The 56,324-nt window shown below is 70.1% G+C and carries 52 protein-coding genes and 5 pseudogenes (2 of these 57 cut by a window edge); 18 read left to right on the forward strand and 39 right to left on the reverse strand.

The features are described from left to right. A protein-coding gene (locus ACIHEJ_RS32945; RefSeq protein ID WP_400141011.1) for a prolyl oligopeptidase family serine peptidase crosses the window boundary here: on the forward strand, positions 1-846 show its end. 1,620 nt of this gene lie to the left of the window's left edge; the window shows 846 of its 2,466 coding nt (coding positions 1,621-2,466); its start codon lies off the left edge, out of view; it ends in the stop codon at positions 844-846. 28 nt (positions 847-874) lie between these two features. On the opposite strand, the gene ACIHEJ_RS32950 is transcribed toward ACIHEJ_RS32945, so the two are convergent. Further along, positions 875-1,681, reverse strand: coding sequence for a restriction endonuclease (locus ACIHEJ_RS32950; RefSeq protein WP_400141013.1), 807 nt, complete (start codon positions 1,679-1,681; stop codon positions 875-877). 165 nt (positions 1,682-1,846) lie between these two features. Here ACIHEJ_RS32950 and ACIHEJ_RS32955 point away from each other — a divergent pair, with 165 nt between their 5' ends. After that, on the forward strand, positions 1,847-2,686 hold the full coding sequence (locus ACIHEJ_RS32955; protein WP_400141015.1) for an RNA polymerase sigma factor SigF: 840 nt from the start codon (positions 1,847-1,849) through the stop codon (positions 2,684-2,686). Between the two features lie 17 nt (positions 2,687-2,703). Here the strand turns inward: ACIHEJ_RS32955 and ACIHEJ_RS32960 are convergent, their stop codons facing one another. The 5 genes from ACIHEJ_RS32960 to ACIHEJ_RS32980 form a co-directional block, all read right to left on the reverse strand. Then, entirely contained in the window at positions 2,704-3,192 is a 489-nt protein-coding gene (locus tag ACIHEJ_RS32960; RefSeq protein ID WP_400141017.1) for an MSMEG_6728 family protein, read from the reverse strand. Then, complete coding sequence (locus ACIHEJ_RS32965; protein ID WP_400141019.1) at positions 3,192-4,088, reverse strand: SDR family oxidoreductase; 897 nt, start codon at positions 4,086-4,088, stop codon at positions 3,192-3,194. Before ACIHEJ_RS32965 ends, ACIHEJ_RS32960 begins: the two co-directional genes overlap by 1 nt. 92 nt (positions 4,089-4,180) lie before the next feature. Beyond that, the gene (locus ACIHEJ_RS32970) at positions 4,181-4,633 is read right to left on the reverse strand and encodes a hypothetical protein (protein ID WP_400141021.1); all 453 of its coding nucleotides are present in this window, start codon (positions 4,631-4,633) and stop codon (positions 4,181-4,183) included. 91 nt (positions 4,634-4,724) lie between these two features. Beyond that, entirely contained in the window at positions 4,725-6,344 is a 1,620-nt protein-coding gene (locus ACIHEJ_RS32975) for a phytoene desaturase family protein (RefSeq protein WP_400141023.1), read from the reverse strand. Next, the gene (locus tag ACIHEJ_RS32980; RefSeq protein WP_400141025.1) at positions 6,337-6,834 is read right to left on the reverse strand and encodes an SRPBCC family protein; all 498 of its coding nucleotides are present in this window, start codon (positions 6,832-6,834) and stop codon (positions 6,337-6,339) included. Before ACIHEJ_RS32980 ends, ACIHEJ_RS32975 begins: the two co-directional genes overlap by 8 nt. A gap of 265 nt (positions 6,835-7,099) precedes the next feature. Between ACIHEJ_RS32980 and ACIHEJ_RS32985 the strand changes: the two genes are divergently transcribed. Further along, the gene (locus ACIHEJ_RS32985) at positions 7,100-8,107 is read left to right on the forward strand and encodes a YihY/virulence factor BrkB family protein (protein ID WP_400141027.1); all 1,008 of its coding nucleotides are present in this window, start codon (positions 7,100-7,102) and stop codon (positions 8,105-8,107) included. A gap of 64 nt (positions 8,108-8,171) precedes the next feature. On the opposite strand, the gene ACIHEJ_RS32990 is transcribed toward ACIHEJ_RS32985, so the two are convergent. Next, positions 8,172-8,342: a hydrophobic protein gene (locus ACIHEJ_RS32990; RefSeq protein ID WP_400141029.1), complete on the reverse strand. Its 171-nt coding sequence runs from the start codon at positions 8,340-8,342 to the stop codon at positions 8,172-8,174. A 161-nt stretch (positions 8,343-8,503) separates the two neighbouring features. Here ACIHEJ_RS32990 and ACIHEJ_RS32995 point away from each other — a divergent pair, with 161 nt between their 5' ends. From ACIHEJ_RS32995 to ACIHEJ_RS33005, 3 genes are all read left to right on the forward strand, one after another. Next, complete coding sequence (locus ACIHEJ_RS32995; protein WP_400141031.1) at positions 8,504-8,920, forward strand: ATP-binding protein; 417 nt, start codon at positions 8,504-8,506, stop codon at positions 8,918-8,920. A gap of 223 nt (positions 8,921-9,143) precedes the next feature. Next, on the forward strand, positions 9,144-11,777 hold the full coding sequence (locus tag ACIHEJ_RS33000; RefSeq protein WP_400141033.1) for an MFS transporter: 2,634 nt from the start codon (positions 9,144-9,146) through the stop codon (positions 11,775-11,777). Between the two features lie 378 nt (positions 11,778-12,155). Next, the gene (locus ACIHEJ_RS33005; protein ID WP_400141034.1) at positions 12,156-12,719 is read left to right on the forward strand and encodes a cysteine hydrolase family protein; all 564 of its coding nucleotides are present in this window, start codon (positions 12,156-12,158) and stop codon (positions 12,717-12,719) included. Between the two features lie 122 nt (positions 12,720-12,841). Here the strand turns inward: ACIHEJ_RS33005 and ACIHEJ_RS33010 are convergent, their stop codons facing one another. The 10 genes from ACIHEJ_RS33010 to ACIHEJ_RS33055 all read right to left on the reverse strand — a co-directional run bounded on the left by ACIHEJ_RS33010 (position 12,842) and on the right by ACIHEJ_RS33055 (position 21,919). After that, on the reverse strand, positions 12,842-13,135 hold the full coding sequence (locus tag ACIHEJ_RS33010) for a hypothetical protein (protein ID WP_400141036.1): 294 nt from the start codon (positions 13,133-13,135) through the stop codon (positions 12,842-12,844). 220 nt (positions 13,136-13,355) lie between these two features. Then, positions 13,356-14,114, reverse strand: a complete 759-nt coding sequence (locus tag ACIHEJ_RS33015; RefSeq protein WP_400141038.1) for an SDR family oxidoreductase — start codon at positions 14,112-14,114, stop codon at positions 13,356-13,358. Positions 14,115-14,482: 368 nt separating this feature from the next. Continuing rightward, positions 14,483-15,028: a hypothetical protein gene (locus ACIHEJ_RS33020; protein WP_400141040.1), complete on the reverse strand. Its 546-nt coding sequence runs from the start codon at positions 15,026-15,028 to the stop codon at positions 14,483-14,485. Positions 15,029-15,214: 186 nt separating this feature from the next. Continuing rightward, positions 15,215-15,538 carry a hypothetical protein gene (locus ACIHEJ_RS33025; protein ID WP_400141041.1) on the reverse strand — a complete coding sequence of 108 codons (324 nt, stop codon included), beginning with the start codon at positions 15,536-15,538 and terminating at the stop codon, positions 15,215-15,217. Positions 15,539-15,585: 47 nt separating this feature from the next. Continuing rightward, complete coding sequence (locus ACIHEJ_RS33030) at positions 15,586-16,638, reverse strand: phosphatidylinositol-specific phospholipase C domain-containing protein (protein WP_400141043.1); 1,053 nt, start codon at positions 16,636-16,638, stop codon at positions 15,586-15,588. 254 nt (positions 16,639-16,892) lie between these two features. After that, positions 16,893-17,354, reverse strand: coding sequence for a hypothetical protein (locus ACIHEJ_RS33035; RefSeq protein WP_400141045.1), 462 nt, complete (start codon positions 17,352-17,354; stop codon positions 16,893-16,895). A 27-nt stretch (positions 17,355-17,381) separates the two neighbouring features. Next, positions 17,382-17,879, reverse strand: a complete 498-nt coding sequence (locus tag ACIHEJ_RS33040) for a DUF6174 domain-containing protein (protein ID WP_400141047.1) — start codon at positions 17,877-17,879, stop codon at positions 17,382-17,384. Positions 17,880-18,134: 255 nt separating this feature from the next. After that, the gene (locus tag ACIHEJ_RS33045; protein ID WP_400141049.1) at positions 18,135-19,175 is read right to left on the reverse strand and encodes a helix-turn-helix domain-containing protein; all 1,041 of its coding nucleotides are present in this window, start codon (positions 19,173-19,175) and stop codon (positions 18,135-18,137) included. A gap of 8 nt (positions 19,176-19,183) precedes the next feature. Beyond that, the gene (locus ACIHEJ_RS33050) at positions 19,184-19,669 is read right to left on the reverse strand and encodes a hypothetical protein (protein WP_400141050.1); all 486 of its coding nucleotides are present in this window, start codon (positions 19,667-19,669) and stop codon (positions 19,184-19,186) included. A gap of 120 nt (positions 19,670-19,789) precedes the next feature. Next, positions 19,790-21,919 (reverse strand): WD40 repeat domain-containing protein, encoded by a 2,130-nt coding sequence (locus tag ACIHEJ_RS33055; protein WP_400141052.1) that lies wholly within the window; start codon positions 21,917-21,919, stop codon positions 19,790-19,792. Between the two features lie 483 nt (positions 21,920-22,402). Here ACIHEJ_RS33055 and ACIHEJ_RS33060 point away from each other — a divergent pair, with 483 nt between their 5' ends. Together ACIHEJ_RS33060 and ACIHEJ_RS33065 are read left to right on the forward strand one after the other, a co-directional pair. Further along, a complete protein-coding gene (locus ACIHEJ_RS33060) occupies positions 22,403-22,603 on the forward strand; it encodes a hypothetical protein (protein ID WP_400141054.1) in 201 nt (66 codons plus the stop codon). An 84-nt stretch (positions 22,604-22,687) separates the two neighbouring features. Then, complete coding sequence (locus tag ACIHEJ_RS33065) at positions 22,688-23,203, forward strand: GNAT family N-acetyltransferase (protein WP_400141056.1); 516 nt, start codon at positions 22,688-22,690, stop codon at positions 23,201-23,203. Between the two features lie 51 nt (positions 23,204-23,254). Here ACIHEJ_RS33065 and ACIHEJ_RS33070 read toward each other — a convergent pair whose 3' ends face one another. Continuing rightward, positions 23,255-24,466: an erythromycin esterase family protein gene (locus tag ACIHEJ_RS33070; protein ID WP_400141058.1), complete on the reverse strand. Its 1,212-nt coding sequence runs from the start codon at positions 24,464-24,466 to the stop codon at positions 23,255-23,257. Positions 24,467-24,524: 58 nt separating this feature from the next. On the opposite strand from ACIHEJ_RS33070, the gene ACIHEJ_RS33075 reads away from it, so the two are divergent. Continuing rightward, a complete protein-coding gene (locus tag ACIHEJ_RS33075) occupies positions 24,525-25,262 on the forward strand; it encodes a TioE family transcriptional regulator (protein WP_400141060.1) in 738 nt (245 codons plus the stop codon). A gap of 118 nt (positions 25,263-25,380) precedes the next feature. Here the strand turns inward: ACIHEJ_RS33075 and ACIHEJ_RS33080 are convergent, their stop codons facing one another. From ACIHEJ_RS33080 to ACIHEJ_RS33090, 3 genes are all read right to left on the reverse strand, one after another. Further along, on the reverse strand, positions 25,381-26,319 hold the full coding sequence (locus ACIHEJ_RS33080; RefSeq protein ID WP_400141243.1) for an Ig-like domain-containing protein: 939 nt from the start codon (positions 26,317-26,319) through the stop codon (positions 25,381-25,383). Positions 26,320-26,527: 208 nt separating this feature from the next. Next, positions 26,528-27,073 carry an EF-Tu/IF-2/RF-3 family GTPase gene (locus ACIHEJ_RS33085; protein ID WP_400141245.1) on the reverse strand — a complete coding sequence of 182 codons (546 nt, stop codon included), beginning with the start codon at positions 27,071-27,073 and terminating at the stop codon, positions 26,528-26,530. A gap of 127 nt (positions 27,074-27,200) precedes the next feature. Further along, a complete protein-coding gene (locus ACIHEJ_RS33090) occupies positions 27,201-27,680 on the reverse strand; it encodes a winged helix-turn-helix transcriptional regulator (RefSeq protein WP_400141062.1) in 480 nt (159 codons plus the stop codon). 96 nt (positions 27,681-27,776) lie between these two features. On the opposite strand from ACIHEJ_RS33090, the gene ACIHEJ_RS33095 reads away from it, so the two are divergent. Further along, positions 27,777-29,198: an MFS transporter gene (locus tag ACIHEJ_RS33095; RefSeq protein WP_400141064.1), complete on the forward strand. Its 1,422-nt coding sequence runs from the start codon at positions 27,777-27,779 to the stop codon at positions 29,196-29,198. 48 nt (positions 29,199-29,246) lie between these two features. Here ACIHEJ_RS33095 and ACIHEJ_RS33100 read toward each other — a convergent pair whose 3' ends face one another. Together ACIHEJ_RS33100 and ACIHEJ_RS33105 are read right to left on the reverse strand one after the other, a co-directional pair. Beyond that, positions 29,247-30,074, reverse strand: a complete 828-nt coding sequence (locus ACIHEJ_RS33100; protein WP_400141066.1) for a maleylpyruvate isomerase family mycothiol-dependent enzyme — start codon at positions 30,072-30,074, stop codon at positions 29,247-29,249. 120 nt (positions 30,075-30,194) lie between these two features. Next, a complete protein-coding gene (locus ACIHEJ_RS33105) occupies positions 30,195-30,950 on the reverse strand; it encodes a hypothetical protein (protein WP_400141068.1) in 756 nt (251 codons plus the stop codon). A gap of 234 nt (positions 30,951-31,184) precedes the next feature. Here ACIHEJ_RS33105 and ACIHEJ_RS33110 point away from each other — a divergent pair, with 234 nt between their 5' ends. Further along, positions 31,185-31,835: an HAD family hydrolase gene (locus ACIHEJ_RS33110; RefSeq protein ID WP_400141069.1), complete on the forward strand. Its 651-nt coding sequence runs from the start codon at positions 31,185-31,187 to the stop codon at positions 31,833-31,835. An 11-nt stretch (positions 31,836-31,846) separates the two neighbouring features. Here ACIHEJ_RS33110 and ACIHEJ_RS33115 read toward each other — a convergent pair whose 3' ends face one another. Further along, the gene (locus tag ACIHEJ_RS33115; protein WP_400141071.1) at positions 31,847-32,986 is read right to left on the reverse strand and encodes a CapA family protein; all 1,140 of its coding nucleotides are present in this window, start codon (positions 32,984-32,986) and stop codon (positions 31,847-31,849) included. Between the two features lie 726 nt (positions 32,987-33,712). Here ACIHEJ_RS33115 and ACIHEJ_RS33120 point away from each other — a divergent pair. Then, positions 33,713-33,913: a DUF6229 family protein gene (locus tag ACIHEJ_RS33120; protein WP_400141073.1), complete on the forward strand. Its 201-nt coding sequence runs from the start codon at positions 33,713-33,715 to the stop codon at positions 33,911-33,913. 145 nt (positions 33,914-34,058) lie between these two features. Next, positions 34,059-36,893 carry a type 2 lanthipeptide synthetase LanM family protein gene (locus tag ACIHEJ_RS33125; RefSeq protein ID WP_400141075.1) on the forward strand — a complete coding sequence of 945 codons (2,835 nt, stop codon included), beginning with the start codon at positions 34,059-34,061 and terminating at the stop codon, positions 36,891-36,893. Between the two features lie 107 nt (positions 36,894-37,000). On the opposite strand, the gene ACIHEJ_RS33130 is transcribed toward ACIHEJ_RS33125, so the two are convergent. From ACIHEJ_RS33130 to ACIHEJ_RS33140, 3 genes and pseudogenes are all read right to left on the reverse strand, one after another. Next, positions 37,001-40,708, reverse strand: coding sequence for a family 78 glycoside hydrolase catalytic domain (locus ACIHEJ_RS33130; protein WP_400141077.1), 3,708 nt, complete (start codon positions 40,706-40,708; stop codon positions 37,001-37,003). Positions 40,709-41,084: 376 nt separating this feature from the next. Continuing rightward, a pseudogene (locus ACIHEJ_RS33135) lies at positions 41,085-41,636 on the reverse strand (GNAT family N-acetyltransferase). Positions 41,637-41,640: 4 nt separating this feature from the next. Then, positions 41,641-42,093 (reverse strand): annotated as a pseudogene (locus tag ACIHEJ_RS33140) (IS5 family transposase); the annotation flags it as partial. Here ACIHEJ_RS33140 and ACIHEJ_RS33145 point away from each other — a divergent pair. Further along, positions 42,087-42,392: pseudogene (locus tag ACIHEJ_RS33145) on the forward strand (IS701 family transposase); the annotation flags it as partial. The pseudogenes ACIHEJ_RS33140 and ACIHEJ_RS33145 overlap by 7 nt on opposite strands. Before the next feature lie 94 nt (positions 42,393-42,486). On the opposite strand, the gene ACIHEJ_RS33150 reads toward ACIHEJ_RS33145, so the two are convergent. From ACIHEJ_RS33150 to ACIHEJ_RS33195, 10 genes are all read right to left on the reverse strand, one after another. Continuing rightward, positions 42,487-43,845, reverse strand: coding sequence for a glutamate-cysteine ligase family protein (locus ACIHEJ_RS33150; protein WP_400141079.1), 1,359 nt, complete (start codon positions 43,843-43,845; stop codon positions 42,487-42,489). 111 nt (positions 43,846-43,956) lie between these two features. Then, entirely contained in the window at positions 43,957-44,616 is a 660-nt protein-coding gene (locus ACIHEJ_RS33155; protein WP_400141081.1) for an RraA family protein, read from the reverse strand. Then, a complete protein-coding gene (locus tag ACIHEJ_RS33160) occupies positions 44,613-45,953 on the reverse strand; it encodes a hypothetical protein (RefSeq protein WP_400141083.1) in 1,341 nt (446 codons plus the stop codon). The genes ACIHEJ_RS33155 and ACIHEJ_RS33160 overlap by 4 nt, the downstream gene beginning before the upstream one ends. Then, positions 45,946-46,860: an aminotransferase class IV gene (locus ACIHEJ_RS33165; protein WP_400141085.1), complete on the reverse strand. Its 915-nt coding sequence runs from the start codon at positions 46,858-46,860 to the stop codon at positions 45,946-45,948. Before ACIHEJ_RS33165 ends, ACIHEJ_RS33160 begins: the two co-directional genes overlap by 8 nt. Further along, on the reverse strand, positions 46,857-47,621 hold the full coding sequence (locus ACIHEJ_RS33170; protein WP_400141087.1) for a TenA family transcriptional regulator: 765 nt from the start codon (positions 47,619-47,621) through the stop codon (positions 46,857-46,859). The genes ACIHEJ_RS33165 and ACIHEJ_RS33170 overlap by 4 nt, the downstream gene beginning before the upstream one ends. 1 nt (position 47,622) lies before the next feature. Further along, a complete protein-coding gene (locus tag ACIHEJ_RS33175; protein ID WP_400141089.1) occupies positions 47,623-48,651 on the reverse strand; it encodes a hypothetical protein in 1,029 nt (342 codons plus the stop codon). Next, positions 48,648-49,862: a succinyl-diaminopimelate desuccinylase gene (gene dapE, locus ACIHEJ_RS33180; RefSeq protein WP_400141247.1), complete on the reverse strand. Its 1,215-nt coding sequence runs from the start codon at positions 49,860-49,862 to the stop codon at positions 48,648-48,650. Before dapE ends, ACIHEJ_RS33175 begins: the two co-directional genes overlap by 4 nt. 942 nt (positions 49,863-50,804) lie before the next feature. Further along, positions 50,805-51,539, reverse strand: coding sequence for an SDR family oxidoreductase (locus ACIHEJ_RS33185; protein ID WP_400141091.1), 735 nt, complete (start codon positions 51,537-51,539; stop codon positions 50,805-50,807). A gap of 277 nt (positions 51,540-51,816) precedes the next feature. Continuing rightward, on the reverse strand, positions 51,817-52,131 hold the full coding sequence (locus ACIHEJ_RS33190; protein ID WP_400141093.1) for an AzlD domain-containing protein: 315 nt from the start codon (positions 52,129-52,131) through the stop codon (positions 51,817-51,819). Beyond that, positions 52,128-52,862, reverse strand: coding sequence for an AzlC family ABC transporter permease (locus ACIHEJ_RS33195; RefSeq protein ID WP_400141095.1), 735 nt, complete (start codon positions 52,860-52,862; stop codon positions 52,128-52,130). Before ACIHEJ_RS33195 ends, ACIHEJ_RS33190 begins: the two co-directional genes overlap by 4 nt. A 69-nt stretch (positions 52,863-52,931) precedes the next feature. On the opposite strand from ACIHEJ_RS33195, the gene ACIHEJ_RS33200 reads away from it, so the two are divergent. Next, the gene (locus tag ACIHEJ_RS33200; protein WP_400141097.1) at positions 52,932-53,537 is read left to right on the forward strand and encodes a CGNR zinc finger domain-containing protein; all 606 of its coding nucleotides are present in this window, start codon (positions 52,932-52,934) and stop codon (positions 53,535-53,537) included. Between the two features lie 242 nt (positions 53,538-53,779). Here the strand turns inward: ACIHEJ_RS33200 and ACIHEJ_RS33205 are convergent. Beyond that, positions 53,780-54,146, reverse strand: a pseudogene (locus tag ACIHEJ_RS33205) (transposase); the annotation flags it as partial. 59 nt (positions 54,147-54,205) lie between these two features. Between ACIHEJ_RS33205 and ACIHEJ_RS33210 the strand changes: the two are divergent. After that, positions 54,206-54,343, forward strand: a pseudogene (locus tag ACIHEJ_RS33210) (transposase); the annotation flags it as partial. Between the two features lie 402 nt (positions 54,344-54,745). Continuing rightward, positions 54,746-55,117: a hypothetical protein gene (locus ACIHEJ_RS33215; protein WP_400141257.1), complete on the forward strand. Its 372-nt coding sequence runs from the start codon at positions 54,746-54,748 to the stop codon at positions 55,115-55,117. 390 nt (positions 55,118-55,507) lie between these two features. Here ACIHEJ_RS33215 and ACIHEJ_RS33220 read toward each other — a convergent pair whose 3' ends face one another. Continuing rightward, complete coding sequence (locus tag ACIHEJ_RS33220; RefSeq protein WP_400141099.1) at positions 55,508-55,993, reverse strand: ATP-binding protein; 486 nt, start codon at positions 55,991-55,993, stop codon at positions 55,508-55,510. Between the two features lie 178 nt (positions 55,994-56,171). Between ACIHEJ_RS33220 and ACIHEJ_RS33225 the strand changes: the two genes are divergently transcribed. After that, positions 56,172-56,324, forward strand: partial view of an STAS domain-containing protein gene (locus ACIHEJ_RS33225; protein WP_400141101.1) — the start only. It continues 165 nt past the right edge of the window; 153 of the gene's 318 nt are visible here — the first part of the coding sequence; its start codon is at positions 56,172-56,174; the stop codon falls past the right edge of the window.

Raw genomic sequence — 56,324 nt, forward strand, 5'->3', positions numbered from 1 at the left:
GGCGTGACCCCGGTGCGCACCCCGTGGTCGTCACGGGACGAGGACGCCGTGCCGCCGGGCCGGCCGCCCGTGCGACCGGTCCCCCTCCGTCCGAACGCACGGGACGGGCTGCCGCTGGGCGGCTGGTACTACCGTGCACCGGGGCGCGGCCCGGGCGAACCGGCGCCCTGCGTCATCCATCTGCACGGCGGCCCCGAGGACCAGGAGCGCCCCGTCCTGTCCCCGCTGTACCACGAGATCCTGGGGCGCGGACTGGACATCTTCGCCCCCGACGTACGCGGGTCGTCGGGCTACGGCCGGTCGTTCGTCGACGCGGACCTGGGAAGGGGCCGGTTCGCCGCGCTCGACGACGTGGCGGACTGCGCCGCCCACGCGGTGCTGGAGGGCCCGGCCGACCCCTCCCGGCTGGCGGTCATGGGCCGCTCGTACGGCGGCTACCTCACGTTCGCCTCGCTGGTCCGGCACCCGGACCTGTTCCGCACCGGGGTGGCGGTGTGCGGCATGTCGGACTTCGCGTCGTTCTTCGCGGGCACCGAACCCTGGATCGCCCAGTCGGCCGCCCACAAGTACGGCCACCCGGTACGCGACCGCGAGCTGCTGCACGCCCTGTCCCCGATGAGCCGCATCGACGCGCTCCGCGCGCCGGTCCTCGCCGTGCACGGGGAACACGACACCAATGTCCCGCCGGGGGAGTCGGAGCAGTTCGTACGGGCGGCACGCGAACGTGGTCTGACCGCCGAACTGCTCACCCTGCGCGACGAAGGGCATGAGTTCCTCCGCGCGGACAACCGCCGGCTGTTCCGCCGTGCCGCCGCCGACTGGTTGCAGCGGCACCTGACCGGCTGAGCGGTGGAGCGGACCGGGCGGGACGGGTTCAGACGTCGGCCCGGTCCCAGGGGCTCGGACCCCCGCCTTCGCACCATGCCTGCAGATCCGGGCCGTTCACGCACACGATTCCGCACTGACGGGCGTACTCGAGAGCCGGCGCGGTGAAGTCGCTCGTGGTGACCACCGCCGCTATGTCGGCCTGGTGGATGGTGAAGCAGGTCCCCCCGAAACGCTGCATGTCCTGGGATCCGACCTTGTTGCCGTCACCGTAGTGCTTGCACTGGATGACCACGCGCCGCCCGTCCGCGGTGAGCGCGACGACGTCCGCGCCCAAGTCCCCGGCGCCGCCGACCACTTCCACGTCGGTGCAGTCGTCCCGGGCGCACAGCTCGGCTATGGCCTGTTCGAATTCGTCGGGGTCGAGTTCGGCGCAGGAGATCATCCGCGCGGGAGCGACCGCGTAGGCGCCGATGTCCGACGCGGGGGCGGCGAACACCTCCTCGTGCCCGCCGGGGCGTTCGGTGGGCGCATCCGCTTCGAGCGGTGCCGGGGCGGCGAGGCTGTCGGACGCCTTCTCGGCAGCCTCCTCCAGCGCGCGGGCGGCTCGGCGGGCGCCTCTCGCCGCGGAGAAGCGCCGCCACCTCGACCTGCCGGTCAGACCGGCCGCGACGGCGAGCACCACCAGGACACCGGCCCAGGCCGGGCGGTGCTCGACGACGTGTGCCGCGGTGCGCACGACGAAGGCCAGAACGCACAGGAGCAGAGCGAGCAGCAGGAAGAACAGCGCGGTCGTGCGCAGGTCGAAGCGCCTGTCGTCCCTCGTACGCAGGGACGGGCGTGCGGGTGCGGTCATGCAGGCTTCCTTCGGTCGGGGTCCTCGAATGATCACTTCGAATGATCACTTGTCCCCGCATCGGGCTTCGAAAAGCCGGGCATGCACGCGCCGGGTCGGGGTAGGCGGTTGATCATCGGTCGTGGAGCGACCGGCACAAGGCTGATCGACAGGGAGGGGCGCATCATGACGACGACCGTGAAGTCTGCCGGGCAGGCAGTGGATGTTCCGGAGATCGCCGACCCGTCCCAGGTCGCGCCGAAGGACGCGCGGGAGTTGTCGAAGGTGTTCTTCGACCAGCTCGCGGTGCTGGAGGAGGGGACCCCGGAGCACCAGTACGCGCGGAACACGCTGATCGAGATGAACATGTCCCTGGTCCGCTACGCGGCGGGCCGGTTCCGCAGCCGGGGCCCGGAGGAGATGGAGGACATCGTCCAGGTCGGCATGATCGGTCTGATCAAGGCGATCGACCGGTTCGAGCTGACCCGCGAGGTGGAGTTCACCTCCTTCGCGGTGCCGTACATCGTGGGCGAGATCAAGCGGTTCTTCCGCGACACGTCCTGGGCCGTGCACGTTCCCCGGCGGCTGCAGGAGGCCCGCGTGCAACTGGCGCGGGCCAAGGAGGAGCTGAGCAGCAGGCTGGGCCGGACGCCGACCACGCGGGAACTGTCCGAGCTGATGAGCCTGCCGGAGGAGGAGGTCGTCGAGGCCCAGCTCGCCTCCAACGGCTACAAGTCGGCCTCCCTGGACGCGGCGATCAACGGCACCGAGGACGGCGAGTCGGCACTGGCGGACTTCATCGGCGACGAGGACGCTGCCCTCGGCCTGGTCGAGGACTTCCACGCCCTCGCCCCGATGATCGCCGCACTTGACGAACGCGACCACAAGATCATCCACTGGCGGTTCGTCGAGGAACTCACCCAGGCGGAGATCGGCGAACGCCTCGGCGTCTCGCAGATGCACGTCTCGCGCCTGATCTCCCGCCTGCTGGCCCGCCTGCGCGAGGGCATGCTCGTCGACGGCTGATGAGGCGCCGCCGCCTCTCACCTGTCCGGCGTCACCTCGCTGCCCTCCCGGTCCGAGGACGGCCACACATAGGGCAGGTCGTCCGGCACTCCGGGGAAGGCGTGGGCGTAGGTGTCGTGGTCCTTGCGGACGAGCGCGGAGCGGTGGCTGCGGTGGAAGGCGTCGTCACCGAGCCACGGCGGGAGTTCCCCGGCGGCCGCGAGCGCGGGCTGGTCGCGTACGGCGGCGCCCGGACGGCTCGCGGCGTACCCGGCGACCAGCGAAGCGGCGCAGCTGTCCTGGTGCCCCTGCTCCCGCCACACCCGGCAGACCTCGAGGCCGTAGCGGACCAGCGCCTCCTCGTACCCGCGCCACATGCGCACGGCCGGGTGCCGCCGCCAGCCGTAGCCGGGGACGGTCAGGCCGCGCAGCACCTGCAGCGCCTCGACCCGCTGTTTGCCCAGCCGCCGGCGGTCCAGCAGCAGGGCGGAGCGCCGGAAGTCGGGATCGGGCAGGAAGGTCTGCATCAGCGCCGTTCCGGGCTCGGGGCACGCCGACGCGCCGCGGCGTCGGCGTCGCCGCCGGCGCCCAGCAGTCCGGTCGGCGCGAGGCACCCCTCGGCCTCCAGCCGGGACAGGTCGCGCCGGGACACGCGCAGTACCAGGGGCGGCAGGGCGGCACGCACCGGCTGCACCAGCCGCAGCCAGCCGGGTGCGTACACGGCGGTCCTGCGGTGCTCCACGCCGCGCACGATCCGCGCGGCGACCTCCTCGACGCCACGGACACGGCGGGCGGGCGCGGGCATGTGGCCGCGCAGTTCCCGCAGCACCGCATGACGGTCGGCGTCCCGGATCATGTCGGTGTCGGTCCAGTTCAGGTAGGCGATGCCCACGGCGACGCCGCTGCAGGCCACCTCCGCGCGCAGCGCGTGCGCGAACGCCTCCACGCCGGCCTTCGACGCGCAGTAGGCACTCATCAGCGGAGCCGCCCCGAGCGAGGCGAGGGAGGCGATCTGCAGGAAGTAGCCGGCCGTGGCCCGCAGGTCGGGCAGGAACGCCCGCGCGGTCTGTGCGCTGCCGGTGAGGTTGACGTCGATCACCCGGCGCCACTCGGCCGGGTCCGTGGCGGCGAACGGCCCGCCGTCCGCGACACCGGCGTTGGCCACGACGACGGACGGTGGCCCGAGACGGCGCCCCACCTCGTCGGCGGCCTCCCGCAGGGCCTGGAGGTCGGTCACGTCCGCCTCGAGCGCGAGCGACGGTGCCAGCAGCCGGTCGGCCAGCTCGTCCAGCAGGTGCTTCTCGTGTCCGAGGAGCGCGGGACGGCCCCCTCGCCGGGCCACCTCGCAGGCCAGCGCCGCTCCCACGCCGCGGGCGGCACCCGTGACGACGACGGTCCTGCCCGTCAGGGGACTGTTTCGCACGACCTCCGCCTTTCGCTGTCGGGCGCTGCCCCGGTCCCTGTCTGTCGTACGCCCGGCGCGCTCCGGTCCGGCCTGCGCGTCAGGCCTGCTCGTCAGGTCTCCATGGGCGGGGGACACGCCGTGTGGTCGGGATGGCCCGGGGTGCGCCGCGCCTCCTTCATCTCCGCCTCGTACAGGTGGTCCCGGCCCTGGACCAGTTCTGCCACCGCACTGCGCTCCAGCTCCTGGAACGGGCGGTAGTAGGTGTCGTTGTAGGCCTCGACGATCTGGAACGTCCAGTAACCGGGAAGGACGTTGCGGCCCAGGATCTCGGCCTCGATCTTGTCCGCCCACTCAGGGTGCCCGGCCTCGCGCAGCATGCGCACCGCCCGGTCCAGTTCCAGATCGGCGCCGCCGGTGAGCTGGTGGAAGCTGTACAGGTGCCCACGGGCCCGCTCCACGGTCTCCAGCGCCTTCGACAGGGAGCCGAGGGCCTCGACGGTGATGTCGTCGACGCCCGGGGGCCGTCGGTGCCGGGGGTCGAGTCCGTCCTGGTGGTCGTTCATGGACACTCCCTGGTGCGGTGGGCCTGAGCCCGTCTGTCGGGTACTTCCAGCTGTACCGCCCGGCCGGATGCGGCGCCTGCCGGAGCGGGGATCAGCGTGTGCGCCCGGTGCGGTCCCGGCGGCTGAGCAGGCGCTGCGCACCGGCGAGACCGGGCGCCCGGCCCGCGCGCAGGGCGGCGCGGGCCGCGTTGGCGCCGGGGCCGCCGTGCACTCCGCCTCCGGGGTGGGCACCGGCGGAGGCGAGGTAGAGACCGGCGACGGGCGTCTCCGGGCGCCCGGTGCCGGGTACGGGTCGAAGGACCAGCTGCTGGTGCACGGCGGTCGTGCCCCCGTTGATGGCACCGCCCGGGAGGTTGGCGTCGAGCGCCTCGAGCGTGGGCGGCGCCAGGATGCGCCGGGCTCGGATGCGGCTGCGAAAGCCGGGGGCGAAGCGTTCCACCTGGCGCTCAACCCGGTCCGCCATGCGTTCCTGGTCGTCCGGGCCCCAGGCGCCGGTGACACCCTCCTCACCGGCGTCCGCCCGGACGTCGTGCGGGACGTGCGTGTACGCCCAGGCGGACTCGGTGCCGTCGGGCGACCGGGACGGGTCCGCCGTGGTCATCTGCCCGAACAGGGCGAAGGGCCGGTCGGGCACCTCGCGCATGGCGATCTGCGCGGCGAAGCGGGTGAGCTCGTCCACGCCGTCGGCCAGGTGCACGGTCCCGGCCCGCCGGGCCTGTTCCGCCTGCCAGGGCACCGGCCCGTCGAGCGCCCAGTCCACCTTGAAGGTGGCGAAGTCCCACTGGAAACGCCGAAGGTCTTCCAGGACCTGCGCGGGCAGGTGCTCGGGCCCGACGAGTTCCTGGTAGAGGACGGGCACGGCCACGTCGGCGAGTACGGCCCTGCCCGCGGGCACCGTCTCACCGGAGCGGGTGCGCACCGCGACCGCGCGCCCTCCGCGGACGGCGACGTTCTGCACCCGTTCCCCGCAGCGGATCTCTCCGCCGCCCAGGCGAAGCCGCCGGATCAGCGCATCCGTCAGCGCGCCGGAACCACCGACCGGAACGGGGAAGCCGTACGCCTGTCCGAGCATCGACATCAGCCAGCCGAAGCCGCCGCTGCCGGCCGACTCGGGCGCGAGGTCGGCGTGCAGGGCGTTGCCGGCGAGGAGGAGCCGGCCGCCCTCGCCCCGGAACTCCTCCTCGCCCAACCGGCGGACCGGCAGGAGCAGGGACCGCGCCGCGCGCAGGCCGCCCGCCGCACGCAGGGTCCGCAGCAGCCGGGCCGAGGCCCTGATCGGCGGGAACGGCGTGAACAGGGCCTTGAGCAGATCCGGGCCCAGCGTCTGCCACAGCTCGAACAGGCGTCGCCAGGCCGCTCCGTCGCCGGGTGCGAACGCCTCCAGGGAGGCGGCGGTGGCGTCGACGCGCCGGTCCAGCACGGCGCACCGGCCGTCGCTGAGCGGATGGGCCAGTACGTGCGGTGCGTGGCTCCAGCGCAGCCCGTACTCCTCCAGACGGAGCGTGGACAGGATGGGGGAGGCCGCGGCCAGGGGATAGAAGGAGCTGAAGAGGTCGCTGACGTAGGCGGGATGCACACCTCGGTCGTGACGGACCGCGCCCCCCGGCTCGGGCTGTTCCTCGATCACCAGGACGCTCCAGCCGGCATCCGCCAGTACGTTGGCGGCCACCAGCCCGTTGGGGCCCGCTCCGATCACCACCGCGTCAGGCATCTCCGGCTGCTCCCTGTCTGTCACCGGTCCGCCGCGCGGACGCCCGGCGGCGTCCGTCCTCCTCGTCCTCGCAGCACCGGGCCAGCCGGGCGAGCATGGAACGGTGGCGCACCTGGATCAGGGCCTCCACACCGAGGTTGTGCAGGGCGGCTCCTGCCCCTTGCAGCGGGTGCTCGTCGACGATGACCAGACAGTCCCGGCCCCAGGCGCGCAGCTCGATGGAGAAGCGGGCCGTGCCCAGGAAACCCGCGAGGATCTCCAGTTCCAGACCGGCACCCTGCCGGCACTCCCGTACGACCGTCTCGTTGCCGACTCGGAACGGCCCGAACCGGATCTCGTAGGCGATCGACGCGTCCTCCTCGGGCCACCGGCCGCGCTTCGGCCGTGAGACACCGGTGCCCACCACCCACTCGGCATACCGGTTGCCGTCGGCGAGGACATCCCACACGGTGGCCGGATCGGCCTTGATCAAGCGATGACGGACCGCCATGTGCGCCTCCTGGCCGAGAGCTGGCACGGGCCTCACCGGGTGCCCAGGGACAGGCGAACCAACCAGGTCACCGACGGTGCACGGCCGGTGCGTTCCGGGCCGGCACCTTCCTGCGCGCGCCCCTCCCGGCCGCGTTGCGGCCGTGCCTCCGCCTCCGGCGCACCGGTGATCACGGTCGCCGGTGTGGGAAACCCCGACCGGGGCACGGGAAGGGCGAGGCGTTCCGCTGACGCGCGGACTCGCACCCGGGGGTGTGGGAGGGCACATGGACGTGCTGGCCCGGCTGGACCGATACCAGAGACGGCACCGGTGGGCAGGGATGCCGGTCGCGGTCGTCTACAAGTTCTTCGACGACCAGGCCACCTACCTGGCCGCGCTGATGGCCTACTACGGCTTCGTCTCCCTCTTTCCGCTGCTGCTGTTCCTCGTCGCCGTCCTCAGCGCCGCCCTGCACGGCAATCCGCAGCTGCAGCACACGATGCTGCACTCGGCGCTGGGTGAGTTCCCGGTGATCGGCGACCAGCTCGGCCACAACATCCACTCGTTCCACGGCAGCGGCGCCGCGCTCGCGGTAGGTGTCGCCGGCAGCGTGTACGGCGCCCTCGGGATCGCCCAGGCGGTCCAGCACGCGCTGAACAAGATCTTCGCAGTGCCCCGGCACGCCCGCCCCGACCCGCTGCGCTCACGGGCGAGGGGCCTCTACTTCCTGATCCTGCTCGCGGCCGGCCTGTGCCTGACGACGGCACTGTCCACCGCGGAGTCCGCCGCCACCCTCTTCGGAACACGCCTGGCCGTCGGCATCAGGGTCGCGGTGGGCATCGTGGGAATCGTCCTCAACGCCGCCCTCCTCCTGCTGAGCTACCGCCTGATGACCAGGCGCAGACTGCCGCTGCGCCTGACGTACGGCCCGGCCCTGGGCGGGGCGTGCGCCTGGCAGGCACTGCAGTGGGGCGGTTCCTACTACGTCGCGCACGTGTTGCGGGGGACGACGGCGACCTACGGAATGTTCGGCATCGTGCTCGGTCTGCTCGCCTGGATCTACCTCGCCGCCACGGTGTACCTCACCACGGCGGAGATCATCGCCGTACGCTGCCTGCGGCTGTGGCCACGCAGCCTGCTGACACCGTTCACCGATCGCGTCCACCTCGCCGCGGGCGACGTGCGTGCCTACCGCTCCTACGCGGCCACGGAGTCCTTCAAGGGCTTCGAGAAGATCTACGTCCGCTTCGGCGAGCCCCCGCCGCCGGCCGTGGGCGACAAGGGTCCCCCCTGAGCCGGCATGCGTGGAGGGCCCGACCGGCAGTCGGTCGGGCCCTCCACGCGGGGGTGTCGTCAGGTCACCATCGATACCAGCGGCCGCGGCTTCCGCCGGTCGTCGTGGAACGCATGACGAACCCGAGCAACCACACCACCAGAACGGCGACCGCGACCCACCACAGGACCTTGAGGGCGAAACCGGCGCCGAAGAGAATCAGGGCCAGAAGCAGAACGAGAAGCAGGGGAACCATATTTATCAACCTCCTGACCGCCGATTTCCCTGCGATCCTCTCTTCATTCATCAGGTATGCCTTGTTTATGCAGGGCGATATGGGGAATTCGAAAGGGCGCCGCTGCCGGCCGCGACCGCGGGTATGCGCACACGGACAGGCTGGATCGGAGGGGGCCTCACATGGACGGATCGTCCCTGCGCGCGGTGGGGTGGGCACGCTCACTGCCGCTCGACAGCGAGGTGAAGGCGGCGCGGGACTGGGCGCGTGAGCACCTGGAGTCTCTGGGATGGACCACCAGCGCGCCCGAGACGGTGGACGCGGTCCTGCTCGCCGTCTCGGAACTGGTCACCAATGCCCACACCCACGCCCACAGCGCCGCGCAGCTGATCTTGACCTGGGACAACAGCTGCCTGCACATCGCCGTGCACGACGACTCCAGTGAACTGCCGGCACCCCGTACGCCGGACACGGAACGCACCGGGGGCCGGGGGCTGCTCCTCGTCGACGCCCTGGCCGACGAGTGGGAGGCCCGCCCCTGCCCTCGCGGCAAGACCGTGATCGCCTGCTTCCGCCCGCCCGGGTCCGTGGACCACTGACCGGCGGGGCGTATGCGCCCGAACCGGCCCGGTGGACGTGTGGTGGAGGCGTTCCGGCCAGGCCCTACACTTACTTGGTAGCCGCAAGCAACGGAACATGGGTGACGACCGGCGCAGGGGCTCGCCCGTCTGCTGAAGCGCCTCGACGACCAGTGGACAGCACGTACACAGCCTCGGAGCCGGGCAGAGCCCAGGGCGAGGCGAGGCAAGGAGATTTGCACGCATGACCATGTCCGCGTCCCCGGCCCGTGGGGGAACCGCAGGGATAGCCTCGCCGGCTCCACCGGCCGGCAGGCTGACCCACCGCCAGATCATGACCATCCTCAGCGGCCTGATGCTGGGGATGTTCCTCGCGGCGCTCGACCAGACCATCGTCAGCACCTCGATCCGCACGATCGCCGATGATCTGCACGGCCTCAGCGCGCAGGCGTGGGTCACCACCGCGTACCTGATCACCTCCACCATCAGCACGCCGCTGTACGGAAAGCTGTCCGACCTCTACGGCCGCAAACCCTTCTTCCTGGCGGCCATCACCATCTTCATCGTGGGCTCGGCGGCCTGTTCGTTCGCCACGTCGATGACGGAACTGTCCGCTTTCCGGGCTTTCCAGGGCATCGGCGCGGGTGGTCTGATGTCGCTGGCGCTGGCGATCATCGGTGACATCGTGCCGCCCCGCGAGCGGGCCCGGTACCAGGGCTACATGCTCGCGATGTTCGGCTCCTCCAGCGTGCTCGGCCCGCTGATCGGCGGTTTCCTGGCCGGCCGGGGCACCATCCTGGCCATCACCGGCTGGCGCTGGGTGTTCCTGGTGAACGTGCCGGTCGGCATCGTCGCGCTGTTCGTCGTCGCCAAGGTGCTGAACATCCCGCACACCCGGCGCGACCACCGCATCGACTGGTGGGGCGCGCTCACCATCGCCATCGGCGTGGTGCCGCTGCTGCTCGTCGCCGAGCAGGGCCAGGACTGGGGCTGGACCTCCACGAAGGCCTACGCCTGCTACGCGGTCGGCGTGGTCGGCCTGCTCGCGTGGGTCTTCGTCGAGCGGGCCATGGGCGAGGAGGCCCTGATCCCGATGCGGCTGTTCCGCAGTGCGGTGTTCAGCAAGATGAGCCTGCTGTCCGTGCTCATCGGCATGGGCATGTTCGGCGGAATGATGATGGTTCCGCTGTACCTGCAGATCGTGAAGGGGGTCAGCCCCACCAAGTCCGGTCTGCTGATGCTGCCGCTCATGGTCGGGATGATCGCGGGGACCATCGTGGTCGGTCGCATCATCCAGAAGACGGGCAAGTACAAGGTCTTCCCGATCGTCGGCAGCGCGCTGATCATCGCTGCCATGCTGCTGTTCCACTACCGGGTGCAGTGGGACACGGCACTGCCGGAGACCATGGCCTACATGGCGCTGTTCGGCATCGGCCTCAGCGGCTGCATGCAGATCCTGACCCTGGCCGTGCAGAACGCCGTCGAGCCCAAGGACATGGGCGTGGCGACCGCCTCGGCCACCTTCTTCCGGCAGATGGGCGGCACCGCCGGCACCGCGATCTTCCTCTCCGTGCTGTTCAGCACCGTCGGCGACAAGATCAGCTCCGCCTTCCGGTCGGCGTACGAGACGCCCGCGTTCCGGGCCGCGCTGCACGACCCTGCCGTACGTGCCAACCCCGCGAACGCGCCGGTGCTCGAGATGTTCAAGCACCCGCACGCGGGCGGCGGGAGCGGTGCGAGCGTCCTCGACGACTCCTCGTTCATCCAGCGGCTCGACCCGCGCCTGGCGCAGCCGTTCAAGGCCGGCTTCACCGATTCGATGCAGCTCGTGTTCCTGATCGCGGCGGCCGTCATGGTGCTGGGCTTCCTGGTCGCCGTGTGGACCAAGGAGGTGCCCCTGCGCAAGGTCTCCGGACTCGAGGCGCGGGCCGCCGAGGAAGGCGGTGCCCCGGCTCCGGAGGCCGTTCAGGCGGCCGCGATCACCACCGCGGCGGTCACGGCCGAGCCCGTCACCGACGGAGTCCCGGCCGCCGCCGAGCCCGCCACCGAGGGAACCCGGCCCGGCGCCGGGCCGGCCGCCGACCGGTTCGAGCCGGTGGACGGCCTCCCGCGGCACGGTGTCCGCGGCCGAGTGCTGGACGGCACGGGCGCACCGGTGGCCCAGGCCGTGATCACCCTGATCGGCGTCGACGGCCGGCAGCTCGGCCGTGCCGTGAGCGGCGCGGACGGCGACTACACGCTGGCCGTCACCGGCCCCGGCACCTATGTCCTGATCGGCGCCGCCGGCGCCCGGCAGCCGCAGGCCGTCACGGTGGTCGTCGGCGATGAGCCGGTCGAGTACGACCTCGCGCTCAGCGGCACCGTCGCCCTCACCGGATCCGTCCGCGACGCCGCCGACGGACGTCCGCTGGCCGGGGCGCTGCTGGTCGCCACCGATGTGCGCGGCGAGGTCGTGGCCTCCGGAACCTCGGACGCCGACGGCGCCTTCGCCCTCGCCGAACTGGTCCCCGGCACCTACACGCTCGTGGTGAACGCGCCCGGACACCGCCCGGCCGCCCTCCCGGTCGACGTCACCCCGGGAGCGACGGAACCCTGCGAGATCCGCCTCGAACCCGGTGCCCGCGTCCACGGCGTCATCACGACCGCCACCGGGCGGCCGCTGGGCGACGCCAAGGTCATCCTGCTGGACTCGGCCGGGAACGTGACCGGCAGTGCCGTCACCGGTCCCGACGGCGCGTACGGGTTCACCGACCTCGACAACGGTGAGTACACGGTCATCGCCAGCGGCTACGCCCCGGTCGCCGCGTCACTGCGCGTCGACGGCAGCGGCACCACCGAGTTCGACGTCGAGCTGTCCCACGAGGACACGTCCCGGTAGCGGTTAAGGGCAGCGCTCCGCGGGCCCCCTGGCCGTTCCCGGCCAGGGGGCCCGCGGGCACATCCGCCAGGCTGTGCCCGCGGAACGACCTGAGCGCCGCTCGAGGCGGCCGGTCACCACCAGGTCGCCCTCCGGGGTGCGCCGGGCGACGCAGCCTGGGTGCCTTCGTCCTGGGGCCGCTCGGACTGGCGCTGGCCGGGCCCGTGTCCGGGCTCGTGGGAGCGGAACGGCTCCTGGGGCTCGGCGCCCTGTGGCAGCCGGCGGCGGTCGGGGCGGTGCTGGCAATCCCGTCCGTGCGACGGCACGACGTGCGGTGACCGTCGCAGCTACGGTTCCCTTCCGGACTTGCTCTTTCCCGGTGGAGAAGGGACGGCGGACATGGCGCACAGCGCCCTCCTCGTGATGGACGTGCAACGCGACATCGTGGACATCGCCGACGACGGCTCCGGGTACGTGCCGCGCCTGCGCAGGGCGATCGACGGTGCTCGGGCGGCTGACATCCCGGTGATCTACGTGGTCATCCAACTACGTCCCGGTCATCCGGAAGTCAGCCCGCGCAACAGGGTGCTCGGCGCGGCCGCCGGCGCCGGCCTCTTCGTCGAGGGAGACCCCGGCACCGAGATCCATCCCCAGATCGCGCCCCGGCGGGGCGACGTCGTGGTCACCAAGCGGCGGGGGAGCGCATTCTCGGGCAGCGACCTCGACATGGTGCTCAGGGCTCGCGGCATCGACAGCCTCGTTCTCGCGGGTATCGCCACCGGTGGGGTGGTGCTGTACACCCTCTGCCAGGCCGGCGACCTGGACTTCGACCTCACCGTCCTGACGGACGCCTGCCTCGACACCGACCCCGAGGTCCACCGGATGCTCACCGAGAAGCTCTTCCCGCGGTGGGCGGATGTCGTCACCGTCGACGACTGGCTCAACGCCGTGGTGCCCCGGTAGCCGCAGTGTCCGGGCTCGTCCGACTCAACGGACCCGGCCGCATGCTCTTCCGCCCATGACCGGAACGTGCGCAAGCGGCGCTCCGGTCAGGACGTGCTTCTTGCCCGAGTGCCCGTCATGGGTCAGCACAGGTGCCGCCACGGCCGCGACATCGCGCTCGTGGACCACCGCCGTGGCCGCGATGTCAGGTCCGCGAACGACGCGGATGGCGCGGATCTGATCGGCCCAGCTCGCGCGTTGGAGGCGATGGTGTTCGACCGCAGGAAGGTCCACTCCACGCCGGATCCTTCGATCAGGCGCTCCATGTCGGCGTGGAGCCGGTTGACCGGGTCAGTCTGCCGTTCGGTGCTTTCGTGCACGCCGGACGACGACAGGTACACGATGCGGCGGCCATGGTGCGCAATCGCCTCCAGCACGACCGGGGGCGCCCCCGGTCGTGAGGAAGGGCCAGATCAACAACACCGTGTCAGTGCCGTTCAGCGCTCCCTCCAGCATGTTCGGCCAGGACGGGTCTCCGCCTGCCCCCTCGGCTCCGCCGGGCAGCCCGGCCGTCATGGTGTGACATGTGCTAGGAGTCCTCCCTCCTGGCCTCGGACCGACTCGCCGAACTCCGGGCCTCCGCCGGACTCGTCGCCGTCAGTCGGTGAGTTGCTGGCCGCCGTCGATGTCGTAGGTCGCGCCGGTGAGCGCGGTGTTGGTCATGAGGTGAACGGCGAGCGCCGCGACATCGGCAGGGCCGACGACGCGACCGATGGGCAGTGTCGCGCGCAACTTCTCGCGGCGTGCGTCGAGTTCCTCCCCGAGGAGCCTCGCCGACAGCGGCGTGTCCACGAACCCGGCGGCGATCAGGTTGACCCGGACCGGCGCGAGCTCCAGTGCGAGGCCGGCGGTGAACGCGGGCATCGCAGCGGTGACCGCGGGCGCGATCCCGAGGCCGGCCCGAACCCGCCGCGCACCCGTGCCGCCCAGGAGCAGCAGCGTCCCGCCGGGGCGTACCGTGTCGACGCAATGTCGCGCGACTTCGAGCGCCACCACCATGTGCGCGCTGATCGCCTGGCGTGCCTGCTCGGCGTCCAGGTCCAGCAGGCGGCCGTACGACGGGCTTCCCGCCGTGACCATCACGTGGTCGACCGGCCCGGCCAGCTCCCGGAAGAACCGCGCGAGCTGCGTCGGGTCGTGGGCGTCGAAGGAGGCGGTGCCTGCCGCCTCGGCCTCCGCGGCCGCGGTGCGCAGCCGCTCCGCGTTCCGTCCGGTGATGATGACATCGGCGCCCTCGGCGCGGGCGTACTTGGCGGTCGCCAGCCCGATGCCCGCGCTTCCACCGATGACGACGAGGGTCTGCCCCAGCAGGGCCGGGCCTCGCGGGGTGGGGGCGGCGGATGGCTCAGACGTCATGAGTCCTCCTGAGGGCCGGAGGCCGTCGAGTGGTGGGGACAGCCACCTTGCGGACGGGGGAGCCGCTAGGCGGAGCCGGCAGGGAACCGAACCGAGATCGACCGCCTTCGGCCGTACACGGGCCCTTCGCGCAACGTGAAGCGGACACAAAGCGCCACGTGACTCGCCCCTGTCTCCTTCCCACCCTTCCAGTCTCACCGTGGACCGCTCGGCCCGCCTGCGGACAGCGGTCATCGTCGAGTCCCCGCTTCGGCCATGAGGCGTCGTGGTCCGGTATGTGAGGGGTTCGCGGGGCGTCGGTCCTCGTGCGGTCCAGGTTGTCCAGCGAGAGCGTGCCCTGTCCGGAAGCGTGTTCCACGGCCCAGCCGTCATTCGTCGGCCTGTTCCTCCGGTCCGGCGGTGTCGCCGATGGCGACGCGCAGGTCATGCATGCCTTGCAGGATGTCGATGAGGGCTTCTTCCGCCCCGCTCAGAGCGTGACGTGTTCCCTCCGCATCGCCGCGGTCCGCGTGCAGCTGGGCGCCGAGCGCGTACACCGCCGTCATGACGGCGGCGAACGCGGCCTCCCGGCCGGGTGGAAGTTCTTCCGCCTCGGGCTCGGAGACCTGCAGTGCGGTGCGTTGCAGCCTGTTCGTCAGGACGTTGACCGCGACGCCGGGATCCGCTCCCAGCTGTTCCCCCCAGCCTTGCAGCGTCTCGAGGACGTCCTCGACCTCCCCTTCCTCGGTCAGGCGGGTCGCGGCGGTGATCTCGAGCTCCGTTTTGGCCAGCAGACTGCCCAGCAGGTGCAGGCGGTCTTCCTCCTGCGGCCCCGCGGGTCGCTTCTGCGGATCTGCCACCGGCTCAGCGGCCAGGGCGGCCAGCGCTGCGTGGATCTGCTCAGCAGTTACCGGGCGCTTGCTACTGGTGCTCACGCCTTCAGCTTCACCCAGCGAAGGCGTGGCCGCCCGCCCAGACACCGTTCCTCCGAAGCCGCGTAGGCCACAGGAGTGAGCGCAGGTCGCGCAGGACCGGCGACTTCGAGGGCGGCCCGGCGCCGGTCCTCCGAAGGCAGCGACCGATCGATCGGCTTCAACCTTCCGAGTGAAGATCGATTCCGGTCACCGGTCGTGTTCGCCGCCGACCGGTGCCTGACGGGCGAGGAACTCGGCGACGTGCGGGTGGTTGTAGCCGGTGCAGGGCCCGTACGCCGTCGGCCCCGGCGGGTACTCCTGCGCCGGCTCGTCCTCCGGCCGCGCGCCCTCGTGGTGAAAATGCGGCCCAGTACTCCAGTACTGCCGGCTCGGCCGCGGCAGCAGGACTCGCGCCGGCTCGCCGTCCCGGGTGAGCCGGACGCGCTCGCCGGTCCCCTCGACCTCGGCGATCAACCGCTCGAGCTCGGGCTGACCTTCTGTCAGTTCGACGTCCGTAGGAGCCGAGGCCACCCGCACGACGCAGCGCAGACCGCACCGTGCGTGGTTGCTCGAAGGCGTCACGAGCCTGCGGCGGCGCCGTCGGTGTTGTGGGCGATGACGGCGTCGATCAGCGGGCCGCCCGGCCAGTCCATGCCGATGACGCCGGTGTGACCCGCGGTCGTGCGCAGGTAGTCGAGCAGTCGCTGGTTCATGCCCGGCTTGCCGCCGTACCCGTTGGCCACCTGCGTGTATGTGGCGCCGAAGGGCGGACAGCTGGCCGAGAGCCCGGTGCCTCCGATGGTGTTGGTCGTGTCGGCGGCGACCTGCTGGAGGCTGGCCGTGACCAGCGACCACCTGGTGTCCAGGTTGCACTCGGTCCATGGGATGAAGGGTGTGGATAGCCACCGGGAGAGCCCGAATCCGTCGTACACCTGCCCTCTCGGGCCGCTGAAGCCGGTGAGCACGATGTGGCCGCGTGCCTGGCCCAGGGTGGGCGTTCCGGCCGTGCTGGTGCCGGTCACCGTGGGTGCGTAGAACAGGCCCGGGTAGCGGGCCAGGTAGCTGCTGAAGATACGGATGCGGTCGGCCCCCGTGGCGTCGGCCGGGTCGTCGACGCACTTGCCGATCTGCGGGCCGCCGGTGCCCCCCTCGGTGGTGTCGCCGTCGCACTCGCCGTGCAGGCTCATGAGCACGGTCTCGCCCGGATGGGCGGTGAGGAAGGCCCGGGTCTTGGTGAGGACGTCGTCGAGGTTGGCGTTCTGGTAGACGTTCGTGTGGTGGATGGCGAACGCGGTGTTGCCGTTGACGATGCGGACGCGGATGTCGAGGGAGCGGATTCCCGCGTTCAGCTGCGCGGTGAGGGTGTCCGCGCTGTCGCCGTGGTTTTCCTGGGTCTGGTAGTACCAGGGGGCGAGCCCGCCGTGGACGGCCATTGTGTCGTGGGTCCCGGGGATCGACATCCGTCCCAGGCCTGTCGAGTCGGGGAGCCGGCTCATCCAGTCCGGGTTGCTCGCGCTGGTGAGACTGTGGAAAGCCGGCGTCGACGGCCCGGGCCACCAGGGCAGGTCGAAGGCCGACGCCGGCGGGGAGGCGGTGAACAGGCCCAGCGTCAGGACGAGTGCACTGAGCACAGAGATCGTGCCCGCCGAGCGCCGGAGGACGTGGGGGGTGGGTCGGCTGCGCCGTGGCAGGAAGAGCATGTCCGGGAATCTCCCAAGGATTGTCAGGTACATGCCAATCACACCGGACCGGTCGGTCGCGGCCGACAAAGCATTCCCTACGCCTCATCCATAGGCAAGACACGGGTGGCCGCCCGCTCTGCCCACCGCTGCTCGGCAGGGGGACCGCCCGCTGACGGCGGACTCCGCAAGGACGGAGCCGGCCGTCAGTCGTAGAAGAACAGCTCGAGATCCTCGACGGACCCTGGTCCGGTCAGGAAACCCTCTGCCTGGGCGATCTCGCGCTCCGGTGGCAACCTGCCGTCTCGGAGCTGCTTCATCCACGTCTCGCCCTGCTCACCGATCGCATAGATCCCGGACAGCAGCTCGGACATGCCCGCAGGGGACGTCGGACTGTGCCCGACGACGGGCCGGAGTTCCCACCGACCTGCACGAGCGGCCAGCCGGAGCACGCCCGCCCAGTTGGCGATCCGCCCGATCCGTACGTGCCACGAGTCCTCGGTGAACGGCGCCGTCCGGCCGCCGTGCAGGGCGTTGGTGGCAGCCCTGATGTCCGCCATCACCTGCCGTTCCACGGCGTCTCGGGCCCAGCGCCCCTCCTGGGCCTCCTCGACGGCGGCGGACCACCACTCCCACGCACCCTCCAGCCGGGCCGTGAACGCATCCATGCGGACAGGTTTCCATGTGCGCCGTCGTCAGCCCGCAGAGGGGTGCCGATCATCCCCTTGACCGGACGCGGGGACCGGCCCGTACGCGCTGATCAGGTAGAGGGCCTCGTCGTCGACGGCGTTCGTGTCCCGGTCGAGCGAGATCCGCACGGGGTGCCCGTCGGCCGCCACCTCCGCCTCGGCTGTGTCCGCGCCGCCGCTGCGGGCCTCGTCCAGTCTCTTCAGCAGCTCACCGATCGTGGGCACCCGGACGCGCGGTTCACGTACCTGCCGCCGGCTGTCCTCGTCCAGCCCGACCACCTTCGTCACCTTGCCGTGGTGGACCTCCACCCGGAAGCTCCCCGCCAGGACGTCCGAGGTCGACGTCAGCGTGTAGGCGTACGAGACGGGCTCCTCCCACACGACTGGGCGCTGCGCCCCGGCGCCGGTCGAAGTCTCGGCTCCGCACGCGGTGACGAGGCACATCAAGGCCCCTGTGACCGCGACGGCGGAGAGGGAACGGGCAAGGGAATGTCCGGTGGTCATGGTGAGCCCCTTCGGTCGACTGCCTCTGTGACGCCGAAGGCTTCGAAAACGTTCAGGGCACCGGTCCACGGGCCGACGACGCCGCGCCCCTCCGCGGTGCCGAGGCGGCCTGACACCGCGTCGCCGCGCCGACGGCGTCCCTCCGTCGACGGGATCGACGCCGCCGGCACCGGGGTGCCGCCGTGCCGTGGGCGAGTCAGGGCACCCCCGTGGCCCTGGCACGCTTCGGGCACGGGGCCTGGTGAGCGACCGGGGTCAATGATGTTGGTGTGCGTCGGGGGTTGTCATTCGCGCAGCGTCCACGCCGATGTGCCGAGCGTCCACGGCGGTCCGGTTCAGCACCTGCTCCCGCAGCTCGCTCGGTGTGATGCCGTACGCGGTGCGGAAGGCCCGGGTGAAGTCGCCGGGGCGGGGATAACCCCAGCGGGCGGCTACGGCATGGATGGGGAGTTGACGCAGACCGGGGTCGGTGAGGTCCTGGCGGGCGCTGGTCAGCCGCTGGTCGCGAATGTACGAGGCCACGGTCAGCCCCTCGCCCTGGAAGAGGCGGTAGAGGTAGCTGCGTGAGATGTGGTGGGCCGCGGCGATCTTCGCGGGGGTCAGGTCCGGATCGCCCAGATGCCGCCGGACGAACGACTTGACGCGCAGGATCAGGGCGCGGGCGTGCGTCTCGGGCGACAGCTGCGGCTCCGCGTCCAGGACGTGGGCGAAGACGGCGGTGACGAGGTCGGTGACGACCCGGCCCAGCCGCTCGGCGTCGGCCGCCTGGTAGGAGGAGGTGTCCGAGGTCAGCTGCACGAGCATCCCCGCGAGCAGCGCGCCCATGCCCTCGCGACCGGAGATCCGCTGTCCGACCACCCCGCACGCCCGGCCGGCAGGGAGATCCACCGCGGCGCGCGGGATCTCCACCCCGATGATGGTGACCGGGTCGGGACCGGTGGATATCTCGTAGGACCGGGACGAGTAGTTGACGTGGAAGTCGTCGATCCGGTACCCCACCTGCTCCCTGCCCCAGCTCGCCGCGCCGTCACCACGCCGCAACAGGGACAGGTGGAAGACCTCCGGGTCGGACTGGCGCACGAGCCTCGGTGTCCGGCGGAAGACCAGATGGTCGAAGGTCGCGGGCCACACCGTCACGTCGCCCAGCCCGATCACGCGCTGGTGCCCCCGGTAGTCGGCGGTGCGGTCACTGCTCAGGTACATCGGCGCGTGAGTACGCCCCAGTTGCTCCGTCCACGCCTCGAAACGGTCGCTCGCGGGCAGCGCTTGGGTGGTGAAGACGGCTTCAGGCAGCACGACGGCGGTCAGGCGGAAACGAAGTCCTGGTCGAAGACCAGAACGTGGTCGTAGTAGAGCGGGTCGCCTTCCTCGTCCACCGGGTATTCGAAGCTGCTGCCGTTGGCGAAGCGCACGGCGAGGTCGGTGACCTCGTCGAATCCGTAATCGCTCTCGCCGACCTCGTGCCCTCGCTCCTGAAGGACCTCCGGCAGGTCGTCCGACGGCGTACGGAAGACGTCGATGCCGTCCAGGAGGAAGCGGATGTCCGCGGACTCGTCGCGGAAGCGCCACACTTCGATACCCGTCAGGACCTCCTTCTGTGCCGACTCGAAGAGGAGCACGAACTCGAAGTCGAACGGCTCGTTGACGACGACGTACTTGCCCGGCGGGCGTCCCCCCGCGGGGGAGTGCTCGACGCGTCCCCAGGCCCGGGCTTCGGTCATGACGTCGTCGAACGGCATTCCGAGCGGGAACGAAGCGATACCGACGTGCGGCAAAAGCTCGACATCCATCCTTCTGTCTCCCTCTTCCTCTTATGATCAGCGGTTCTGCTTCTTGTGCGGCTTGTTGGCGATGTAGAGGGTGCTGCTTGCCGTTCGCCATGATCGCTCGCTTCCGGACGCGGGACCGCGTCACCGTCCTCGCGGCAACCACTCCACATCCGCCCGCTCCCAGCCGACCGGTACGAGCGCATCCACGGCGGTGGCATCGCCCAGCGCCAGCGCGGCGGCGGCAGAGACTTCGGGATGGGGATCACCGGCGGAGAGCGCCCGCAACAGCACGTCGGCCCTCGCGGCCCGTTCCGGCAGCGCCGCAACGAGCAGGGCGCCTGCCGTGCGCGTGGCGGGATCTTCCTCCTCCATCATGTCGGGGAGCACGGACGGGAGTTCCCCGAGCATCTGGCGGCCGACCCCGTGCCAGTGTCCCTCGCCCTCGTGCATGGCCCGGACGACGCGCAGTGCCAGGCCGAGCACCTGGCGCCGGACGTGGCAGGGGTGTGCACCGACTCCGACTGCCGAGCCGATCTGCGTCAGATAGACGAAGGCCAGTACCGCGGCCGAGCACAGCCCTCTTCGCGGGTCCAGGAGCAGGTCCAGCTCGGTGATGGCGCGTCGCGCGTCATCGGCGTCGCACGACAGCAGCTTCGCGAGATGCCGCGGCACGGCCTCCGGGTCGCCGTCCCTCGCACAGGCCGCGTCCTCGAAGGAGACCACCCGCAGCATGAGTTCACGAGCCGGCCAGAGCGCGTCGGCGTCGAGCTGGACGACGGCGTGTCCGCTCGGGCCGCCGACCGTCAGACGCAGCTCCGTGTCGAGGCGCAGCCCGGTGATGCCGGGGCCGAGGTCGAGGTCGGCGCGTTCGCCCGACGCGATGTCCCACAGGGCCACCACGTCATCGCGCCAGCACGCGGCGAGGACCGTCCCGGTGGCCACGGCGGTCAGCGCGAGCCCGGTGAGCGCCGGTCGCTGTCGCGCCACCTGCAGTGGCCCCTCGTCGGAGTCAGGCATCCAGAGGTACAGCGTCCCGTCACGGTGCCCGCTCGCGATCAGCGGTCCCTCGTCCGGAAGTTCGATACAGGCCAGGGCCGTTGCGGGTCCGGCCTGCGGGTCGGCGAGAAGGGGAACGGCGTCACCGTCGAGCCGGCGCGCTCGGAGCGTGCCGTTCTCGTCACTGGTGACGGCCAGGGTCCCGGACACGGTCCAGGAGCCGTCGCCGTCGCTCGCCGGAGATGTCCCGGTGCCAGGTTCCACGGTCTCCGGGGATCTCGAGAGTACCGTCCAGCGGCCGTTCTCGTCCGTGTCACCGGCAAGCAGCGCGATCGGCTTCGGGGCCTCCCGCACCGCACTGGGCGTCCTGATGCGGTCGGACCAGTCGAGGCCCATGCGGGCGCCCAGGCTCTCCAGCGCCTCCGCGGTGCGGCCGTGCACGGTCAACTCGAAGTCACCGTGCCCCGTGTCGTGGAACACGAGTGCGTCGGGCGCGCCGTACACGGTGATGTGCCGGCCGAGTTCCCGCCACGGCCGGAAGCCCAGCGCGGGCAGTTCCTCCTCGACCCAGCTCACGATCCGTTCGGTGTCGTCGTCGCCGTACACCGTCCAGCCGTAGTGGGAGGGCAGCCGCTGCACCGCGAGCTGCAGGAAGAACTCCGAGAGGGACCCCGCCTGGAGCACCCACTCCTTCTCGGAGACGCTGACCAGCACCCGTGGGTCCGGCAGACCTGCCTCGGCCGCCGGATACCCCCATTCGTTGCAGTACTCGTACTCGGCCTTGAACACGCACACCCGCCGGTCGGCACCGGCGGGCACCAGAGGCGAGTCGTCGGGCAGCCCACCCGCGACGCCGTATCCGCCCGGGTCGGGCCGCAGTGTCGGCGGGTACTCGGGGTTCGTCCAGTACAGGCGCGGGCTGTGCGTGAAGGAGTTGAACGGCAGCTCCCACCATTCGTCCAGCGCGGCCGGGACCGGCAGGCTCAGGTCCACGCTCTCGAACGGGTCGTCGTCCCCCTCGCCCGCCTCCTCGCCGCGAAGACGGCGCAGGTACAGCTTGTGCTCGCTCTCGGACCAGCGTTGCCAGGGAACGGCGTCCGCGGGCACCTCGTAGCCCCACTCCTCCTGGAAGCTCCGCAGGAGTTCCCACCGTGGTGCCGTGTCGGCGAGGTGCGCGGTGAACTCGGCCGGAGGTATCCGCTCACGCTCGCCCCAGCGTGGCATCACGCTCCTGAGGCGTTCCCCGAACCTGCCGTAGTCGATCACGCCGCTCATCAGGGCAGATTATGGCATGCCCCTGACGGATCGGTCGGGACGTCAACGCCTCACACGCCTCACGGCTCAGGCTCGAACGCCGTCGTGACCCCTCAGGTCACCATTCCGTACATCAGGTGCGGCACCGCGTCCGATGTCCCGTCCCCAGCCGACCAGTTCGTCGGATCGCTCACTCCCGGTCGTGCCATCGGTACGTCGCTCGCGGCCATGGCCGGGGCACCGGTCCACGACATGGGCCCGGACACGGGACACAGTCTCCTCGTGTCGCACGGAGCCTGCCTCCGGACCGTATCCACGGGCTCTCCGCCCGCACCAGCGCCGCGACCAGATCGAGTGGAGCGGCTCCCGGGCACCTACTACATCTACCCCGGTGCCACCGACCGCGCTCTGTGGCGGTACCGGGCGTTTCTGCGAACACCGGGGCGACGGCCCCTCCATCCGCAGGACGCGGAGTGTTCGTGCCGCGGCTGTTCCTTCGACGCCGTGCGGCATGCCCGCGACGTCCTGGAGGAGGTCCTGGGACAGCTGCCTCCCCGGCCGCGCTCAGAGCTGAAACGCCAACTGCGTGCTCTGGACAGCAGGTACGTCAGCCGCACGCTGCCGGATCCGTTCGCCGCGCATCGGCAGTGGCGCTCCGACCTGTGGTGGCGCCGCCGTCTGGCCGGCGGCCGGGTAGCCGGGTGAGAAGCCCGCCTCGGCAGGGCCCGTTCACCGGGCCTGCCCCGCGCCACGCGGCATACTCGTCGAACGTCCCCACCAGGAGGCACCGTGACCACGTTCAGCCCGGACCCCATCCGCACCAGCCGGCTGACCTTGCTCCCCCTGCGGGCCGAGTACGCCGACGAGATGGCCGTGGTGCTGTCCGACCCTGCCCTGCACACCTTCACCGGAGGCACTCCGGCAAGCGCCGAGGACCTGCGCGCCCGCTACGAACGCTGGGTGACCGGCTCGCCCGATCCTGCCGTAGCCTGGTGCAACTGGGTGATCCGGCTCCGCGACGAGGCCTGTATGACCGGCACGCTCCAGGCGACGATCACCACCGACGACCGCGGAGCCGCCGCGGAGATCGCGTGGGTGGTGGGAACTCCCTGGCAGCGGCGCGGCATAGCCACCGAGGCGGCCCAGGGCCTGGTCGCCCGGCTACGGCAACATCCGGTCCACACGGTCGTCGCCCACATCCACCCGGACCACAAGGCATCCGCCGCGGTCGCCGCCGCGGCGGGACTCACCCCCACCGACCAGCGGCACGACGGCGAGATCAGATGGCAGCTGACGATCGGCTGACCACGCTCGGCACACACGTGTGCCTGCCGCGAGGGCGCCGGGCTTCACCGGCTACCGCGGCAGGACGTCCTTGACGAACACGATCCCGTCATGTTCCGTCATGTGCGCAGGGTCCAGCGGGGAGTAGCCGAACCAGGGGGACACGCGGGGCGCGGGCGTCGCGTCGCCGAGGGCCGCGGCCAGCCGGCGGGTGTCGACGACGTACCGGTCCTCCGGGAGCGCGTACAGAAGCCCTTCGACGGTGTCCGGGGGCGGGGTGTCCACCCCGTGATGCCGGATCGTGCCGAGAGCCGTGGCCATGAAGGCGTACCCCTCGCCCAGTCGGGCGTTCACGATCGCCCCGGCGCTCCACCATTCCAGCGGCAGGCCGCTCATCTCCATCCTGCTCCTGTGCCGTTGGAGATGGCCGTTGTGGGCGTACGCCAGCGCCGGGCCGCGTTCGGCGGCGGCGAGCAGGTTGGCGGCCATCATCGACGCCCGCACGCCCAGCAGCTGTGCCAGGCGGCTCGGTGACGTGTCGGCCATCCAGAAGTGGTACCGCAGCAGTCCGGTGGCGGTACGACCGTACATGCGTGCCCGGTCCCAGTCGTCCGACGAGGACGTCGCGATCAGGTGTGGCACCTGCGTGTCGAGCAGGGCTACGAGGGCGTCGGCGAGCAGCCGCAGTCGTGCGGCTTCGGGTGTCTGCCCCACGGACCGGGTCGGGTCCGTCATGGCGGTGGAGTCGGTCCACCGGTCGTCGGCGCCGAGCAGGCGGTCGAGCGTTTCCGCGGTGCAGGGGAGCAGGCCGGCGTCCACCCGGGTGGTGAGGTAGGCGTGGAGCGCGGTGAGGGCCTGGCGGGGGCTCTCGGCTCCGGTCATCTCCAGCGGGCCGTCGAAACCGGCGAAGCGCACCCGCTCCGACTCGGGCCGGCCGTCGTTGTAGGCCCGCATCCAGCGCACGAGCTCGCGGTTGGCCGCAGACGCCCCGAGCCCGATCTCCGGATGGCTGAAGCCGCGCTCCATGACCTCGTCGAGGGTGCCGGTTCCCGAGGTGACGTAGTCGTCCACGACGAGGCCCCGCAGGCAGTCGCTCTCGATCGTGATCGTCCGGTAGCCCTCCTGCTCGACGAGTTGCCGGAAGAGATCGTTTCGCACCTCGAGCAGAACGTCCTCGCCATGGGTGGGCTCGCCCAGGGCAAGCAGTCGCGGCCGGGCCGGGAGCAACCCCATGACGGCACCGGCTTCGACGAGTTGGGCGGTGTTTTCGATGGCAGCGGTCATGCCCTCAACGCTATCGTTGAAGCTTCGGTTGAAACTTATCCGCGATATCGGCAGGACAGTGAGGCAAAACCCTCAATACGGTGCTCGGCTCAGGCCGGTTGACCTGGCGCGTGCGCACGGCCTGTCCACGCAGGCGGTCAGGAACTACGAGGCGGCCGGGATCCTGCCGGGCGCCGAACGCACTCCGCACGGCTACCGCACCTATACGCCGCTGCACGCACAGGCGCTGCGCGCCTTCCTCGCCCTCGTGCCCGGACACGGCCACCAGACGGCCACGTCGATCATGCAGTCGATCAACCGGGGCACGACGCAGGACGCTCTTCGGCTGATCGACGAAAGCCACGCCCAGCTCCTGGAGGACCGCCGCACCCTCCAGGCCGTCGAAGGCGCGCTGCGCGATCTCGGTCCTGTACCGCAGGAACGCGGCGACACGTTCGTCGGGCCGCTGGCGAGCAGGCTCGGCATCCGCCCGGCCACCCTGCGCACATGGGAACGCGCCGGTTTGGTCCACCCGCGCCGCGACCCGCAGACGGGCTACCGGGTCTACAGCGCGGCCGACGTGCGCGACGCGCTGCTCGTCCGCCAGCTCAGACGAGGCGGCTACCTGCTGGAGCAGATCGCTCCGCTGATCGTCCAAGTCCGCTCGGCCGGCGGCGTCGCCCCTCTGGAGTCGATGCTGCGCGACTGGCATGCCCGCCTCTCGGCCCGGGGCCGCGCCATGCTCACCGGTGCCGCCGCACTCGACGCCTACCTGGGCTGTCGACGGGACGACGCCGATCGGGGACGGGCCGAGTAGCGGGGGCGAGCGGGACATGCCGAAGGGCCGGCCGTCTCCGACCGGCCCGAAGGCGAGGGCGACGGTGGCCGTGCGGCCGACATCGTCGCGTGCTGAACGGCGGCGCCACCGCAGCGCGTCACAGCGTCGCGGTCGTCCCCTCACCGGACGCGCTGCCCGCGAGCCACTCGTCCCATCCCAGGTTGAAGTCGGCGTACCCGTTGTCGGCCGAGGCCTTGGCACGGGACGAGCCGGTGATGGTGACCGGGTCGCCCTGCTTGACCTGGCCGTAGAACCACTTGGCGTCCGACATGGACAGGTGGACGCAGCCGTGCGAGCCGCGGGCGCTTCCGCTGCCCGGGTTGGGGTCGCCGGTGGAGTAGTGCACGTAGGTGCCGGACTGGGTGAGGTGGACGTCCCAGGGCAGCGTGAGGTCGTAGTAGTTGGGGCTGCCCTTGTCGCAGCTGATACCGACGCTGCAGGAGGTCATGTGGACCTTCTCCTGCTTGTCGATGACGGCCATCGTGCCGTTCCACGTCGGGTACTGCGGGCTGCCCGCATTGATCGACAGGGTGCGCACCAGCTTGCCGCCCCGGGTCACCTTCATGGTGTGGCCGGTCACCGAGACGTCCGCGCGCACGTCGTCGCCGACCTTGAAGGTGTGCGTGTAGTTGTGCACGCCGTAGCGTCCGTTGCCGTTGCCGACGCCCGTCAGGTCGGCGTCGATCTTCACCGTCGTGCCGGAAGGCCAGTACGTCTTCGGCCGCCAGTCGGCACGCTTGTCGCCGAACCAGTGCCAGGCGCCGGCCACCGGCTGAGAGGCGCTCACCTTCATGTGCTTCTCGACCGTGGCCCGGGCCTTCGCCGCCACCGGGTTCGTGAAGACCACCGAGATCGGCATGGCCACGCCGACCGTGTTGCCGGTCTGCGGGGTGATCGTCTCCAGCAGCATCGGCGGGCCCGCGGGCTTCGTCGGTGAGGGAGAGGCGCTCGCACTCGGCTTGCCCGACGTCTTCGCGTCGCCGCCGCTCGCCTTGTCGCTGCCGCCTCCGCCGCAGGCAGTCGCGCCCACCAGCATCGCTCCCGTGACGAGTGCGATCCCTATGCTGCCCTTGCGCCGTCCCACGCTCTGCCCCGCTCTCTCGCTCCTCGGCCCTGACGGGCCCGACTTTCTGTCAGACAGCGTAGATCGGATCGCAGTTGCACCCGTCGTGTAAAGCGTGTCCCAAAAGTCGGTGCCCCCCGTTGGGCCGGGGGTCATGAGGGAGGGCCGCCGCCGGCGGGACTCAGTCCGGGAGCCGGGTCACGGTCCCCGAGCCGGCGGCCCGGCCGTGGTGCCGGAAGGCGAAGGGCTGTCCCTCTTCCAGGGCGACGGGCCGTTCGAGCGTGACCGTCACCGTGCCCTTGTGGAGTGGCGGCAGACGGGTCGTTTCCGGGGCCAGTGCCGCAGTACCCAGAACCACAGCGGCGCGCAGGTGGAACAGGAGGCGGTCACCGGTGCGCACTTCGGCAGCGCCTTGTTCCTCGGCCAGAAGGCTGAGGTCCGCCGTGAAGCCGGCATGTGCGCCGATGGACCCGGGCGCAGCGAGTACCTGTCCTCGCTCAGCGGCGCCCGCCGCCGCGCCGGGCAGCAACAGGCCCACGTTCATGTCGGCACTCGCCTCGTCGACACGTCGGCGGCTCGCCTCGATGTCTTCGACGGTGACGGTCACGCCGCCCTCGAAGCCGACGATCTCCACCTCGTCACCCCTGCGCACCCGCCCGCGCTCGATCCGCCCCGTCAGCATGACCCTCCGGCCCTGATCGCGGGGGAAGACATCCTCGACACCCATCAGGAACGGCTGCTCCGCTGCCTGCACCAGGTCCCCTCACCACTCACGGCCTCGAACGGACGGCCGACGTCACCAGCTGCCTGACCTGCGTCTCCGAGAGGCTCCGCCGCTCAGGAAACCGCACGGTCTATGGAGCCTGCACCGGGCCGGACCGGTCCCAGCCGGGGATCATCTCCTCCCGGTGGACGTCCTCGGCGTGGACCCGCTCTCCGCAGGTCTCACAGGCCGGGCGGGTGACGAGTTCGTGGTCCCGGTGACGGAATCGGACGGGCGGCGAGGTGACGGCCCAGCGGTCGCCCCAGCCGATGAGCTCACGGGTGACGCCCGCCAGGTCGCGCCCCGCCTCCGTCAGGTAGTAGCCGCTGTGGCGTGCGTCGTCCGGCAGCGGGCGCCGTTCGAGGACACCGCTCTCCACCAGTGCCTTCAGCCGCGCCGCCAGGCGGTCCGTGGGGGCGCCGGTGTTCCTGGCGATCTGCCGGAATCGGTGGTTGCCGAGCATGACCTCGCGGATCGCCGGCAGGGCCCAGCGGTCGCCGACGACCTGGAGGGCGGCGGCGAGCGAGCAGGGGCGTCCGGCCATGTCCTGGGGATCGATGCGGTGGGTCACGGCCCCAGTATCGCTCCACTGGGGTTTGATTTCCAAACCATGCCGTGCTTGGGTTGTGTCATGCCCCTGATGCTTCGATTTTCAAAGCAACCCGGAGTGGCCACCGTGGTCGTCCTGGTGGCCGTCTTCATGACCAACCTGGATCTGTGGATCGTCAACGTGGCACTCCCGGCCATGGGAGCGACCTTCTCGGGAGGCGGCAGGGGCGCGAGCCTCGGTGCGCTGTCGTGGGTCCTCAACGCGTACGCGATCACCCTTGCCGCGCTGCTGGTGGTGGCCGGGCGTGCCGGTGACCGCGTGGGCCAGCGGCCGGTCTTCCTCACCGGGATCGCCGTCTTCACCCTCGCGTCACTGGGCTGTGCCCTGGCCCCGAACCTGGGGACTCTCGTTGTGGCCCGGGTGGTGCAGGCCGTCGGGGCGTCCGCCCAGATCCCCACCTCCCTCGCCCTGCTGCTGGCGACGGTGCCGGCCGAACGCCGCACCCGCGCCACCCGGAGCTGGGCCGCCGTCGGCGGTCTCGCAGCGGCCGCCGGACCCGTCGCCGGTGGCCTCCTGGTCGAGGTCGACTGGAGGTGGGTCTTCGCCGTCAACCTGCCCATCGGTATCGCGGCGTTCCTCGCAGGCCGATCGGTCCTGCCCAGGCCGGCCGCGCGAGAGGCCGGCCCGCTGCCCGACCTCCTCGGTGCCCTGCTGGTCAGCTTCTCGGTCGCGGCACTGTCCGGCGCACTGGTGCAGGCACCCGATTGGGGCTGGACGAGCGGCAGGACCGTACTGCTGCTGGCCGTTGCCGTGATCGGCGGCGCCGCATTCGTCCTCAGGTCCCTGCGGCACCCCCACCCCTTGTTCGAGCTGCACCTGCTGCGACTGCCCCGCTTCGGCGCGGCGAACGCGGGCTCCCTCGTGTTCGGCGTCGCCTTCGCGATCATGCTGCTGTCGAACGTGCTGTGGTGCCAGGAGGTCTGGCACTGGAGCGCGCTGCGCACGGGTGTGGCCCTGGTCCCCGGTCCCGCCCTCGTGCCGGTCGTCACCCTGCTGACCGCCCGCGCCGCGCAGCGCTTCGGGCACGGTCCGCTGATCGCAGCGGGCGGATTGCTGTTCACCGATGGCATGGTCTGGCGCGCGTGCTTCGCGTCCGTCACGCCGGACTATCTGCGTGACCTGCTGCCCAGTCAGATCATGACCGGTACGGGTGTCGGACTGGCCCTCGGCACTCTGGTGGCCGCCGGTGTGCACGCCCTGCCGGGCCATCGTGCGGCGACCGGCTCGGCGCTGGTCAACTCCGTCCGCCAGATCTCGGCCACGGTCGGCGTCGCCGTACTGGTCGCGGTGGTCGGCTCCCACGTCGGTGCTGCCTCACGGCACGACTTCCGGATCGTCTGGTGCGCAGCCGCCCTACTGAGCCTGGCGACCTCGGCGATCGGTGTGCACCTCGGCCGGAGCGCCGGCTCGAACCGGACGGCGTCCACCCCGTCGACGGAGCCCGAGGCGGACGCGCAGGCCCTGGCGGACGCGCCCTGACCGACCGCTTGGGGGCCGATGTCCTCGAGGGCAGGCATGCGAGGTGGCTCAGGGAGCGGTGAACAGGGTCGGAAAACGAGGCGCCAGCCACGGCCGAGGCCCCCAGGCGAGAACCTGCCCCCGGCCGATGGCGTGCCAGGGATTCAGCCGGCCCAGTGCGATGAGCAGGAAGGCGACGGGATCGAGCAGGATGGTGCAGTCCGCGCGCTGCGGCGGCGGATCCGCTGTCACCTGCACGACGCCGTCGGCCAGAGACACGCCGAACGCCTCGCCCCCGCGCAGCCGGATCCGGTAACGGGCCGTGAGCCCGGCCGTGGCCGCGGGGTCCGCCACACGTGGCATGACCGAGAGCATGAACGGCATGCACAGGCCCACCCGCACCGGGTCGATCATGTGCGGACGCCTCAGGGCGCGAGCCAGGTCGTATCCATGGCCGAGCATGTGCGTGAGGAGGTACGACGCGAGAACGGACCGGTTCATCACGCCCAGGGGCGTGGCTGGTGCCGGGCCGTCGGCCGCCGGATGTGACACGGTGTCCAGGAACGCCTCGGCCTGCTCCGTGATCATCGTTGCGAGAGGCTCCGCCCGGCGCTCCCCGAAGAGGGCGAGGGACTCCGCGTTGGCCGCGGCGAGGCTCTGGGGCGTTCCGTCACCGTAGGGGCGCTCACGCCCGGCTGCCAGGTCGGCCATCAATGCGTTGGCCGTGGCCAGATGGGCGGCGGCCTCGCCGACGGTCCACTCCGATCCCGGTACGGCAAGCGCCGTGTCGCTCGCGCTCCGGACCAGCGTGGCGATCTCCTCGGCGGTGCCCCGGATCGCCTGTCCCAACCCGTCGGGCAAGGGCCATGAGCCGTCCTGCCGTACCGTCGTGTGCACGTTGCTCGCTCCACTCCCACCCGCTCGGCACGCCGACGTGCCCGAGGCGCTGGTACCCAACCAGACTCGGGGGCGCGCGGCAAGCCCCCGCGAGCCCCCCGCTTCGGCCCTGGCGCCGGGTCAGCCGAGCTTCCGCAGCACTTGGGCGATGTTGGCCCGGTACGTCCGCAACGCCTGGAGGGCGGCGGCGTAGCGGTCGCGGTGGCGTGTGATGTCGGCGGCCTGCTTCCGGGCCCGGACGGTGTGCCAGACCTCGGCCGTACGGTGGCGGCGCTTGCAGGTGACGTCCGCGACGGCGGTGGCCCGTTCCCGCTCGGTATGCCGGGTGTTGCCGTCGCTGCCGCGGTGCCAGGCGTCGTCCGTGTACGCCGCGACAGGGTCGGGATAGCGGGCGAATCCCTGTTCCGCGACACAGCGGGACCACGCGTCCCAGGCCGCGCGCAGGCGCGGGTCGCGCTTGACCGCCTTGTCGACCTCGGCCTGCCGCGTGGCCGCGTAGAGCCAGTCCCGCTCGAGGTCGACGCCACGCATCAGCCGCCGGCTCGCCTCGGCGTTGCAGGCGGGGAGATCCGCATACTCGGCGGAAGTCATCCGGCGGCCCTTCGGCTGCGGGACCAGGGGCTTCGCCGGATCCCAGCCGTAGCCCCAGCGGCGGGCGGTGTCGAGATCGAGGGCGCCGTAGTCGGTGGCGACCGCGGTGGCGACGACGGGGTCGGCGGGGTAGCGGGGGTCGAGCGGGAAGTCCTGGTGGCCGCGGTCGGCCATGCACTGCCGGACCAGCAACGCCGATGCCCGCTGGGATCGTCGGTAGTCCTGTGAGGTGTAGCCGTAGCGGTCGGCCGGGAGGGGGCCGAGGTCCGGCGCTGTCCGGATCATCCCTGCGTGTTCCGGTCCTGAGGCACAGAACGCCGCCAGCACCGTGACCCCTGCCGCGGCACCCAGCCGCCACCCCCGCGTCGCCATGCCACGAGATGCTAACGGGCGGCCTGCACGGGACCGGCCGCGGCCCCGACGAGCCGTGCGCGCAGGCCGGGCGCGTCCCGGCCGGCGTGCGCGCATGCCTCCGGGTCTCCTCGCCCGGCCGCCCGTGGATCCCTCTATGCTGCTCCGATGATCAAGCCGATCGAACTGGTGATATTCGACTGCGACGGGGTTCTCGTCGACAGCGAGCGCATCGCCGCCCGGGTTCAAGTGACGCTCGGTGCGCAACTGGGCTGGCCGCTCACCGAGGACGAGGTGGTGGCCCGGTTCATCGGGCGTTCGCACGCCGCCATCCGCGAGCAGGTCGCCGAACGGCTCGGTCACGAGACAGCCGCGGTCTGGGCGGAGCGATTCGAGCGACTGCACCGCGAGGCGGTGGACGCCGGGATCGCTCCGGTCGAGGGGCTGCTCGAAGCGCTCGAAGAGATCACGCTGCCGACCTGCGTGGCCTCCAGCGGCTCCCACGAGAAGATGCGTCACACCCTGGGCCGCACCGGTTTGTACGAGCGTTTCGAGGGCCGTATTCACAGCTCGACGGAGGTGGCGCGCGGCAAGCCCGCTCCCGACCTCTTCCTCTACGCCGCCGAGCGGATGGGCGTCGCTCCGGCCGCATGCGTGGTGGTCGAGGACAGCCGTCCCGGGGTCCGGGCCGCCCGGGCTGCCGGCATGCGTGCCCTCGGCTATGCCGGCGGCCTCACCCCGGTCGAACACCTCGAAGGTCCCGGCACCGTCGTCTTCCACGACATGCGCAAGCTGCCCGCTCTGCTGAGGGAATGCTGACACAGGCAGCGCTACGGCTGCCGGATCGTCCCGTCCGACGAGATGCGGGCGGCGTGTGAACCGAAGTCCTCCTCCGACACGCCGGAGACGAGATCGATCCCGTCACCGCCCGGCTCCGGCGTCCCCGGCTCCACGATCTCGGTCGGGTGCAGGCGCCCGGACACGTAGGAGCCGTCGGCGCGGAGGGTGACGTGCAGAACGCCGCTGACGGAGAGGGTGCCGCCGAGGCCGAGAACCTTGTAGCCGGAGAAGTTGCCCAGGCTGTAGGCGATCAGCCGGCCCTTGTAGAACTCCATCCCCCGCATCACGTGCGGACCGCTGCCGACGACGAGATCCGCGCCGGCGTCGATCACCGCGCGGCTGAAGCGGTAGCAGTCGCCGCGGTCCTCGCCGAGGAAGTACTCGGTGCCGGGCTCCACGTGGGTGTGGTCCGAGCCCTCCGCGCCGGCGTGCATCGTGACGATCACGACGTCCGCCATCTTCGCGGCGCGGGCCGTGAGTCGCTTGGCGGCCGGCAGGTTCGTGAGGTCGTTCGCGCCTCGGTCGGGGGCGAACCCGATCACGGCGACCCGGAGGCCGTTCACCCGCTGGACGGTGATCTGGCCCAGGCGGCCGGTGTACGGCAGATGCGCGGAGCGCAGGGCGGCGAACGTCTCGCGCCGCCCCTCCGCCCCGAAGTCGTCGATGTGATTGTTCGCCACGTTCATGACGGTGAAGCCGGCCTTCTTGAGCCAGTGGCTGTAGGACGGCGGGGCGTGGAACGCGAAGCAGTGCGGGCTGTCGTTGTCGTCGCACTTGCTGGGGCCGCCGTAGGTGAGCGTGCCCTCCAGGTTCCCGAGCACCACGTCACCGGCGAGCAGGTCGTCGACCGGGTCGAAGAACGAGGCGCCGTCGTCCGGCGGCAGGTCGTCCGGCAGCGAGCCCATCACGATGTCTCCTACGGCGGCGATCCGTACATCGCCGGTGGGGCGTGGCGGCGCTGCGGCCGGCGGTGCGGCCGGTGTCCCGGAGGCCGTGGACCGGGTTGTCCGTGGGGGAGTCAACGCGGAGTCGGCGGGGGCCGGGTCCGTGGAGCCGTCGCGGATGGCGAACGCCGCAACGACCATGCCGATCCCGACCAGACCGAGGACGAGCGGGCGGTGACGATGCACCGCCTTCTTCGGCCCATGACGTCGGGCGCTCCGTTTGCCGGACCTGATCATCGGCTCATATTACGAAGCGTGCGCCCATCCTCCACGCAAGGTGAGCGACGGCGTGTTCCTGACGCTGCGACAGAGCACGGTCCGAGTCCGTCCGCCGCGGCCGCCGTGTCGTCCGCACCGTCCTCGGTCACCGTCCGACCTCGACAGCTGCATCGTCCATGCCTGCCGACGACCGGGCTGCATGCGAACGGCGGATGAGCTGGGACGGCCGGTCGCGCTGCGATCGGTCACGGCCGGCGGGGCCGACGCCGTAGACCTGCCGGCACCTCTCCCGACGGCACCGACCGCAAGGAGGAAACAGGGCAGGTCACATGGCGCCGGGGACGGAGGGCCGGCCGCCGACGCGACGCCAGCCGCATCCGACTGCGGCCGACCCTCACATCGCGTGGCCGCGGAGGCCGGCCGGGCCCTGTGGCATGCGCGGCATCGGCACGGCACAGCGCGGTCGGGCCCCTCCGCTCGCTCCCATGCGCCGCCCGATGTGGTCGGCCTGTCGAACGGCGCCCTTGACCTCGGCCGACGCTGAACCGTGATGTCGAGCCACCGGTCCCGCGAGCCCCGAACACCTCACACTGCGCAGGCGACTGTGGCCGGATTGGCCGTCTCACACCTGCCCGCCCCCCAACATACTCAAAGCCTGCACATTCCATCCCTTGTCACCTTCGGAGGTCGTCCATGCCCCAGAGCAGTGTGCAGGCCCACGCGGTGCTCGACGCCTGGCTGACGGGCGCCGAGAACGCGTTCGGCCAGCTGAACCCCGCCGGCCCGCTCTATGTCGGCGGCTCCGCCGCCGAGGCCGCTCTCACCGACCCCAGCGACTCGCTCTACGGCTTCTGTTCCAGCCCGAGCGGGTCGCACGGCAGCTGGTGCTGCTGACCGTCCTGTCGGTCTGACCCCCTGCGCCTTACGGGGCGTCAGACGGCCGGCCGAAGAACTCCGGCGCGGGGAACGGCTCTGCGTTCTCCGCGCCTCGGAGCACCTCGCAGTACGGCCCAGTACGACGACGAGAGGGAGACCGAGGGTGAGCGCAGTGGCACCGCACGAGCAGCACGACAAGGCCGACTCCTCGGGGTTCGCCCGACCCGTGCGGCGCATCGCCCGTCCGTGGCGGGACCGACTGGCCCACCGCCTGGCAGGAGTGGAGGGCCTGGACCGGGCGGAGCGGGACGTGGTCCTGGAAGCCGGACACGACGCCCTCCTGCAGTCCCTGCACGCGAAGCTGTCCCGGCTCTTCCTGATCGAACTGCACGCGCTGCGCCTGGCCGCAGGCAACGGCCCCGTCGAGGCCGCAGCCGACACGGAGACCTGGGCGGCGTTCATCGAGGAAGCCGACCAGGACCGTTACCTCGACCGGCTGGCGCACCGTTACCCGGCCGTCGGCCCCCGGATCTCGGCCGTCGCGCGCCTGTGGACGACGGCCACGGCCGCGTTCGCGGAACGGCTCGCGGCGGACCGCGAGCTGCTGCGTCCGCTGCTGGAAGGAGACGCGGGCGCCGTGCGTGCGGTCTCCTTCGGCGCGGGCGACAGCCACCGAGGCGGACTCACCGTCACCCGGATCGACTTCGACGGCGGCACCGTCATGTACAAACCCCGTCCGTCCGAGGCGGACGTGGCGCTCGGTGCACTGCTGGAGGAACTGTTCGCTTCACTCCCCGACGCCCCGGCACCGCAGGAGCGCATCCGCGTCCCGCGGACGCTCGCGTGCGCCGGTTACGGATGGGCCGAATTCGTCCGCCACCGCTACTGCGCCGACGACGCCGAACTCGCCGCGTTCTACCGCAACGTCGGCCACTGGCTCGCCGTGCTCCGCTTCACCGGCGGAACCGACATGCACGCCGAGAACATGATCGCCGACGGGCCGGTGCCGGTGATCGTGGACGCCGAGACGCTCTTCGACGCCCCCGCGCCCTTCCCGCCCAGCGGCCGAGGCGACGCGGTCGACGTGGCCGCGGCCGCCATCCGCCGCACGGTGCTGCGGACCGGGCTGCTCCCCGTGCGCGGCACCGGTTTCGCGCTCGGCGGGGTCGACATCTCCGGCGTCGGTTCGCTGCCCGGCCAACAGCCGCTCATCCCCAACCCGGTGATCGCGGACGCCGGAACCGCGGCGGCCCGCTTCCAGGTGGACCTCGTGGCGATGCCCGTCGCCGGCAACCACCCCAGCCCGACACCGGTGCTGAGCGCCTACTGGGACCGTGTCCTCGACGGATTCCGCGAGATGACCGCACACCTGCGCCGGCCCGGAACGGATCCGGCCGAGCTGCTGCGCCGCTTCGAAGGAGCCTGGGCGCGCCGTATCCTGCGGCCCACACAGGCCTACGTCGACATCGGCCGGATGCTGTGGCATCCGGCGTCCCTGCACGACGAGCCGGCGGCCGTCGAGCGAGCAAGAGACATCCTGCGGCGCAACGCCGAAGTCCTGCCAGGAGCACCGTCGGACCGGGCGACCGTCGACGCTGAGACAGCCGACCTGCTCGCAGGCGACGTACCGATGTTCGGGTTCACGGTGGACGAGGCCGCGATCCGGAACACCGTCGAGGACTGGCGCACCGCAGACCTGGCACTCGAGGAGTCGACGATCCAGGATGCGCTCGTGGGCGCCTACCTCAACGAGCGTTCGCTGCCCGCGCGGGTGCAGGCCGCGGCCCGCGATCCGCATGCCCGCGACCGGGAGCGGCGCCGCCGTGCGCTGGCGGCCGAGATGGTACGGCGGCTGTCCGAGGGGGCGGTGCGCGGGGACGACGGTACGGTCACCTGGATCAGCCCGGTCTTCACCCCCGCGGGCTGGTCCATCCGCGTGCTCCCCGCGGACCTGTACACAGGCCAGGGCGGTGTGGTGCTCACCCTCGCCGAGTACCTGAAGGAGGAACGGGCCGGGCGGGCGGACACGGTTCCGGGTGCCGCCGAACTCTTCGAAGGGGCGCTGCGGGTCCTCGTCAGCACCGAGGACCGCACCCCCACGCCGTCTCCCGGCGCGTTCAGCGGCGCGGCCTCGCAGGTGTGGACCTGGATGGCGCTGCACCGGGTCACGCGGGAGGAGTGGATGCTCGAACGGGCCGCGGAACGCGCGTCGTTGCTCATGCCGGGCGCCCGGCTCGTCGAGGACGACATCGAGGTGGATCTGCTGAACGGCGCGGCCGGTGCGGTCGTACCCCTGCTCAATCTCGCGGGTGCGACCGGACAGGACCGCTGGCTGGACGCCGCCGCCCACATCGGGCGCCGGCTCGCCGGGCAGGTCACGCTGGACGCGAGTGGCGCCCGCTGGACCACCCGCCTCAACCCCGAAGGCATCGGCGGTTTCGCCCACGGCGCCACCGGCCTCGGCTGGGCGCTGGCCCGGCTCGCGCTGGGCGAGGCCGGATCCGCCGCCGAACGGCGCGGCTGGGACGACCTCGCCCGACAGGCCTTCGCCTACCAGGAATCGCTCTACCAGCCGGAGGCGGGCAACTGGCTCGACGCCCGCGTCGGCGCCGAGGAAGACTTCTTCACCAGCTGGTGCCACGGCAGCGCGGGGATCGGCGTCGGGATGCTCGACCTCCACCGGCGGACCGGTGACCCCGCCCGCCTCGACATGGCCGAACGGGCCGCGCACGCCTGCGCCGCGGAGGGTTTCGGCTGGAGCCACACCCTGTGCCACGGTGACCTCGGCCTCTGGCAGTTCCTGACCTCCCTCGGCCACGGAACACCCTCCGGCCTCGACGGCGAGATCCTCACCGGGCTGGAACAACGCGGCCCGGTCGGCGGCCTGGCCCGAGAGGCGTTCTCCCCGAGCCTGATGTCGGGCCTCTCCGGAGTCCTGCACACCCTGCTGCGCATGCACCACGAGTCCGACCTGCCCGATCCCCTCGTCCTCGACTGAGACCGTCGGCTCAGGCGGAGCCGGCGGCTGGAGCGCCCGGTCGGGCGCCCCGGACCGCTGACCGGGAACGGCGGCCTCCTGCCGGCGGAGCCGCGGTCCCGAGTGATTCAGGTGGCGGCGGTGAAGGTGTACCTGCCGGCCGGGAGGTGGTACGCGGCGGCGGTACCGGCAGGGACGGCCTGCGGGGGAGCCTCGACCGAACCGGGCCGGGAAGTGGGCACGACCACGGTCGCGGTCACGTTCGCGGGAACGGTGACGTCGAGCGTCACCTGGCCTCCCGAGACGGACCAGCTGCTCTCGGCCGTTCCGAAGGGCGTCCGGTAGGTGCCCGCGGCCGAGGTCAGCCCGTCGCCGGGCTGGGGGGCGATGAGGAGGGCCTGGTAGCCCGGGGCGGCCGGGCCCATCCCTGCCACGCGTCGGTAGAGGAAGTCGCCGACCGAGCCGAGGCCATAGTGGTTGAAGGAGTTCATGCCCGGGTCCTGGAAGGAGCCGTCGGCGCGGATGCCGTCCCAGCGCTCCCAGATGGTGGTGGCGCCGTGGTTGATCATGTAGCCCCAGCCGGGGTGGTCGGGCTGGAGCAGGATCTTGTAGGCGAGGCCCGCGTGGCCGTTGTCCGCCAGGACGGTCAGGAGGTTCTCCACGCCGAGGAATCCGACCGTCAGATGTCCGTTGCACGCCGTGACCTTGGTGGCGAGTTTGTCCGCGGCCCGCTGGACGAGGGCCTCGGGCACCAGGCCGAAGGCGAGCGCGAGCACGTACCCGGTCTGGGTGTTGGAGCCGATGGAGCCGTCCGCTCCCACGTAGCGGCCGGCGAAGGCGGCTGCCACCCGATCGGCCAACTGCCCGTAGGAGGTGGCCTGTGCCGCCCGGCCGGTGGCATCCGCCATCCGCGCGACCAGGCGTGCGGCCCAGGCGAAGTACGCGGTGCAGATGAGGTCATGAGGTGTCTCGTCGTCGACGTTGAGCCAGTCGCCGTACGTCTGCTGGTTGCGGATGAGGTTGCTGCCGGCCGTGTTGCGCAGGTAGTCGACCCAGCGCGTGAACGCGGGGAAGTGCCGGTCGACGATGCGTACGTCCCCGAAGCGCTGCCACAGGGTGTACGGGATGATCACGCCTGCGTCGCCCCAGCCGGCCGTGCCGGAGCCGTTGATCACGGCCGGTGCGACGTCGGTGAAGGCTCCGTTGGACTGTTGGTCGTCGACCAGGTCGTCTACGAACTTCGCCAGGAACCGGTGCACGTCCAGGTTGAAGGTGGAGGTGGCGCAGAAGGCGGCGATGTCGCCCGTCCAGCCGAGGCGCTCGTCCCGCTGTGGGCAGTCCGTGGGGATGGAGAGCATGTTGCTGCGCTGGCCCCATGTGATGTTGCGCTGGAGCTGGTTGAGCAGTGTGTTCGAGGTGGTGAACGTGCCGAGCTGTTCCGCGGTGGTCCAGGCGGCCCGGCCGGTGAGCGTGTTCTTCGTCGGGGTGACGCCGGTGGGGAGTCCGGTGAGTTCGACGTAGCGATAGCCGTGGACGGTGAACCGAGGCTCGTAGGTCTCGGCGGAGCCCGTGCCGGCGAGGACGAAGCGGTCGGTTGCCTGGGCCTTGCGCAGGTTGGTGGTGTAGAGCGTGCCGTCGGCGTTGAGGACCTCGCCGTGTCGCATCGTGATCGTGGTGCCTGCCGGGCCGGTCACCGACAGCCGGTTCCAGCCGGTGAAGTTCTGACCCAGGTCCAGGATCCACACGCCCGGCTGCGGCTGCGTGATGGCTACGGGTGACAGTTCCGCCTGCACGGTGACGCCGGCGTCGACCTGAGACACCAGGGCGGGCAGGGAGACCTGTGCGACGGTGACGGCCGCCCAGGAGGTGTCGTCGAAGTCGACGTCGTCCCAGTGGGGGACGTCCAGACGCGCGTCGTAGGTCTCGCCGTTGTAGAGGTCGTCGGCTCGGATCGCTCCGGTGGTGGTCTTCCAGCTGCTGTCCGTCGCGATCGTCTGGGTGGAGCCGTCGGTGAAGGTGAGCAGCAACTGGGCCGAGTACCAGGGCTGGGAGCCGTAGAGCCGGCTGCCCGCGAAGCCGACGCCGCCGCTGTACCAGCCGTTGCCCAGGCATGCCGCGAGGGCGTTGGCGCCCTGCTGGATCCGGGAAGTGACGTCGAAGACCCTGTACTGCAGGCGCTTCTTGTAATCGGTCCAGCCCGGGGCCAGCACCTCGGAGCCGACCTTGGCGCCGTTGAGGCGGGTTTCGTGCAGACCCAGCGCGGTCGTCAGGAGCCGGGCGGAGGCGACGGGCTTGGAGACGGTGAACCGCTTGCGCAACAGCGGGGCGGGCGTGGTCACCCGCACCTGGACGCCCCAGGGGCCGCCCCCGGCCGCCGCGACGGACATCGCGGCCGTCCAGGTGCTGTCGTCGAAGCCGGGGGTGTTCCAGCCCGTCGGCCCGGACCGGGAGGCCTTCCAGGAGGCGTCGCTGTCGACGACCTGACCGGCAGGCAGGATGAGCTTGGCGAGCAGACCGGCGGGGGAGACGCTGGTGTTGGTGCAGGACACCGCGATGGTGTTGGTGCCGGCCGTCAGGTGCGAGGTGAGGTCGACGAGGGCGGCGATCTGCCAGGAGTCAGCGACCCTCGGCGAGGAGCTGACCAGTACACCGTTGACCCAGACGTCGGCCGTGTCGTCTCCCGTGACGATCAGCAGCGCGCTGGACGGGGTGTCGGCGAGCTCGAGGGTGCGACGGAAGTAGCGGGTGCCGGCCGGTGCCGAGGACGCGGGACTGCCTTCCGGGTACCAGATCCAGTTCGCTCCCGCGAAGTTCGGTGCGACGGCCTGCCCGATGAGGGCTCCGTGCCATTCCTCGGCCGGGTCGAGCAACCCGGTCTCGAACCACTGCGGAACGCTCCAGGCGCTCTGCCGGGCGTGGGTGTCCCACACGCGTACCCGCCAGTGGTACCGGGTGAGGCTGTGCAGCGAGGGGCCGTTGTAGGCGACGTCGATCTGTCGCGCCGAAGAGACACGGCCGCTGTCCCAGATGTCCGCTGTGGCGTCGCTGGTCGAGGAGACCTGCACCTGGTACGCCGCCTGGTGCTGCTGCGGCGCCGTGGAGTGCAGGGTCCAGCCGAACCGCGGCTGTGGCGCGTCCACCCCGAGCGGAGTGTTCTGGTGCTCGACGGTCAGGCCTGTCACGCTCAGCGGAGACGCGGCCGAGAGGTCGGGGGCGGCGACGTCGGAGTGCCACGGGGAGATGCCGTAGGCGCCCAGATCCATGGCGGCTGACCATCCGGAGTCGTCGAAGCCGGGGGTCTCCCACCCTGCGGGGGCGCTCTGTGCGGACCGCCAAGTGCCGTCCGTGATCAGGTCGGTCGTGCCGCCGTCCGTCGTGATACGAGCGTGCCCGATGAGCCCGGCGGGGCCGCCGTTGTTCCTGGAGGCGACGGCGAGCGAATTGTTTCCCGTGGTGAGCGCGGAACGCAGGTCCACGTAGAGGGCGTTCCGCCACGAGTCCGTGGTGCGGGCGGAGGCAGCCAGGTGCTGCCCGTTCAGCCATATGTCCACGGTGTCGTCCGCGGTGATGACCAGTTGGGCGTCACTGGCGTCACCGGCCGGGACGCTGAACGTCTTGCGGAAGTAGCGGTGGGCGGCGGGAGCGGTGACGCGAGGGTTCCCCTCGGCGTGCCAGATCCAGCGGGCGCTGGTCAGGCCGACGGGCGCGGTGACGGCAGCGCGCGGGGCCGCCGCTGCGGCAATGTGGGGCGACAGCACGCCGGCTGCAAGGGCGCCGACCGCGACGCCCGAGCCGGTGCTCAGGAAGTACCGCCTGCTGAGCCGACTTCGGTCCACATCCGGTCGAGCCGAACCTCTGGGAGGCGTCGCGTCACTGTTCAAGGCCGTGCTCCTTCTCTCTGACCGCTGGAGTGCGGAGGGGTGGGGGGTGAGCCGGTGCCGTGTCGCTGATCTCTCGATGTCGATCGGGAGTGTTGAAACGTTTCATTCCCAAGGGTGCGACCGCAATGTAGAGGCGCGCGTGAGAGTCGTCAACGGTCGGGGCGCAGGGTGACCGTCAAAGCCGGGAGTTCGGGCGACTGATGCCCTGAGGGGATCGGTGAGGACGATCTCTGCCTCGTCGAGGAGACGCTCCGACGTCTCGTACCCGTGCCGTCCGCGGTACTCGAGCTCAGCCGTGGTCACCGGTCCCGGATCGATGTCGCCGACATCTTCATCCGGTCCGCTCGCTGAGGGCGTTCCACCCCTGGGAAAGGATCACCAATTCGTCTCGCCAGGTACCTTCACGCAGCTGGACCTGCCGCCGCACGCCTTCGGCAGTGAAGCCCACCTTCTCGTACACCCGGCGGGCTCTGTGATTGTCGGTGTAGACGTCCAACTGACTTCTGCGCAGTCCAATGTGTTCGAAGCCGTGCCCGACGATGAGGCGAGTGGCCTCCGTACCCAGACCTCTTCCTCGGCCGGAAGGGCCGATCGGGGTCCGAAAAGTGCAGTTGCGGTTACTTTAGTCGACATCGTATGGAACGACCTCTCCAACAACTTCCCCAGTAGCCCTGTCTGTTACTGCGAGGTCAAGGCGGTCGTTCTGGTCACCGTGCGATCCGTACCAGGCGCGCAACCGCTCCGAAGTGAGTTCGCCAGAAGGCTCGAAGGTGTAGCGGATCACCTCGGGATCCTTGATGATCTCGGCGATGGCGTCCGCGTCGTCCCCCGTGAAGGGGCGCAACAGGACCCTTTCACCGGTGAGAACAGGCTTGTAACTGATCTCATCAGAATGACTTGCGGAGCCGTCGAAGGCACATGATGCTGCAGGCGAGTCCGAGTAGTCCCTGGTGGAGGTCGGCTCGTTGCTCGTGGCGGACACGGAGTCGTTCGAACTGATGGAGCCAGGCGAAGGTCCGCTCGACGACCCAGCGGGTGCCGCCAAGGCCGGAGCCGTGGGCAACGCCGCGCCGGGTGATCAGGGGTCTGATGCCGCGTTTCCCCAGCAGATGGCGGTACTTGTCGTAGTAGTAGCCCCGGTCGGTGAAGAGCCGTTTGGGTCGGTTGCGGGGACGTCCGCGCACCCCTCGGATGCGGGGTATCGCGTCCAGCAGGGGGATCAACTGTGTGATGGCGTGCCGGTTCCCGCCGGTCAGGGAGACGGCCAGGGGCGTGCCGTGGCGGTCGACGATCACATGGTGCTTGGAGCCGTGGCGACCGCGGTCGACAGGCTGCAGACCTCGCCCGGGCGGCAGGGACGCGCTGGGCGATCGAGGAATGCTTCCAGGCCGCGAAGAACGAATGCGGACTGGACGAGTACGAAGTCCGCCGCTACACAGGCTGGTATCGGCACATCACCCTGTCCATGCTTGCCCACGCCTTGCTCGCCGGCATGGCTGCAGACGAGGCCGCAAAGGGGGCTGCAGAAACGACCCCATCAGCAGGATCATCCCACTCACCGTGGCAGAAATCCGACGGCTCCTGGAGATTCTCCGGGCCCGCCCCCGGCCCCGAATCCATCCACGAGATCACGCACTGAACTGGTCCCACTGGCGCAGACATCACCAGGCCACAGCCCGCAGATGCCACTACCGAAGAAGAACCAGCTCAGAACACGAACCCTCACTGGAGTATTAGCTCCCCGGCACTCGCATGGCCGCCACGAACAGATCCGGACGCGTGTGGAACTCGTCGTTCCAACGGATGATCTGCTGCTCGGCCAGTGTCCTGCCGGTCTTGACGATCTCCTCCAGAGGTTCGATGAACCGCGCGCTCCCCGGTTTATCGAGGCCGGCCGCAACTCTGGCTTCGATCCCATCCCTGGCCAGTCGGACGAGTTCGGCTGCGAGATCGATAATGCGATCCGGCCCGTAACGCGCGCGGAGACCGGACGTAGCGGCCTCACGCATTGCCCTCTGGTAGTCCTGCGTTGTCCGGCCTGCAAGCAGGCGTAGAGCAGCCTCCCGGCTCGGTCCCCAATAGGTCAGCCCGGTCCAGAAGGCTGGAACCGCCGGAATTTCGGAAAGTGTTGGGCCGTCCATGGCACGCAGCTCCAGGGTTTCCCGTACTCGAACGTCCGTCCAGATCTGAGACAGCAGGGACTTCCAGTCCTCGTCCGTCGGGAAGGTTCCGTCACCGAAGCCCTCTCGAAGAAGAGCGGAAAACGGCAGCGGTGGGGCGGCGACGTACTCCTCCTGCCGCAAGCGGTACACCATCGAGATGCTCGAAGCCCATTCGATGAAGCGGCGAAAGCTCAGTTCTCCGGACAGTGCTATATCGGGCACGCCGCAGCGGTGCTGCGGAAGTTCGAACCAGTACTCCAGCCGTCGGGAGAGCGCGCCGGAAATCTCTCCTTCTTCGAGAGGTGAGTTCACGAACAGCGCCGCCGCCACGGGCGCGACCAGCACCTGCATCCGGAACTTGGACCGCCAGTCTTCCTCTGAGAGGTAATCCAGCGTTACCTGCGTCGAGAGGGTACGAGTGGTGACCGGTGGGGTGTGTGACGTGGCACCGCCGTACTCGGTGAAGTACCGCCGCATGATCCAGGACCGGCTCTTCGGGATCCATGTCACCTCCTCCAGGGTGTCGAAGGGCAGGTTCCCGTTAGGCAGCAGTGCGATATCCATTCCTTCAGCGACCCGGGAGATGGCTGTCAGTTCGCTGCGCAACGAGGTCACGAGGTCGGTCAGGTTCGCCATCGGCGGCGACGAGTACTCGATCGCTCCGCTGTGCTCCAAAGTGATCTTCGTGCCGTCCACCCGTCGTAGTCCGGTGAGGAATGTCCCGTCCATGACCAGAACTCCGCCCCCGTGCTCCCGCACGGCCTCCAGCAGGGCGCGGGCACCACGGGGACCCTCGTACGGGCGGGCGCGACCGGTTTCGGGATCCACCACCCCCAGTTCGACCTCGATGCCGATCTTCTCGGCCGGGCCGTGACGTGCTTGGAAGACCTGCTCCATGATCTCGGGGCCCAGCCGGGATGCGCTGTCCACTCTCACCACCCTTGTCGGATGCCACGCTACTTCTCGGTACCGTCCCGACTGGCGCGACGACGCATGTCCGAACGACACGGGCGTAGTGCTGCCGGCGTCGCAGCGAAGCCGTCACCCTCCTCGCGGCGGGCGAGCCAGGGCGTGGTAGCCGAAACGCGCCCGGGCATCGGACAAGCGCTCGCCGTCCAGGGTTGCAGCCACGATCTGGCGTTCGACATTGCGTACCTTGGCCACCAAGTCCACGACGGCAGGCACGGCTTCCTGGGGGACCACAATGGCCCCGGAACCGTCAGCACACACCGCGTCGCCGGGTACCACCCGCACACGGCACACCTCGACCGCGCCACCGACTTCCGCCAGGCGCACCCGGTTCTTGCCCGAGCGCATGTATCCGCCGCGGGCCCACAGGGAGTAGCCGAGTTCTCGGGAACGGTCCACGTCGCGGCAGACTCCGTCGATGACGGTGCCAGCAACGCCCTTGGCCCTGGACACGGTGCTGAGTACGTCGCCCCACACCGTCCTGTCCATCAGGCCACCGTTGGCGATCACGACGACGGAGCCGGGCGGCACGTCATCGATGAAATCGCCGGCGGGCCCGCTCTCGGAGGGCTCCACAGGCCGGTAGCGAACGGTGAACGCGGGACCCGCCACGAAGCCGGATCCCGAAACACGGGCGAGTCCCGGCAGACAGCCGTCGATCCCGAGTAGGTCGAGGGCGTCGCTGATCGACGCTGTGTCTGCGTCGATCAGTGGATGAGGGAGCAGAATCATGACGGTGGCTCCTGCACGACGCGGACCGCGAGCTTGCGGCCTCCTTGGAAGACATTGACACGGGCCCCGGTACCGGCCTTGGCACCGAATCCAGCGAATCGACCACCCCAGACAAAGGAGTCAAGGCTCACCGACATGGGCTGGAAGGTCCCGTCCGCCGTCAGCACCGGGCAGGCGAGCGGGGGCACGTACTCTTGCACGAGATGGTTCTCCTTGAGCCCACGGGCCACGGCCGCAGCCCAGGCACGCGCGTCGACCGTGCGCCCCACCGTCACCCCTTCGCCCCTGATGTCGTACGGGGCCTTGAGGACCAGTTCCTGGGCCGGTCGTTCGGCGACGGCGCCGTTGCCCTCGGAGTGGGCGCACCCCCCGCCGAGGCGACGCGACCACGGGAGCACCGATGCCACCAGACGACGCTGCTCGTCGTTGAAGTACCCGGCCAAGCCGGGTTCCTGCACCATCGCCAGGGATAACTTGCTCTCCGTGACATAACGAGAGCCCATGGGGTTCACGTGGACGAACCCGTCGTGGCGTAAGGCCCGGCACCACGTATCGACGAGGTCCTCGTCAGTCTCCACCAAGGCGCTCCAAGGGCCGGTGTTCACCTTGTTCCAGCACAGGTCTGCGGGGCGCCTGGCGAACCGTACGCCGGTACTGCCGACTTGCACACTGCGGGGATCCGCGAGGAATGCATCGGCACCGAGGGTGTTCAACTGGGAGACCAGCTCGACGGATTCGACGCTCGCCGCCCCTTCCGGCTGCAACACCGCAATCCGGACCCCCTCAGCGGGGAGGCCCTGGCTCACGCCGTGGCCGATCAGAAACCGTGCGAAGGCGGTGTCATCGTCAAAGGAGAACGCCGCAGTATCCGGCCTGTGGTACCCCGAGCGCCGCTGCACCTTGTCGACCAGCGCGTTGATACGAGGCGTGAAGAGTGCACCGGCCGGCGCGTCCGTGTTGTTCTCCAGGAAGCGCACCCCCTGCGTCGTGGCGTCGAGATAGCCGTCGATGCGGGCGACCACGACCCGATCCCGTTCAGCACGTGTGGCGTCCACCAGACGCTCCGCAGTGGATGCGAGTCCGAAGAAGGCACGAACACCTGCGTCTTCGCGGTAGAGCGCCAACACATTGTCGAGCAGCTCTGTGTACTCCTCCACACGTCGGCAGTGTTCGTTGGCTGCTTCCAGCCGTAGGTACATGGCGCTGGCAGGAAGGGGGAACGTTCGGTTCTGCACCGGCGGCGACGATGCGAGCAGCGCCTCGAGTTCCCGATTCACCCGCCCCGGATCCGCGGCCAGGATGTCCGCTGATGCCTCGGTAGCCGCCCTGTCAATCACGGTGCCACCGCCCAAGGGCCGTGGGCGTCGACCGATTTCGGGCTTCGGCGAAGTACTGCCTCACCAACCTCTGGAATACGCGGGTGCGGCCCGCATCGGGGAAGGACGCGGCGTCTATGCTTCCAATGGCGGCGAACTCGAGGCCGGTGCCGCAGAGAAACGCCTCGTCCGCTCGGTACAGATCCGATGGAGCGAGACGCCCGACGCGCACGGGGATGCCGAGCCGCATGCACGCGGCGATCACCCAGGCGCGAGTGATGCCGGGCAGTGGCCCGTCGGCCAGCTGCGGTGTGGTCAGCGTTCCGCTGTGCACAGCGAACAGAGTGGCAGTGGGTGCCTCACTGACGAAGCCGTCAGACGTGCTGAGCAGGCAGCTGTCGAACCCGGCCGCTTGTGCGTCCAACAGTGCCAGCCTCGCGCCTGCGTACTGGCAGATGCTCTTGACGTCTGTCGGGAACGCCTCTGCCACTGCGCGCTGACGCGTGCTGACGGTCAGCCGCATCGCCCTGCCTTGCGCCAGCCACTTCTTGCGGCCCATGGGGCGCACCGTCACGCTGAGCAGTGGCTCCACCGGGGAGGCAAGCAATCCCACGTTGCCCGCGTTGATCACGATCCTGCAGTAGCAGTCGTCGCTGAGGCTGTTGATCTCCACGAGCTTGGCGATGATGACGGGCAGTCCGGACAGATCAGGCACCGGCACGTGCATGAGTGTCAGCGAGTGTGCGAGGCGTTCCAGATGTTCCTCGAGCAGCCAGGGCCGCACTGTGCCTGCGTCCGTCCGATACAGACGCACCCCCTCGAACACGGACAGGGCATACCGCAGCGCCAGGCTGTCCACCCGAACCGTGGCGTCGGCGGCGGGGACGAATTTCTCGTCGTGGAAAACGACGTCGTCCGGAAGGCTCACGGCGCGACCCCATAGCGGAACACCGGCTCGGCTGCGTTGTACCCAGTGCGCAGGATCATGTCGAAATGCTTGTGCCTGAGGTCCAGTGCTCGGATCAGTGCGGCGCGAGCGGCATCGCGCCACTCCGGAGTGTCGCAGTAACGCCTCAGCAGCTCACGTGCAGCTTCAGCATGTTCGTCTTCCAACTCGCTGACACTCTCCGCGTCGACGTCGCAGGAGGCATGGTGGACGAAGAACTCAAGGCCCTCCGGTGGAAGGCGATAGGTGTCTCGCATCACCGTGAGCATGCTCGATCCAGTCGCGCTGACGATCGGGGGCTGGCCCTCCATCAGCAGGAGTACCGAAGCGACGCCCTCGGTGAAGTGTGCAGAGGAGTTGCAGACCGCGACATTGTGTTCCATTACCGCGCGAGTCTCGGGAGCCGGCTCTGCCTGATCAAGGTCGGCCCTGCCCACGCCGACCACGCCGGCGAAGTCCGCAAAGGTCTCCAGGTGGCGCTTTGACCGGGTAAGGGCGCCGGTCTCTTCCTCGTACACGTTCTCCACGAGCAGGGCCCGTAGCCGGTAGTCCGCGATCCGTGAGGCGATTCCCAGGATGTTTCGCGTCCAAAGACTCTTGATCGGCCAGCGATGCAGAACAAAGCCTTTGAGGAGCCTCTCGGTCGCCTTGCCCGCCAGTATGGTCTGATACAGCTCGCTGGTCATCTTCCGGCGATCGCGGATGAGTCGGTCGAGGCCGTCGACGAAGTCGGTCGCGTCCACGTCAGTCTCCAAAGGGAAAATGGGCACGTTGAAGAGCCCAGATCGTGTCGGCACGCCTTTTCGTGGAACCGGACAGGCTCCTGGCCCACGAGGCGGCTTCGGACAATCCCTGCAAGCCGAGGGCCTGCTCGTAGTCCAAGTCGCCGAGGGCCGCGATCTGAGCAGCCGTGGCTTGGTCACGTTTGATGCCGAGTTCCTTGTCGACCGTCGTGCCGACCGGCTCGAGGGCCGCGACCTGCAGGTCGCGGCGACCAAGTCCTTGGAGGTAAGCGAGGAGTCTCTCAAGCTCCAGGTTGCCACCACCCTTGCCTATGCCTCGGCAGGAGGCGTCGACGTGCGTGGCGCCCGCAGCGAGGCCGGCCAGCGCATTGGCGAAAGCGAGACCGAGGTTGTCGTGGGTGTGGATGCCGATGGGCACAGGGAGTTCGGCGCACAGACTGCGCACGATCCGGCCAACGGATGTCGGAAGCAGGCTGCCGTTGGAGTCCGCGACGCAGAGCGCGTCCGCTCCCATGCTCACCGCCTCCGAACCGGCCCGCAGCAACGAGGCGAGCGTCTCGCTACTGGTTCGGATCAAGTTGACGACGGTGTGCAGTCCGGCATCAGTGGCGCGGGCCACGACGTCACGCAGTGCCGTCACCGTGTTGACACTCGTCGGCAGCCGCACGGTACGCACACCGGCTGCGCCGACCGCCGCGAGGTCAGGGGCACGGTCCGTGGTCCGAGCCATGACGACCACATGGACGTCGTCCGTCCGCTCGGCGAGTTCTCGGATTGCCTCTGTGGCGATCCCTGACCTGCGGACCTCCACGGGTCCTGCGCCGTCGACGTAGCCGACTTCGATCCGTTTGACTCCGGCTGCGGCGACGGCGGACACCACCTCGCGGCGCTGGGCCGGCGTCCAACTGTGGCCGTTGAGGTAGCCGCCGTCACGCAAGGTAACGTCAGTGATCACCACATCCTGCGGCAGCGCGGGCGGTGCCGACTGTTGCGCGCCGCCACCGGTGTGCGCAGCTCCTGTCACCGTCATGCACCCCCGCCGTGTGCCAGCACTCGGGCGAGCACACGGCAGACACGAGCCGCTTCGTCCATATCCACACGTTCATATGCCGTGTGCGCCAGGGCCGGGTCACCGGGACCGAAGTTGGCTGCGGGAATGCCCATGTGGGCCAGACGCCCCACATCGGTCCAGCCGAGCTTCGGCCGGATGCGTCCTTCCACGCCGCGAACCAGGGCACCGAGCAGCGGATGCCCAAGGGAAGGAGGCGCCGCCGGGGAGTCCAAGGTGACCTCGATGTCATCGGCCTCCGGCCCCACCAACCGCCTGATTTCATCCAGCACAGCATTGTGCGATCGGGAGTGGGCATAACGAACGTTGACATGGAACGCACAGCGGTCCGGCAGCACGTTGCTGTCTCCCCCGCCCTGGACACCGACCACTTCGAAAGCCTGCGGGTACTCGAGCCCGTCTAAAACCACCTGCTCAGACCGATGGGCCGAGCACCTGGCCAGAGCCGGCGCCATCCGGTCGATGGCGTTGGCCCCTGTCCAGGGACGGGCAGTGTGCGCGCTCCTGCCGCGGTATCCGATCCGCACCCGCATATTGCCCTGGCACCCCGGTTCCAGCCAGCCGCCCGTCGGTTCCAGAAGCACGGCGGCGTCGGCCGCCAGCATGTCCCGCGCTTGCTGCGCCAGACGGTTCATGCCGCTGGTGTGGCTGCCCATCTCCTCTCGGTCATAGAAGACGAAGGTGCTGTCCAGGACGGCATCGGCCGCCACGGTCAGGGCCAGCCACACCATGACGGCCACTCCGGCCTTCATATCGACCGCACCCCGCCCCTCCACGAAACGGCCCTCCCGTACAGGAGGTTGCGGAGGCTCTGTCGGCGGCACGGTGTCTAGGTGTCCCGCCAGCAGCAGACGCTGCGGGCGGAGCATTGACGTCCGGGCGACAAGACAGTTCCCGGTCCTGGTGACGCTCAGGTGGGATGCCTGGCGGAGCAATTTCTCGACGGCATCGCAGATCCGCTGCTCACTGCCGCTCACCGACGCCATAGCGACTAGCCGATGTGTGAGCACGCCGAGTTCCTCAAGTAAGGCGACCTTCAATGAATTTGACAGCGCGTCAGTGGAGGGAATAGTCACGATTGGGCTTGACCTCTCTGCTGTCTCGTGCCAGACGCATCCGACGCGCGCCTGCCTCACGCATGCGTAGGGGACCGTGCATCCGCGCCATAACACGCCTTCGCAGGGAACGCTCTCAGATGGCCGAACATCGGATCCGAGCTTAACTCCCAGAGATGGATGGTCGCTGGCCGTTAAACGCCATGAATTGGTATCACTTGGAATGTGGTTGTTCAGCAAGACACATTCGGTTCACCATGACATTCCCTCAGCGCCGAACCCGTCAAAGAAATAAGCGAAATCCCGAGGAGGCGCTTGGCGCGTACTTGATGTCGAAAAACGCCTAACCTGACATTGGGTCAGCTTTCCGAAGTCGCTCAAGAATCTGATTCAGGGCCGACTCGATGCAGAGTAAGAAGGCACTGCACTGTCCGTCAAGACGCCAGATCCGGCCATCAGAAAACCAAAATGAGCCGTGCCGCCAAAACGATCAAGTAGCTCCGCTTCCCTATACCATGAACCGCTGACTCTTCCTTAACTCGATCCGCCCTCAAAACCCCGCGCGATCACGGTTACGTCGTAACCGAGACAGTCGCCCCACACACCTCAACCCCACATCATCAAACGCAAGACGTTCAACTTCGGCGTCAAACGCGACGAGCACTGACACGGCACTCGGCTGGCCCGCCTTTCAAGCCAAACCCCGGCCATCGCCCCTTACCGGCACACCGCCCCGATCAACCACCCCAAGGTGGCGAGCTCGTCAAGGAGTCGGCCGCCTACGAGGGCAAGCCAGGTGGCATTGCCAGGGCCCGCAATCTGGCCCGAACTTCCTGGTGCGCCTGCGGTCCGTTTCACGGTCTGCCGCTGTCCGAGCGCGCGATGGACATGGTGCAGCTGCTAGGTCGTGTCTCATAAATGATCAAGTACGTGCTTCCAGGAGCTGGTAGGACCGGGGCGCATGTGGCGCCGAGGCACCGCGCCGAGTTGGGCGTCCTGGCGAAGGAAGGCCGGCGGCGGGGGAGAGTCCGCCGTGGCGTCCTGAGTTTGAACCGGGGACTACAACAGCTGCTCGAAGTGAAAGGAGCGGATGAAGCAGTCTCGCGGTTGGCCGATCGCGAAGAGGACGCAGTCGAGGACGGACTGGGCGGTCAGCGGGTCGTCTGCGGTCCGGGAGGTATCGTCCCAGTTGGAGTGGAGCGGGTCGCCGTCCGTGAAATCCGGCGGGTAGAGCGAGATGACTCGGATGCCCTCGGGGCGGAGACGATGAGAGAGGACGTCAGCGAAGCCGGCCTGGGCGGCCTTGGCTGCGTAGAAGGCAGGGTGCGCCTGAGACCGGTGGTTGCGGGCTTCCGCAGCTGAGGAGACCAGGTTGACCACATCCGCACCCTCAGAAGCACGCAGCAGGGGAAGGAAGTGCTTGACCGTCAGCAGTGTGCCTGTGGCTCCGGAAGCGATGGTGTCGGTGATCGCTTCGTCGTCGGCGTCCCACAGGTCTGGGCCTTCCAGGTATCGGGCGCCATTGTTGACCAGTACATCCACCTTGGCGGTGTAAGTGGCGACCCCATCCGCGAAGCCTCGTATGGTGTGCGGGTCAGCCAGATCACAGGCGAACGCATCCACTTGCGCACCGCCTTTGTCGGCTGCCACCTCCACTGCAACCTTTTGAGCGGCAGCCAGCGTGCGAGCGGATACGAACACGCGCGCACCCATCCGGCCGGCGTGCAACGCAAACGCCCTCCCGAACCCACGCCCGGCCCCGGTAACCACCACCGTCTTCCCAGCGAGATCCATACGCGCGCCTCCTTCGACCTCTTATGTTGATCACGGTGAGCGTAACTGCGGCTACGAACACACCGTCTCCCCCTCGGCTGACACGCAGGCGAGGAGACCCGCCGAGCACTCCGGACGGCGCGCTGATTCCCCCCACCCGCCGCCGTGGCTGGCTCACTGCCTGACCGCCGTCCGGCGCGGCACGTGGAACAAGACCGCGACCCATGCACCGCCAGGCGGATACGACGTACCGCGGTCGCCGCCATGTTGTGGTTGCTGTCTGCTGTGCTGGGTCCGCTCAGTGCGCCCAGCGCAGCAGCGCCGTCACCACCGCCGCGCCCACCATCACCACCGGGAGCGGGGCCTTGCACAGCCGCAAGGCGATGCCGGCGGCGACGCCGCCGGCCACCGTGAGGTCGAGCGCGGACCAGCCGGGCCCCGCCAGGTCGACCATGACGAAGCCGGCGAGCAGCGCCGGAGCCATGAGCGCCATCACCGACCTGGCGCGGGGCGGCAGCTCGGTGTCGCCGAAGACGGCGGGGCCGACGGCCTTGAGGGCGAAGCCGAGCAGGGCGACCGAGGCGATCGCGGCCCACATGTGTGCCGTGTTCACCGGGCCGCCTCCTCCGCCCGGCCGGTCCGGCCCGCACGCGCGAGCGCGACCAGCGCCGCCGCCCCCGCACCCGCGACCAGGGCGGGCCCTGCCGAGACGACAGCGATGCCCGCGCCCGCGACTCCAGCGCCGATGCCAGCGGACAGCCACCCCTCCCGTCCCCGCCTCAGCTCGTCCAGGAGCAGGACGGCGAACAGTGCCGGGGTGAGGGCGTCGAGGCCGAGGGTGTAAAGGAGTCCGGGATCAGGGGCGACGGCCACACCGATGGCCGTGCCCGCCACCCAGACCGGCCACTGGACCACCGTTGCGCCGAGGAGCAGCGACCTGTCGAAGCGGCCACCGCCCAGATGGGCCGCCGCCCACGAACCGTCGACCACTGCCTGGCCCTCGAGTGCCCGGCGCAGCCGTCCGCCCCGCAGGTCCCCGGCGATGGCTATGCCCATCGGGACGTAGCGGCTGTTGACCAGTGCGGCGGCGATCACGGTGGCGAGCGCGTCGCCGCCCGCGCCCAGGGTCGCCACCATCGCGAACTGCGCGGAGCCGGAGAAGACGACAAGGGAGCAGATGACGGGGGCGACCGGACCCCACCCCTGAGCCTGAGTGAGCGCACCGAAGCTGATGGCCAGCAGGAACGGGGCGGCTGCGAGACCGGATCCCGTGCTGAGCCCGGACCGGAAGCTCCTGGTGCTGTCGTGGGGGGTGCTGGGTTCGCACCGCGTTGGGCTGTCCATCCCGGCACCCTAACAGGCTATTCCGCTTTTGCTCGTTAGGTTCAATGCGGGGCCCGTTAAGGTGGAGGCGTGAGCGACGAGCGGAAACCCATGGCCAAGACGACCGGCATGACCGGCACCACCGGCACGACCGGGAACATCGAGCCGTCGCACATCGCGGGCCACCCTGTCCTGGACTTCGTGAACACCGTGGCCTGGCGCACCGACGACAGCCGTCGAGTCGAGCGCTTGCCGAACGCCGCGGCCTGGACACGCTGGGCCGCCGCAGCCGGGCTCGGCGCGACCCCGCTCCCCGACGAGACGTCCCTGCACGGCCTGCGCGAGGCGCTCACGGCGGCCCTGGACGCCCTTGTCGACGGCACCGTGCCCCCAGCCCACGCCTGGGACGCCCTGCGCCAGACCGCACTCGCAGCCCGCGAGGACGCCACGCTGCCCCGCAGCTTCCCGCTGCGCCCGGTCCCGGCGACCATCGCCGGCAAACTCGCGCTACTGGCGGAGGAGTTGCTGGGCGACGCCAGTGCGCTGCCCCGTGTACGCCGCTGTGCGGGGCCGGGCTGCGGCTGGTTCTTCCTGGACCGCAGCCGCAACGGCGCCCGCCGCTGGTGCAGTTCGGGCGACTGCGGCAACCGGGACCGAGCCCGGCGCCATTACGCGCGCACCCGACAGGGCACCTGAGCGCACGTGGCGAAGTGCCTGTCAGGGGCGCAGTCCGAACGAACCCGGAGCACTGAACCTGTCCGGAGCCACCGCCACAAGCCGAGCGAGCCATGCCCGCGTCGCTCAACGTCACTCGAGCGGGGTGACTCCGAAACTCGTTGCCGATCAAGAACCAACCGCAGCCAGCCACGCGGGTCCCCGGCCATCGCTGACTCCCGTTCTGGCCCCCTACTAGCTCTCAATAACCCGTCGAAAACAGGTCAGCCCGTGGTGTTCCGCAACCACAGCACCAGCGATGCGATCAGCACGCCCGCACGGTAGCGAGCGGCAAGCTTGTCGAACCGGGTGGCGACCGCCCGAAACTGTTTCAGCCGCGCGAAGCACCGTTCGACCACGTTCCGGCCGCGATACGCCTGTGCGTCGAACGCGGGAGGTCGGCCGCCCTGCCCGCCCCGGCGAACCCGATTGGCGATCTTCCCGCCGTTCGGGGATCGCCGTCCTGATCTTCCGTTGGCGCAGCAGTTGACGGATCTTCCGCGAGGAGTACGCCCGGTCAGCCACGACCTGGCCGGGCCTGGTGCGGGGTCGTCCGCTTCCGGCCCGCGGGACCCGGATCGCGTCCAGCACTGCGGGCCGAACAACTCGGCCACGCAGGCGTTGTGTTGATCCTCGACGACACCGGCTTCGTGAAGAAGGGCACCACCTCCGCCGGAGTACAGCGCCAGTACTCCGGCACCGCCGGACGGACCGAGAACTGCCAGATCGGCGTCTTCGCCGCCTACGCCACCCCCCGGGGCCACGCCCTGGTGGACCGCGAGCTCCACCTGCCCAAGTCCTGGACAGACGATCGGAAACGCTGCCAAGCCGCCCGCATCCCGACGAGCGCACCTTCGCCACCAAGGGCGACCTCGCCCGCGACATCATCCGCCGCGCCCTGTCCTCCCCGCTCCCCATCGCCTGGGTCACCGCGGATTCCGTCTACGGACAGACTCCCACTTCCGACGCTTCCTGGAAGATGCCCAACTCTCCTACGTCGTCGCCGTGCCCAAGTCCCAGCCCGTCCACGGCCCGCGCATCGACCACGTCCTCACCCAGGCCCCGCCCGAGGCATGGCAGCGCCTGTCGGCGGGGCCGGGAGCCAAGGGCGAACGGTTCTACGACTGGGCCGCCGCCCGTCTGCCCGCAGTGGCCGAGTTCGACGGCGGCGAGCCGACCGGCAGCGGTGGATGCTGGCTCGCCGCAGCATCAGCAAGCCCGACGAGATCGCCTACTACCTCGCCTGCGCCCCGCTGGAGGCCACCGTCGCCGATCTGGTCCGTGTTGCCGGCTGCCGCTGGAAGATCGAGGAGTGCTTCCAGAGCGCGAAGAACGAGTGCGGCTTGGACCAGTACGAGGTCCGCCGGTACGTGGGCTGGTACCGGCACATCACACTCGCCATGCTCGCCCACGTCTTCCTCGCGGTGATGGCCGTGCAGGAACGCGAAAAAGGGGTGACCAGGCCGACACACCCGACCTCGTGGCCCTCACACCAGCCGAAATCCGTCGTCTGCTGGCAACTGAACCCCGCCGCCCTCCTGCACGCCGCGACCACGCGGTGAACTGGTCGCGATGGCGACGCCGCCACCAAGCACGTGCCCGACACTGTCATTACATGCGGCGCGGGCACACGTTGGTGGGACAGCCCGTCCAAGATCGTCCCACGCATGCCAAACCCTCGCTACACTCCCCACCGCCAGGCCGTTGACCAGGAGAAATACAGGAGTCCGGCTGGAGTGCTAAGCGAAGTTGACGAGCGTGCTGTTCATCACGGGAGACTCGCGTAAGAGAGCTCCTGGTTCCATGCCGGCCAGGGATACGACTACGACCATCTGCGTCAATCGCTCCGCAGCCGCCGTATTACGCCTCTGCCGCAAGGGCGTCGGCTCCTCGGCCTGGCTCGGCCGACACCGCCGGGCCGTCGAACGGAGGGTGAGTCGGCGGGAGCGCCGTTACAGAGGTCCGCTGCCCGTGACCGCCTCACCCGGGTCGCCCATGAGGGCGATGCGGGCACTGATGCGTTTGCCTACCGGTTCCCGCTGCACCTCGAAACGCTGCGCGACGGCCATGACGATCTCCAAGCCGTGCTGGCCCACCCGTCCGACATCCGCCGCCCGGGCAATCGGCAGCTCCGGTTCGGAGTCCCACACCACCACCTCGACGAGAGTGCCGACGATCCGCAGATCCATCAAGACCGGGCCGGGCGCGTACTTGCGGGCATTGGTCACCAGCTCGCTGACCACCAACTGTGTGAGATCCATGGCCCGTTGCGAGACGGGCAGCCCATGCTCGGCCTGAACACGGCCGAGGAACTCGGCAGCCAGATGACGGGCCTGAGCGATGCACGTGCCGTCGCCGTCCAGGGCCACGGTGGCCTGCATGCGCTGCGCCTGGTCGTCCGGCGTCGCGCCGTCCTCTCCCACGGGCACTGTTTCCATAGCGGCTACCTTCACTTCCCCCGTTCACATTCTGCGCGTACCCGCTGAGCCTTCGGGTGACGCCTGGAGCCCATTCCGGGCGAGGTCCGGGTGTGCCAGTATCTCCGGCATGGCCGAAGGACGAAGGACGGATGCCGAATCAGCTGATCATGCGCCCCTCCAGGGCAGGTTGTCGGTCGTGGCCACCGCCACGGACGGCATCCGCGTGCTGACCGTGGCCGGGGAGGTCGACCACGACACCGGCGGGCAGTTGCGGCAGGCGCTGGAGGCCCCGGGCACAGCCCGTCCCCGCGTCGTCGTCGACCTGCGGCAGGTCACCTTCATGGACTCC

It is taken from the genome of Streptomyces sp. NPDC052301 (assembly GCF_044593395.1).
Classification (GTDB): Bacteria; Actinomycetota; Actinomycetes; order Streptomycetales; family Streptomycetaceae; genus Streptomyces.

Excerpts from the sequence above, each read along its gene's own strand:
- ACIHEJ_RS32950 (WP_400141013.1), bottom strand. The coding sequence starts at position 1,681 with ATGACCGCACCCGCACGCCCGTCCCTGCGTACGAGGGACGACAGGCGC.
- ACIHEJ_RS32955 (WP_400141015.1), top strand. The coding sequence starts at position 1,847 with ATGACGACGACCGTGAAGTCTGCCGGGCAGGCAGTGGATGTTCCGGAG.
- ACIHEJ_RS32960 (WP_400141017.1), bottom strand. The coding sequence starts at position 3,192 with ATGCAGACCTTCCTGCCCGATCCCGACTTCCGGCGCTCCGCCCTGCTG.
- ACIHEJ_RS32970 (WP_400141021.1), bottom strand. The coding sequence starts at position 4,633 with ATGAACGACCACCAGGACGGACTCGACCCCCGGCACCGACGGCCCCCG.
- ACIHEJ_RS32975 (WP_400141023.1), bottom strand. The coding sequence starts at position 6,344 with ATGCCTGACGCGGTGGTGATCGGAGCGGGCCCCAACGGGCTGGTGGCC.
- ACIHEJ_RS32980 (WP_400141025.1), bottom strand. The coding sequence starts at position 6,834 with ATGGCGGTCCGTCATCGCTTGATCAAGGCCGATCCGGCCACCGTGTGG.
- ACIHEJ_RS32985 (WP_400141027.1), top strand. The coding sequence starts at position 7,100 with ATGGACGTGCTGGCCCGGCTGGACCGATACCAGAGACGGCACCGGTGG.
- ACIHEJ_RS32990 (WP_400141029.1), bottom strand. The coding sequence starts at position 8,342 with ATGGTTCCCCTGCTTCTCGTTCTGCTTCTGGCCCTGATTCTCTTCGGC.
- ACIHEJ_RS32995 (WP_400141031.1), top strand. The coding sequence starts at position 8,504 with ATGGACGGATCGTCCCTGCGCGCGGTGGGGTGGGCACGCTCACTGCCG.
- ACIHEJ_RS33000 (WP_400141033.1), top strand. The coding sequence starts at position 9,144 with ATGACCATGTCCGCGTCCCCGGCCCGTGGGGGAACCGCAGGGATAGCC.
- ACIHEJ_RS33005 (WP_400141034.1), top strand. The coding sequence starts at position 12,156 with ATGGCGCACAGCGCCCTCCTCGTGATGGACGTGCAACGCGACATCGTG.
- ACIHEJ_RS33015 (WP_400141038.1), bottom strand. The coding sequence starts at position 14,114 with ATGACGTCTGAGCCATCCGCCGCCCCCACCCCGCGAGGCCCGGCCCTG.
- ACIHEJ_RS33035 (WP_400141045.1), bottom strand. The coding sequence starts at position 17,354 with ATGGATGCGTTCACGGCCCGGCTGGAGGGTGCGTGGGAGTGGTGGTCC.
- ACIHEJ_RS33040 (WP_400141047.1), bottom strand. The coding sequence starts at position 17,879 with ATGACCACCGGACATTCCCTTGCCCGTTCCCTCTCCGCCGTCGCGGTC.
- ACIHEJ_RS33050 (WP_400141050.1), bottom strand. The coding sequence starts at position 19,669 with ATGGATGTCGAGCTTTTGCCGCACGTCGGTATCGCTTCGTTCCCGCTC.
- ACIHEJ_RS33055 (WP_400141052.1), bottom strand. The coding sequence starts at position 21,919 with ATGAGCGGCGTGATCGACTACGGCAGGTTCGGGGAACGCCTCAGGAGC.
- ACIHEJ_RS33070 (WP_400141058.1), bottom strand. The coding sequence starts at position 24,466 with ATGACCGCTGCCATCGAAAACACCGCCCAACTCGTCGAAGCCGGTGCC.
- ACIHEJ_RS33080 (WP_400141243.1), bottom strand. The coding sequence starts at position 26,319 with ATGCTGGTGGGCGCGACTGCCTGCGGCGGAGGCGGCAGCGACAAGGCG.
- ACIHEJ_RS33085 (WP_400141245.1), bottom strand. The coding sequence starts at position 27,073 with ATGGGTGTCGAGGATGTCTTCCCCCGCGATCAGGGCCGGAGGGTCATG.
- ACIHEJ_RS33105 (WP_400141068.1), bottom strand. The coding sequence starts at position 30,950 with ATGATCCGGACAGCGCCGGACCTCGGCCCCCTCCCGGCCGACCGCTAC.
- ACIHEJ_RS33110 (WP_400141069.1), top strand. The coding sequence starts at position 31,185 with ATGATCAAGCCGATCGAACTGGTGATATTCGACTGCGACGGGGTTCTC.
- ACIHEJ_RS33120 (WP_400141073.1), top strand. The coding sequence starts at position 33,713 with ATGCCCCAGAGCAGTGTGCAGGCCCACGCGGTGCTCGACGCCTGGCTG.
- ACIHEJ_RS33155 (WP_400141081.1), bottom strand. The coding sequence starts at position 44,616 with ATGATTCTGCTCCCTCATCCACTGATCGACGCAGACACAGCGTCGATC.
- ACIHEJ_RS33175 (WP_400141089.1), bottom strand. The coding sequence starts at position 48,651 with ATGACGGTGACAGGAGCTGCGCACACCGGTGGCGGCGCGCAACAGTCG.
- ACIHEJ_RS33185 (WP_400141091.1), bottom strand. The coding sequence starts at position 51,539 with ATGGATCTCGCTGGGAAGACGGTGGTGGTTACCGGGGCCGGGCGTGGG.
- ACIHEJ_RS33195 (WP_400141095.1), bottom strand. The coding sequence starts at position 52,862 with ATGGACAGCCCAACGCGGTGCGAACCCAGCACCCCCCACGACAGCACC.
- ACIHEJ_RS33215 (WP_400141257.1), top strand. The coding sequence starts at position 54,746 with ATGCTGGCTCGCCGCAGCATCAGCAAGCCCGACGAGATCGCCTACTAC.
- ACIHEJ_RS33220 (WP_400141099.1), bottom strand. The coding sequence starts at position 55,993 with ATGGAAACAGTGCCCGTGGGAGAGGACGGCGCGACGCCGGACGACCAG.